This is a genomic window from Micromonospora sp. NPDC049274 (assembly GCF_040678875.1).
In the GTDB taxonomy this organism is placed as follows: domain Bacteria; phylum Actinomycetota; class Actinomycetes; order Mycobacteriales; family Micromonosporaceae; genus Micromonospora.
In genome coordinates this window covers 1-55,616 of the sequence record NZ_JBFAQS010000002.1, presented here as the reverse complement: position 1 = coordinate 55,616, position 55,616 = coordinate 1, and the positions used below count along the sequence as shown (strand labels likewise).

Genomic DNA, 55,616 nt, shown 5'->3' with positions numbered 1-55,616 from the left:
GATGGAACGCCTGCTCAACGAGGCACCGTGGAGCGGTGATGCCGAGGCGCGGCAGCTTGGTGAGCGCATCGCGGCGTGGCGGTCGGAGACCTCAGCTCGACCGCTTGTCTGAGCGGTGCCAGGCGGCCAGAACCTGTGCTTCCTTCTCTCGGCTGATTCCGATTTCGGCGGCGCGGTCGTGGTTGCTGATGTCTCCGCCTTCCACCAACCATCGCCAGGTGTCCCGAACGGTCAATTCGAGCGGCCGGGTCCGGAGGCCAGCGGCCTGCGCGGCAGCGGTGTCGACCTTCCACACACCGTCGAAGGTGCGCCAGAGCGGCAGCTCGGACCACTGCCGGACGCCCTGCGCGAGCAGAAAATCATCAGGCACCCAGGTGAAGGACGCGTCGGCGTGCGTCGAGTGGCCGCAGTGCGTGAGCAAGTCTCCGAAGGTCGCGCTGCCAATGGGAGCGCAGACATTGAATGCGCCAGACGACTGGTCACGGATGGCTTGCAGGGTGAACGCGGCCAGGTCGCGGACGTCGACCGGCTGAATGGCCCGGTCTGCCGAGCCTGGCGCCAACACCTCCCCGCTGGCAGCCACGCGGCGCAGCCACCAGGGCAGGCGGCCCACATACTCACGCGGGCCAACTATGACGCCGGGCCGCAGGACCGTGGTCCGGTCAGCCCCGAAAACGGCGACTGCCGCAGCCTCACAACCTGCCTTCTGGTAGCCGTAGCTGGTTGGCCCGTCCTCGGTGTCGGTGCCGAAGTCTGCGCCGGCGTCCGGCGGGCAGTCGAGCACCTCGGACCGCTCATTCAACGGCTTGACCGGCCAGTCTCGGTACACGCTGAGCGTCGACATGAAGACATAACGGGCGGCGACGGGCGCGAGTGTGCGGGCGACGGCGAGGGTGTTGCTCGGGACGTAGCCCGACGTGTCGACCACGGCCTCCCAAGGGCCAGCGGCGGCAAGGTCAGCCAGGTCTTCTGGGTGGGTTCGATCACCCCGTACGAGCCGAGCGGCCTCCGGGAAGGCGCTCGATATGCCTCGGTTGAACGTGGTCACCTCCCAGCCGGCACCGATAGCCGCCCTGACGATCGCGTGACCGACAAACCACGTTCCTCCGAGCACCAACAAACGCATAGGCTTATCACCCCAGAGAACATGCAATTTGGCGCGAGAGTCACTAGTGTCGCGTGTCTGAATAGGTTTGTCGGTGCCGAGCCGTCGTACCGGGCTGCCACGATGCAGACGTGGATGACGCGTTGAAGGTGCTGAGGCGAGAGTTCGAGTCCGCTGAGGAGGGCTTCCTGCTCCGACTGCGCGGTGAACTCGTCTGGGACCAGGCAGCGTTCAGCCGGTTGGAGCAGGCGATGCGGGTGGGCTGTGAGCAGTACGAAGGTCATGACGACCTGCCACGCTGGATGGCTGAGGGGTTCTACGAGGTCTCACACTTCGTGGCGGAGTGGACCGCGCACCCGAACTTCCCTCGGCCGCAGCCTGCGCAGTACTACCAGGATTGCCGGGAGCGGTTGCGGGATCTGACGGACTGGTTCTTCCGCGGGTGGCATGCCTACCAGGAGCCGCACGTTTGGCGTGATCTCTAACGTCACGCGGAATGCGGCAGGTCAGCCAGCGCGGCAATCCTGCCGGCCTCATACCGAGCCCGCCAACGATCACCGTCTGCCGCGTCATCCCGGCCGGCGGGACGTGAACGCACGGGCGCCCAGCGACCCGCCGGCGTACCTCATCGGTTGGGCTTCTCAGTGGGCGCGGACCGCGACGGCCGTGTACGGCGTGGTCGGGGTCGGTGGCGTGGTGAAGCGGCCGTTGGGCAGGTAGAGCCGGCCCAACGCCTCGGCAACTGTGGTGGGCACGTCGAATCCCGGGTCGGTGATCGTGCCGGTGACCGTTCCGGCGGTGCCGGCGCGGTTCAGCGTTGCCACCGCGATCTGGTTGAGGCTGTTCTGTACGACGTAGAGGGTGCGGCCGAGCAGCAGGAGGCCGTCGCCGTTGGTGAAGGTGTAGCCGGGCACGGCCACGACTGTGGTCGCGCCGGTCGCCGGGTCGACCCGGAACAGCGTGCCCGTGTTGGACTGGACGACGATCAGCGCCCTGCCGTCCGGTGTGGTGACGATGCCGTTGATGTTCACGCCGGTGCCGACCTGCTGGTACGCGCCGGTCAGCGGGATGGTGGTGAAGCCGTCGGCGGGCGGCAGCGCGCCACCGCGCCCGAGCGGCAGCCGGTAGAGCACCGGCCGGTTGGAGTCGGTGAAGTACGCGGCGTCGCGGGTCAGGACGACGTCGTTGACGAACGTCGGGGCGGTGGCGAACTGGTAGCGCGCCAGCACCTCGCCCGTGCGGGTGTCGAGCACGCGAGCGTCGCCGGCCGTGCCGCCGGCGACGAACAACCGGCCGCGCGGGTCGATCTTGAGGCCGAGCGACGGGGTGGCGGTGGGCGCGCTGATCGTCGTGCCCCGGCCGGTCACCAGGTCGGCGCGGTAGATCTCGCCCGTCGCGCGGGAACCGAAGTACGCGTAGCGGCCGGCGGTGGCGATGCCCTCGGGCTGGAATCCGTCCGGCAGGTCGATGACGGCCGGCGGTCGGCTCCCGGCGTGCGCCTGGGCGGGCGCGACGGCGACGGAGGTCAGGAGGGCGGCGGTCAGGGCGACGCCGAACGCGGTCCTGAGGGGACGGTTCACTGTGCTCCTTCCGGGCGGGCAGAGGGGAACACACCCGCCACGATCACTGGGGCCAGGACGTTCCCCACTGTACGACCGTCGATGGATTGAGGCTGGGTGCGGCCATCCGTCACGGCACTCCCGCCGCCGGCCGTAAACTCGACGAATGGGCGTCGATGTCGAGCTGATCCGGATCGAGCAGCAGGGCACGAGCCCACGACGACGGCGCGACTCGCAGGTGTCAGTGGTCGGCGACGAGCTGTCGCATTTCGTGTCGGTCTTGGAGCGGGTCCAGCACCGCGGGAGGACGCCGATGCTGGCCCGGATCGAGCCCTACGGCCTGCTAGAACTCACGTCGGTCGAGATGCCCCAGTTCCTCAGTGAGCTGGATGTCCTTGTCGAGCAGGCGGAGGGCGGGGGCGAGGAGAAGATCCTGGCCGCCATACGCCGTTTGGCCGAGACCTGCCGTGACGGCGAAGCCCTGTGCCTCCGGTTCGTCGGTGACTAGAGGCCCGACCGAGCGCCGGCGTAATCCACGGTCGTGACCCGTGGGAGGTGGCAGCGGCGGCGCTCGCAGTCAGGCTCGGCGGTAGCAATCACGTACTCTCCTGGTCGTGGCCGCCTTCGACGCGAAGACCGATCTCAGCGACGACCGAGCCCTCCGCCTCATGATCAATACGTCAGTGACCCTCTTTTGGCGCACATCGATCCTTGATCAGACGACCGAGTGGCTACGCGGTCACGGCTACCAGGTCACCCACCTGGACGCCTCAGGTTGGACGACCGAGGAAGCCATGCACCGAGAGACGGCGGCTGCACTCGGGTTTCCTGATTACTACGGGCGCAACCTCGATGCCCTCAACGACTGCATGCGTGACGTCGTGAGCCAGCAGTACGGGTGGTCGCCTGAGGCAGCCGGCCTCGCCCTCGTCTTCACCAGCTATGACACGTTCGCCACGCACTGCCCGAGGTCCGCCCAGATGGTGCTGGACATCATGGCCGACCACTCCCGGACTGCCAGCCTGTTTGGTCAGCGCCTGATGTGTCTCGTGCAGAGCAACGATCCGAAGATTCGGTTCCAGCCCGTTGGCGCGGTCCCCGTGAGCTGGAACGAGGCGGAGTGGCTCAACGCCAACCGGCGATCGGGCTGACCGTCGCGCAAGCGGTGTCCGTAGCAACCGGCCCTTGCTCTCGATACCGGAAACGGATCTGGTCGCCGGGCGTTGGGCGCCCCGTGGACACGCCCCGAACACCTGTTTCCGATCGGCCACGACGTGATGGGCGCGGGCGGCGTTGTCAGAAATGCTGAACGATCTGGATCGGGTTGCCGTCCGGGTCGGCCGTCCAGGCGATGAGCAGGCGGTCGAGCCACCGGTGCGGTGCGACCAGGGCGGGGGCGCCGTTCGCCGTGAGCGCGGTGTACGCGTCAGCGGTGTCGTCGGTCCAGAGGATCACCGCCGCCCGCTGACCGTGCGGCACGGGGTCGAGTCCGTGGTCGTCGCGGGTGGAGGCCACCGAGGCGATGCCGATCTTGTAGCCGTCGTGGGCGAGATCGATGTGGATCGGCTCGCCGTCGGTCGGCACCCGGAACGTTTCGGTGAAGCCGAGGCCGGAGTAGAACTCGGCGGCGCGGGGAACGTCCTCGCTGAAGAGGATCACCTGAGGAGTCCGGAACATCGACACGGCGCGACGCTGTCAGCGCAGCCACTGCCCGCGAACGCCGCTCGGCGGGAGATGGGGAGACAGCGGTACGCCCAGCAGGATTCGGACCTGCGGCCTTGGGATTTGGACTTCGTGGAAGGCTGGACCTCATCTGACCGCGTCAGTGCCCTGTCCCGGTCATCTCGAGCAGATTCGCTAGGCGGTACCGCAGCACCCGTGTCTGTCGGATCGACAGATGCAGCCGAGTTGCCGTGCTGTCCTCCAGGCGCACCATCGGTTCGGCGGCCCGGTGCAGGGCCTGCACCAGGGCCGCTTGTAGGGCGGCCCCCTCCGACCGGTTGGCCTCGACGCCGAGCATGCGGGAGTGATGCTGACCTCGACGCTCGCAGTCGTTCCGATCGCACCAGTGTGGATGCGCGGCAGCGGTCGGAGCGTCGGCAAGAGTGCCGGTTGGAAAGACGAACACGTGACCGCAGGACCGCTCGACATCCGGCGCCATGCCGATGACGTGGGCTTCCAAACCAACGCGGGCAACGCTGGCCGTCGCGCGGATCGTGTGGTCGACACAGGTGTACGCACAAGCGTCCAACGAGTTGGGGCGTCTAGTTGCTAGACGTCTAGAGCCTGGACATCCGTGAACACGTACAGATCATGTGCGTGCCTACGCTGCCGCCCATGACGAGCCCGCTCAACAACATGCCGCTGTACCGGCAGTTGGCTGACCTGCTCGCCAAGCAGATCGAGGAGGGCAAGCTCCGACCTGGACAGCCCTTGCCGAGTGAACTTCACTTGCAGCAGACCTATGGCGTGGCCCGAGGAACCGTCCGGATGGCGATGCGTGAGCTCCGCGACCGTGGCCTGGTGGTCACTGTGCACGCGCGAGGCACGTTCGTAGCCGAGCGAAGCTGACTACTCGAGCCCGCAGTTCGTCGCGCTACCAGGTAGCCGGCCCAGCACAGGAGACTAGGCCGGCGTGTCCAGCGGTGCCCCGGCTGCCGGCGGATCGACTGCGCCCGCATTAAGCAAGGCAAATGGCCGGCTACAGGGGTCGCGTACGATTTCGGGGCATCCTCCGCCGAAGCCCGCCGCCTAGGGTCGTTGTCGTGGATCGTGATGCAGAGCTTGTGGCGGCCGTCCGTACGGCAGATCCGGCGGCCGTGGCGAGAGCCCTTGCAGACGGCGCAGCCCCCGACTCCGCCGAGAGCCCTTACACGGCGAGCGTGCTGTCCGAGGCGGCGAGTACGGGGCAGCTGGAGATCGCTCGCTTGCTGTTGGACGCGGGGGCGTCGCTGCGGGCGAGGAGGCCGCAGTACGAGTCGCCGCTGCGGTCGGCGGTGCGCAAGGGTCATCTCGACGTCGTCCGGCTCCTCGTCGATCGTGGCGCCATCGATGTCGAGGGCACCGACCGTGGCAGCCTTCTCGCCGCCGCGATCGCCGCTACCCGGCACCGACCCCAGCCTGCGGCGTTGGAGGTCCTGCGCTACCTGCTGGACCTCGGTGCCGGTGCTGCGCCCGGCGACGAGGTCCCGATCGTGCAGGCGGTGCTGGGACCGGTTGCGCCCGCCACGATCCGCATCCTGCTCAGCCACGGCGCCGATCCGAACTCGCGGCGCTCCGACGGCACTCCAGCGCTCATCCTCGCCGCTCGGCGTGGTGACCACGCCGCCGTCGACGTGCTGCTGACCGCGGGCGCCGATCCGAACGCGGTCGACGGCATCGGGCACACCGCGCTGATGCACGCCATCGAACGGGACGAGCGGGCCGTGAGCCATGCGCTGCTGCTGGCCGGGGCCGACCCGGCGGGCGCGCTGAAGATCGCGAGGGGCTGGCAGCGGCAGGGCGTTCAGTTCGAACTCGGCGAGATGAGCGTCGGCCTGGACGACGTACCGATCGCCCGCACGGCCGTGCGGCTGCATCCCACCGGGTACGAGCTGCGCGGCGATCCGGCGGAGTTCCGCCGCTGGGGACAGGTCGTCGCATGCGCGGTGGAGGAACTCGGCGATGACGAGTGGGAAGCGCGGACCGGCACCCCGTACGCGCTGGCCCAGACCGTCGCCCGCCGCCTCGTCGACGAACCGACCAAGGCGCCCCGGGCGTCGTGGCACCGCATCGAGCTGACCGCCGCAGAGCTGGACACGGTACGGCAGGCATTCGTGGAACTCGCCTACGCCGTCCGTGTCACGCTGCCGGACGGTCTCGGGCAGGAGTATGTCCACGATGCGCTCGACGAACTCGATGCCCAACTGCGCTGACCAGCGGCGACGGTGGTGCCGCCCGATAGGGTTCGAACCTACGACCTTGGATCGGAAGAAGATCAGGGATGGCTGGTCGGGCGACTGTGCGCGCCTCCTGGACTGCAACCGATGGTGTCGACCCCACTCCTATAGGCAGATCCAGCAGTAAATGTTCTCCCCGCTCGTGCGTGCTCTGCGGGCCAGTCCAACAAATTCCCGCAGACGCGACAGCATGACCTCCGGCTGTGTGTCGCTGTAGTGGGACAGTTCCTCGATCTGTGACCACCGTTCGGCCAGGCCCGACAAGCGGTCATCCGGGATATCGGCAAGCGCGTCCCGGGCGCGTTCGCTCAGTACGACGACCCAGGGCCCTTCGTACTCAGGGTCCTCACCAGCGTCGTCCGGCCAGACAAGTCGTTGCCCGGTCAGGTCGGCGGCCCATGGCACGTCGAGAGCGAACGAAACGATCTTGCCGAGGACTACGGACGGATCGATTCCCTTGCCGTCCACGGCATCCACGACAGGGAAATCTCCCTCTCGCACCACAGGGCCACCGTCCGTAGCGGCCATCAGCTTTGCGGCAGCCTCCTCGTCAGAAGCGCGGAAGTAGTCGTACAGAACACCCACAGAAGCCTCCCGATCGGCGCCATGCCGCCCGCCGTGGGGCGATCGGGAGAACATATAGCTCGACCGCCAGGCAGTCTGGTAGCCCTTGTGGTGCCCGATGAGGTGATCCGCAGCGGCATCTGCGGGCCGCCGTGGACGAGGCCGCGAAGCACCCCTTCAGGTGACGTGGCGGTATGAATAGCTGTCCGAATTCGTGGTGGTCGGCGGGGTTGGGCGTGCCAAGCCGCCGAACTGCGGTGATGGGGGTGCGCCCGGTAGGGTTCGAACCTACGACCTTGGGATTAGAAGTCCCCTGCTCTATCCGCTGAGCTACGGGCGCGCGGCGTGGATGTCGCGCCAGAAGGGTACCGCCGACCCCGGGCACGCCGGGGTAAAGGGTGCCCCCGTCCGCGTCGTCGAGCAGGGTCTCACGAAGGCCGGGCGGCCGGCATCCGGGTTCTCGCAGGTCGACCACGTGGCAGCCCGTACCCTCGGCTGGTGTTGCTGGACCCCGACGCCGAGAGCGGCGTCGCCTACGAGCTGTGCCAGGTCGTCGGCCGCGCCATCCTGCCGTACCGCACGGCCGACGCCTACGGCACCGCCTTCTTCTTCCAGGACGGCGACGACCCGGTGGGGGAGGCGCTGCTGACGGCGGCCGACCTGGTCGGCCCTGCGGGCGGTGAGCTGGGCCTGCGGGCGAGCGTCACCGAGCCGGCCGGCGTCGCGCCGGACGCCGTCGCGGAGAGCGAGATCGTGCCCGGCTGGTCACGTTTTCCGAGCGACGGGGTCGCGGTGCTGCCGACCGCCGGCCTGCACCGGTACGCCGGCGACGGCGGCTGGCGGTGGCGCGTGCAGCCGGTCCCGGCCACGATCGCCGCCGGGCCCGAGGCCATCGCGGCCCTCGCCGCCGACGGCAGTTCCGCTTTCGTGCTGGCCCATGGGGTACGCGAAGACGACTCGCGCCCCCTGGAGGTGGGGATCGAGCGCGTGGTCCGCGACGGGGACGACGTGCGGATCACAAGCGAACTGCCAGCGGGATACGTCGGAGCGCCCGTCTTCGTCGTGCAGCCCGACGCCACCGGTGAGGTTGCGCTGTACTGCCTGGGCCTGGTGCTGCCCGGCGTCGACTGTCACCCGGTCGCGACCTTCGACCGGATCCGGGCCGTCCTCCCGGCCACACCCGGCGACGCCTGAAACGGGGACCTCCGCTCGGTCCCGCCGGCCCGCCTCGGCTCGGTGCGGGCTCGGCGTGTGTCAGTCACCGACGGGCGTCGCCTCGGCGCGACCGGCCGTCGGCCGACGGCTGCCCGGCACCCGGGGTCCGTCGCCGGCCGGGACGGGGGCCGTGGAAGCGGTGTCGATCGGATTCGCCTCGGTCGTCGCGGGGTCGGCCGGGGCGGTCGGGCCGGCGGCCAGGAACGCCTCGGCCCACCGGCCGACCTCGTCGAAGACCTTCTTGCGTACGGCGGGGCCGGAGAGCGTGAGGTCGTGCAACCCGCCGTCGAAGCGGGCCAGTGTGACGTGCCGGCCGAGGCGGGGCGCGTAGCGGACCATGTGCTCGACGTCCAGCACCGCGTCCGCCAGTGTCGCGTTGTCGTGCCACCTGGTGCCCCGGAAGGAGCGCGTCGAGCAGGCCAGCAGCACCGGAACCGGAATGTCCAGGCCGGCGCGCAGTCGGCGTTGACCGGCGCGGATCGCGTTCACCCAGCCGGCGTGCACCGGGAACCCGGCCAGCGGCTTCCACGCCAGGTCGTAGGTCCACTCGCCGCGGTGGTCGGCGTGCAGGCTCTCGCCGTACACCGTGCCCAGACCTAACGGCACGATGCGGTGCGGCGCCCTGCGGCCCAGCCGTGAGACGGCGGCCGCGAGGGGTCGACGGACCGCCCAGGGGGCGTTGAAGTCGAAGAAGGGGCTGTTGAGGACCAGACCGTCGACGGTGCCGGCGTCGCGGCGGGCGTCGGCCCAGAGCGAGAGGATCAGGCCGCCGGTGGAGTGGCCCATCGCCAGCAGGGTGTCGTGCCCGTCGTCGGACCGGATGATCTCGGCGGCGGCATCCAGTTCGGGAAAGTAGTCGCTGATGTCGCGGCAGAAGTTCGGCGTCTGGTGCGCGAGCAGACTGCGGCCGTACTTGCGCAGGTCGAGGGCGTAGAAGTCCCAGCCGCGCTCGGCGAAGAAGTCGGCCAGGTGGGTCTGGAAGAAGTAGTCCACGAAGCCGTGCACGTAGAGCACCGCCCGCCCGGTGGCGCGCTCGGCCCGCCGCCGGACCAGCGTCGCGACTACCGGGCCTTCGTCGTCGGTGCCCAGGTCGATCGTCTGCCGCTCGTAGGGCGGCCCCAACACGTCCGGTTCCACGGACGCGACGCTACGCCGCCGATCTACCCGTCGGTAGCCCTGGTCGGCGCCCCGCGATCCCACACTCTCTGGCGGGAGCCGAAAGTGCGGGATCGCGGGTGCGGAGCGTGGGTCAGGCCGTTTCCGCGTCGGCGCGAGCCGGGTCCTCGGACTCGTCGATCTCGGCCTGCGGCTGGGGGACGTCCCGCAGGTGCTTGTTGTGCCGGGGCTCCTGCCGCGTCTTGGCGTCGTTGAGCCGCCGGCGCAGGTCGTCGCGGACGTCGTTGAGGGCGGCGTGCAGATCCTCCTCGGCGGAGGTGGTGACGATCTTCTGTCGGCCGGCGATCCAGCACTCCAGGGTGACCTTCTGGCCCCGGGCCTCCCGATCCTTCACCGACACCTCCAGCTCGGTGGCGTCGGCGTGAAAACCGGCCAGCCGGGCGTCGAGGGTGGCGAACTGCTCGGCGATCCAGTTGCGGTCGCCCTGGGAGAACCCCGCGCCCACCCGCAGGCACTCACCCACGGTCGCCGGGTTCGCCACGGCGCTCATCGCCGCACCTCGGAAGCGGTTGCGGAGCCGAAAGTAGTGATCATCATGGCGCTGACCTCTCGTCCACGTGGAGCTTGTCGGTGGTGCGTTGATCAAATCCATACCCACTTCGGGCGGCCCCGGAACCGTCGGCCCGGACAGGTGGGTCGGCCGTACCACATCGGGGGTGTGATCAGGGCGTTGTCCACAGGTGGCCTCGTCATCCACAGGTCGGAGATGGGCGCTCGCGGTGAGCGCACCCGGTGTCGATGCTCGATGTCGAGTCGACTCGCGCTGGCAGACCCCGGATCCCATGGAGGGACGATGTTCGACACGTACGTCACGATTGTCGGCAACATACTCACGACGCCCGAGTGGCGGCGTACGACCCAGAGCAACACGCTGGTGGCCAACTTCAAGGTCGCCTCCACCGCCCGCCGGCTCGACCGCGACAGCGGGCGGTGGGTCGACGGCAACTCGCTGCGCGTCCGCGTCAACTGCTGGCGCAAGCTCGCCGAAGGCGTGGCCGCCTCGGTGATGGTCGGCGACCCGGTGGTCGTCTGCGGCCGGCTCTACACCCGCGACTGGACCGACGACGCCGGCAACCACCGCACCCTCTACGAGCTGGAGGCGGTCGCCGTCGGCCACGACCTGTCCCGGGGGCGGGCCCGCTTCCTGCGCAACCGGCCGACCACAACCACAAGCATCGTCGAGGACGGGGCCGCCGAGAGCCGCGTACACGGCGAACCGACCGACCCGGTGCCCGACGAGCAGGCGCCGGTGCTGCTGGACGACCGCCCGCTCGACGACGATTTCGAGCTGCCCGAGTACGGCTTGCCGCGTACCAGCCCGCTGGGTCACGGCCCGCTCGACGACATCTCTCTCGATGGCGGTGACCTCGACGACGGCTTCTCCGTCGGCGGCGGGGATGGGCGTGCGGCAGTCGACGACGAGTTGGCCCTCACGGTGAGCGCGGACGACGTCGACCCGGAGGACGAGCCCGACGACGAGTTGGGGCCGGTGCCCGACGAGGGTCGGCCGGAGGTCCCGCCGCCCGGTCGGGGCCGGCGGGGGCGAGGGCGGGTTCCGCAGCCGGCCTGACAGGTCGGTCCGGTCGGCGGCGGCTGGGCTGTCGACGGGTAGGGCGAGAGCCCTGGCTGCCTGGGGTCGGTGTCGGCCGGTGACGGTCGGGCGGTTGTTTGTCGCCTGAGGTTGGTGTCGACGACTGTGTGCGCCGGCGCACGACGGGGGCGGGGTGGCGACGCGACAGACGTCGTCACCCCGCGTGACGGGAGCTGGCGGAGGTGGAGTCGATGGCGGACGGTGGGTCACGGCCGGCGCACCTGCCGCTCGTCTAGGCTGGCCGGCCGGGGGGTGGTACGCGTGCGACGGACAGCGCCGGTGGCGAACGCGGTGGGCCTGGTGGCCGGTTACGCGCTGGACAGGCTGTTCGGCGACCCTCGACGGTGGCATCCGGTCGCCGGGTTCGGCCAGGTGGCGGGCGCTCTGGAACGTCGCCTGCACCGGCCGGACCGGACGGCCGGCGCGGTGTTCACGGCACTTGCCGTCGGTGGGCCCGTGCTGCTCGGTGCGGTCGCCGCAGCGGCCACCCGGCAGAGGCCGGTGACCCGCGCGGTGCTCGTCGCCGCCGGCACCTGGACCGTGCTGGGTGGTCGTACGCTCCGACGCGAGGCCGCCGTCATGGGTCGAACGCTGCGTGACGGTGACCTGCCCGCCGCCCGACGGCGGCTCGGCAACCTCTGCGGGCGCGACCCGTCGACGCTCGACGAGTCGGAGTTGGCCCGGGCGACAGTCGAGTCGGTCGCGGAGAACACCTCCGACGCTGTGGTCGCGCCGCTGCTCTGGGGTGCGGTCGCCGGCCTGCCCGGGCTGCTGGGGTACCGCGCCGCCAACACCCTCGACGCCATGGTCGGGCACCGATCGGAGCGCTACGCGCGGTTCGGCACCCCGGCCGCCCGACTGGACGACCTGCTCAACCTGGTGCCGTCCCGGCTGACCGGGCTCCTCACCATCGCCGTCGCGCCGGTGGCGAACGGCGACCGGGAGCGGGCCTGGCGGGTGTGGCGACGGGACCGCAACGACCACCCGAGCCCCAACGCCGGCCAGTGCGAAGCGGCGATGGCAGGCGCGCTCGGCGTCCGCCTCGGTGGCCGCAACATGTACTTCGGCCGCTCCGAGGTCCGCCCGTTCCTGGGCGACGGCCCTCGTCCCGAGGCGCGACACCTCAAGCGGGCGGCCCGCATCTCCGGCGCTGTCGGCCTGGCCGCACTCGGCCTGGCGGCCGCGTATCCGGTGACCGTGGGCCGCCTGGCCGGCGCCGTCGCCCGCCGCAGCCTGCGGGCCGTCGGCCCTCGGCCCGGGAGCGGCCCGCTGTCCGGCCGGGCCGGGTCTGCCAGCGGCCTGCTCTCCGGCCGGGCCGGGTCGGGGCGTCGCTCGGTTCGTGGCGCGGCGGGGCCGGTGAGCGGGCGGTGAGCGGGCTGTTGGTCGCCGGCACCACCTCCGACGCCGGCAAGAGCGTGCTCACCGCCGGCATCTGCCGATGGCTGCACCGTCAGGGCGTGAAGGTGGCGCCGTTCAAGGCGCAGAACATGTCGAACAACTCGGCAGTCGTGGTCGGGCCGGATGGGCGCGGCGGCGAGATCGGCCGCGCCCAGGCCATGCAGGCCGCCGCCTGCGGGCTCGCCCCGGACCTGCGCTTCAACCCGGTGCTCCTCAAGCCCGGCAGCGACCTCGCCAGCCAGGTGGTTCTCCTCGGTACGGCTGTCGACACGATCACCGCCGGCACCTTCCGGCAGTTGCGGCCCCGGCTCGCCGAGACCGCGTACGGGGCACTGGCCGAGTTGCGGTCGGCGTACGACGTGGTGATCTGTGAGGGCGCCGGGAGCCCGGCGGAGATCAACCTGCGGGCCGGGGACTACGTGAACATGGGGCTCGCGCGGCACGCCAATCTGCCTGCCATAGTGGTCGGCGACATCGACCGGGGTGGCGTCTTCGCCTCGATGTTCGGCACGGTGGCTCTGCTCGACCCGGCGGACCAGGCGCTCATCGCCGGCTTCGTGATCAACAAGTTTCGCGGTGACCTCGGTCTGCTCCAGCCGGGGCTGGACATGCTGCGGCACGTGACCGGCCGTCCCACGTACGGGGTGCTGCCCTGGTCGCTCGACCTCTGGCTCGACGCGGAGGACTCGCTCGCCTACGGCCGGGTGCTCGGCCGTCCCGCCGCCCCGCACGGTACCGACTGGTTGGACGTGGCCGTCGTCCGGCTACCCCGCATCAGCAACGCCACCGACGTGGAGGCCCTGGCAACCGAACCGGGCGTGCGCGTACGCCTCACCGTCGAACCGGCCGAACTGGCCGCCGCCGACCTGATCGTCCTGCCCGGCTCGAAGTCGACAGTCGCGGACCTCGCCTGGCTGCGCGAGACCGGCCTCGCCGACGCGGTCCTCGCCCACGCGGCGGCCGGCAAGCCGCTGCTCGGCCTCTGCGGCGGCTACCAGATGCTCGGCCGGGCCATCCACGACCCGGTCGAGAGCCGGCAGGGCAGCGTGCCCGGGCTCGGCCTGCTGCCCATCGAGATCACCTTCGATCCCCGCAAGACCGTCCGGCAGTCGGTCGGCACCGGCCCCGGCGACGTCGCGGTCCGCGGCTACGAGATCCATCACGGGTACGTCTCGCAGACCGACCCGGCCCTGACCCCGCTGCTGACCGGCGTCGACGGCAGCGGCGAGGGCGCGGTACTCGGCGCGGTACACGGCACGCACTGGCACGGGGCGTTCGAGTCCGACGGGTTCCGCCGCTGGTTCCTCACCGAGGCGGCCCGGCTGGCGGGGCGCACCGGGTTCCGGGTCGCGCCGGCCACCAGCTTCGCGGCCGCCCGGGAAGGCTCGCTCGACCTGCTCGGTGACCTCGTCGAGGAGCACCTGGACACCGATGCCCTCTGGCGCCTCATCGAGAGCGGCGCACCCCCCGGGCTCCCCTTCATCCCACCCGGTGCCCCGCCGACCGGAGCCTGACCGGGGTCGCGAGATCGCACACGATCCGTGGGACGCCACTGGGCTGCGCGGACCGCACGACCGCGCGGTGCGTGTGCGGCCGCTGTGCGTGTGCGCCCGGTGTGCGGGTGCGGCCGGTGTGCGGGTGCGGCCGGTGTGCGTGTGCGCCGGCTGTGCGCGTGCGCCCGCTGTGCGTGTGCGCCGGCTGTGCGTGTGCGCCGGCTGTGCGTGTGCGCCGGCTGTGCGTGTGCGGCCGGTGTGCGCGTGCGGCCGGTGTGCGCGTGCGGCCGGTGTGCGCGTGCGGCCGGTGTGCGCGTGCGGCCGGTGTGCGCATGCGCCCGCTCTGCGCGTGCGCCCGCGATGCGCGTGCGGTTCTTTGGTGCGCGTGCGGCCATGCGATGCCGCGTGCGACCGCGATGCGCGTGCGGCCGTGCGATGGGGATGCTTGTCGCTCGATGTGCCCGAGGCCGTGCGCCAACCGCAAGATCGTGCTCGATCAATGTAGTTGTGGTATCGACGACACCGGGATGCCACTACATCCCTGTTTCAGCGCGATCTCCAGCGGAGAGCGCGCGCGGACCTGTGGTTTCAGTGTGATCTCCAGCGGCGGGGCGCGGCCGACCCGGAGCAGGGCGGTTCAGGGGCGGATGTCGGCCGGGCGGTCCGTGGTGGGCAGGCCGGCCGCCAGCCACGCGTCGACGCCGCCGATCATGTCGGTGGCGCGGCGCAGGCCCAGGGTCTGGAGGCTGGCGGCGGCCAGGCTGGAGCTGTAGCCCTGGCGGCACACCACCACGATCTCCCGGTCGTAGGCGGTGGCCTCCGGGATGCGCCAGGCGCTGGCCGGATCGAGCCGCCATTCCAGCACCGTACGGTCGATGACGACCGCCCCGGGCAGGTCGCCCTGTTCGCGGCGCTGTGTGTCGGTACGGGTGTCGACCAGCAGAGCGCCACCGCGGACCGCCTCGACGGTCTGCTGTGGAGTCAATCGGTGCAGCCCGGCGCGGGCCTGTTCGAGGAGGGCGTCAATGCCGGGGCTCATCACGTCTCGGAGCACCACCCGATCATGCCGACTCGGGTATCAGCCCGCGCGCCGAACGGGCCGCCCGTCACCCGTCACCGCCCCAAATCCCCCGGACGTGAGAATGACCGGCCCGGGGCGTCAGCCGGACGTGTCATCCCGCCGAAAATGCCGTGATCAACTCGGGTTTCCTGAAGTCGGGGTGTCCTGGTCGACCGGACACCCCGGAATCGGGGAACCCGAGTTGATCACGATGGTGGACACCCGCCCTGGAGGCGTAGGCCGGGGCATACTGCGGTCGTGCACCGGCTCGTGGCCAGAGGGCTGGCCCCCCCGCGAGGGCCCGGCAACGGCGCAACCCCGACAGCACGGGCGCGCCGAGAATCGAGAGCGGCAACGAGAGCGGGACCGCGGCGGGCCCGAGAGCATGGACCAGGGCGGGGACGAGGGCGTGTATCCGGGCCGGGCGAGGGCGTGGACCAGGGCGGGGACGAGGGCGTGGGCCCAGGCGTGGACCAGGGCGGACACGAGGGCGGGGACGAGGGCGTGGGCCCAGGCGTGGATCAGGGCGGACACGAGGGCGGGGGCGGGGCCGTGCGTCCGGGCGAGGATCAGGGCGGTGGCGTGGGGGTGGACGTCGGCGGGCCGACGGGGCGATCCGCCGCGCTCGTGCCGCGGGTGGTGGTCGTCGAGGCGTACACCGAGATGGCACGTCGGGTGCTCGCGGGCCCGGCGCGGTTGGGGCGGACCCGGCTGGTCGCTGTCGACGGGCCGAGCGGCGCGGGCAAGAGCCGGTTCGCCGCCTACCTCGCGGACGCCCTGGCGGCGCTGCCCGGTGGTCGGCCGCCGGTGGTGCACACCGACGACCTGCTCGACGGTTGGGACGATCAGCTCACGTTCTGGTCCCGGCTGGACGCCGAGGTGCTGGCCCCGCTGCGCCGACAAGAGCCGGGGGCCTACCGGCGCTACAGCTGGGTGCGGCGGTGCTTCCTGCCCCGCCCGGTGCCGGTGCCGGTGACGCCGGTGCTGATCGTGGAGGGGGTCAGCGCAGCCCGTGCGGCCGTCCGACCGGAGCTGACCCTCTCCGTCTTCGTCACCGCGCCCGCGCCGCTGCGGCTGGCCCGTGCGGTCGAGCGGGACGGGCCGGGGATCCTGCCCGAGCTGCGCCGCTGGCATGCGGGGGAGCGGGCACACTTCGCGGCTGACGACACCGCAGGGCGGGCCGACCTGGTGGTCGACGGCGCGCCGAGACTGCCGCTCGACGCGTCCCGGTACTACGTGCGGATCCGCTGACCGGGCATGGACGCCTGTCGCCCGCTGCGGCACGATGCGAGGAGTCACGGCGAACGGGGGCCCATCATGACGGCAGCGGACGCGCCAGCTCGGCGCCGCATCACCCTCACCGGCATCAGCTCGCGGGCCTGGGAGCATCCGGCCGACCGGGGCGCCCTGGTCGCGCTGCGGGAGCTGCGTGGTTTCGACGACGTGGTACGGGCGTTCTTCGGCATGTGGAACGAGCGGGGTTTCCGGCTGTCCGTGCTGGCGTCCGGCATCCGCGTCGATCACCGGCAGTATCCGGCGGTGTGGCAGCGCTACACCGAGGCCGCGGCGGCGCTCGACGTGGCGGAGCTGCCCGAGCTGTACGTGACGCAGTCGCCGTGGTTGGGCGCCGAGGCCGTCGGCCTGGAACGGCCGTTCATCGTGCTGAACTCCGCGTGCGTGCAGCAGCTGGACGAGGACGAGCTGCGCTGCCTGCTCGGCCACGAGTTGGGGCACGTGGGCAGCGGGCACGCCGTCTACAAGACGATGCTCACGATCCTCACCCGCTGGGCGGCCAACCTGAGCTGGTTGCCGGTGGGGGCGTTCGCGCTGCGGGCGATCATCGCGGCGATGCTGGAGTGGTGGCGCAAGGCGGAGCTGTCCGCCGACCGGGCCGGCCTGCTCGCCGGCCAGGACCCGGCGGCCGCGCTGCGGCTGCTGATGAAGCTCGCGGGCGGTGGTGACCTTTCGCAGGTCGACACGACAGCCTTCCTGGAGCAGGCCGCCGAGTACGCCGGTGGCGGCGACCTGCGCGACAGCCTGCACAAGATCCGGATGACGGCGTGGAGCACACACCCGACGCCTGTGGCGCGGGCGGCGCAGCTGCGGCAGTGGATCGACTCCGGGGCGTACGGGCGGGTGCTGGCCGGGGACTATCCGCGCCGCGACGACGACGCCTCGACAAGCGTCTCCGAGGAGATCAAGGCTGCCGCCGAGTCGTACCGGGAGGAGTTCAGCAGCTCCACCGACCCACTGGTCGGGTTGCTGCGCCGCCTCGGCGACGGCGCGAGCGACGTCGGGGAGTGGGTGGGCGGCACGGCCGGGCGGGCCCGCTCCTGGATGGATGCCGCCACCGACGCCGCCGCCCGCGCGCACCGTGCCGGCCGGGCCGCGCCGGGCGCACGGGCGGGCTCCGGCCCAGCGGGCGACGGTGACCCTACGGGCTCCGCCGGCACGCCTGGGTAAGGCCGGCATACGATGCCGGTCATGACCTCACCGATCATGTCCGAGTCCGAGGTGCGGGCCGCCGTCGAGCGGGAGATGCCCGGCGTACGCGCCGACCTGGAACGTCTCGTCCGCATCCCCGGCATCGCCTTCGAGGGCTTCGACCACTCACACGTGGAGCGTTCCGCCGAGGCGGTGGCCGAGCTGCTGCGCGGCTGCGGCCTGGACGTCGACATCGTGCGTTCCGGCGGCCAGCCCGCGGTGATCGGCCGTCGGGCCGCCCCGCCCGGCGCGCCCACCGTGCTGCTCTACGCCCACCACGACGTGCAGCCGGTCGGCGACCGGTCGCTGTGGGAGTCCGACCCGTTCGAGCCGGTGGAGCGCGACGGCCGCCTGTACGCCCGGGGCGCGGCCGACGACAAGGCAGGCATCATGGCGCATGTGGCGGCGCTGCGGGCGTACGGGGACGCGCTGCCGGTCGGTGTGGTGCTGTTCATCGAGGGCGAGGAGGAGTACGGCTCCGACTCGCTCGAGCGACTGCTGATCGAGCACCGCGACGAGATCACCTCGGACGTGATCGTGATCGCCGACTCCGGCAACTGGGACATCGGCGTACCGGCGTTGACCACCTCGCTGCGCGGCGTCGTCAACTGTTTCGTCGAGGTGCGCACGCTGGACCACGCGGTGCACAGCGGCATGTTCGGCGGTGCCGTGCCGGACGCGCTGACCGCCCTGGTCCGCCTGCTGGCGACCCTGCACGACGACGCCGGTTCGGTGGCGGTGGACGGGCTGGTCGCTCGCGAGGGGGCCACCGTCGACTACCCGGAGGACCGGATCCGCGCCGAGGCCGGGCTGGCCGAGGGCGTCGAGTTCATCGGCACCGGCCGGATCACCGACCGGCTCTGGACCAAGCCCGCGGTGGCGGTGCTCGGCATCGACGCGCCGCCCACCGGCGAGGCCCCGAACGCCCTGGTGCCGGCCGCGAAGGCGAAGCTCAGTATCCGTCTCGCCCCGGGCGACGACCCCAAGCGGGCGTACGCGGCGGTGCGCGCGCACCTGGAGAAGCACGCGCCGTGGGGCGCCCAGGTGACAGTCAGCCTGGAGCACGACGGCAACCCGTGCGTGATCGACGCGTCCGGGCCGATGTTCGACGCCGCCCGTTCGGCGTTCCGCACGGCGTGGGACGGCACCGACCCGGTGGACGTGGGCATCGGTGGTTCGATCCCGTTCATCGCCACGTTCCAGGAGATGTTCCCGGACGCGGCGATCCTGGTGACAGGTGTGGAGGACCCGCACGCCCGCGCGCACGGCCCGAACGAGAGCCTGCACCTCGGCGAGTTCGCCAAGGTCTGCCTCGCCGAGGCGCTGCTGCTGGGCAGGGTGGCCGAGGCGGGGATCTAGACATCTTTCGACCCTGATCAGGGGTTTTCGGCGTGTCGTCGGACGGGTTGATATAGCCTTTCGAACATGAGTACGAACGAGGTGATGGCCCGGTTGGGGGCCGCCGTCAGCGCACTGGGGGACGTCGACGTCTCCGCGTGGTCCGAGGACACGCTCAACGACCAGCTCGGTGAGCTGTCCGCCGCCCTGGTCGCCCTCGACTCGGTGCTCTCCCGGGTCGCCGGTGAGGTCCGCGCCCGAGGGCTGCGCATCGAGGAGCCCGTCTCCGCCTGATTCCCGCCGCCCCCTCGCGGGCTGCGGCACCGCGCCGACACCGCCCGGGCACGGCAATGCCCGGGCGGTGTCGGAGGTGGCTGGCAGGATGGGCTTCGTGCGGTTCATCGACCTGGCGGCCACCTCCGCCGCCGTGGGCGCCACCAGTGGCCGGAAGGCCAAGGTGGAGCTGCTTGCCGACGCGCTGCGCCGGCTCGACCCGGCCGAGGTGGAGCCCGGCGCCGGCTATCTCGCCGGTGAGCTGCGCCAGCGGCAGACCGGCGTGGGCTACGCGAGTCTGCGTGAGCTGCCACCACCGGCCGCCGAGCCGACGCTGACCGTGGCCGCCGTCGACGCGGCCATCGAGCAGATCGCCGCCGTGCAGGGCACCGGGTCGCAGGCCCGCCGCCGGGCTCTGCTCGGCGCCCTCTACGCGGCGGCCACCGCCGACGAGCAACGGCTGCTCACCGGCCTGTTCGGTGGTGAGTTGCGGCAGGGCGCCCAGGCCGGGCTGCTCGCCGACGCGGTGGCCCGGGCCGCCGAGGTGCCGGTGGCGACCGTCCGTCGGGCCCTGCTGCTCGCCGGCGACCTGCGCGCCGTGGCGGTGGCCGCGCTGACCGGAGGGGCCGCCGAGCTGGCCGGCTTCGGTCTACAGGTCGGCCGGCCGCTGGCGCCGATGCTCGCGCAGAGCGCCCCCTCGGTCGACGAGGCGCTCGCCGCGACCGGCACGCCGGCGGTGGTCGACGTGAAGCTCGACGGCATCCGCATCCAGGTGCACCGCTCCGGCGCCGACATCGCCGTGTTCACCCGCAGCCTCGACGAGATCACCAGCCGGGTGCCCGAGGTTGTCGCGGCGGTTCGCTCCCTGCCGGGCCGGGAGCTGGTGCTCGACGGCGAGGCGATCGGCCTGGACGAGACCGGCCGTCCGCTGCCGTTCCAGCAGACGTCCAGCCGGGCCGCCCGGCGCACCACACCGAGCACCACCGGCCGGACACCTGTCGCCCCGGCGGTGCTCGCCGCCGCCGCCAGCACCGGCGCGACGGTGCTCACTCCATACTTTTTCGACCTGCTGCACCTCGACGGCCAGGATCTGATCGATCTGCCCGGCCGGGAGCGGTGGGCCGCCCTGGCCGGCGCGGTCGACTCGTCGCTGCTGGTCGGGCGGATGGAGGTCGACGGCCCGGAGCAGGCCGGTGCGGCGTTCGCCGCCGCGCTCGACGCCGGCCAGGAGGGCGTGGTGGTCAAGGCGCCGGACGCCCCCTACGACGCCGGCCGGCGGGGCGCCGCCTGGGTCAAGGTCAAACCACGGCACACTCTCGACCTGGTGGTGCTCGCCGTCGAGTGGGGCAGTGGCCGGCGCAAGGGCTGGCTGTCCAACCTGCATCTGGGCGCCCGCGACCCGCGCACCGGCGACTTCGTGATGCTCGGCAAGACGTTCAAGGGGCTCACCGACGAGCTGCTGCGGTGGCAGACCGAGCGTTTCCTCGGCCTGGCCGTGGAGCGCGGCGACTGGGTGGTCCGGGTCCGGCCCGAGCAGGTGGTCGAGATCGCCTTCGACGGGGTGCAGACGAGCACCCGCTATCCGGGCGGGATGGCGCTGCGGTTCGCCCGCGTGGTGCGCTACCGCGACGACAAGTCCGCCGCCGAGGCGGACACCATCGACGCGGTCCGCGCCATCCACGCCGGTCGGCAGAGCGGCTGAGCCGGCAGAAGCGGCTGAGCCGGCAGAGTCAGGCGGACGCGCTCGCCGTCGGCTCGGCCGCCCGGTCCAGCGGGCCCGTTGGGTTGTCGAGGCCGGCCGCCCGGCGTGCCTCGCGGCGGGCCACCCAGCCGTAGCCGAAGAGCGCCATCGCGGCGAACAGCCACCACTGCACGACGTAGCCGAAGTTCTGCCAGTTGTTGGTGTGCCCGACCGGCACGGCCTTGAATACCGCGTCGGCGACCGGGGTCTGCTCGTCCAGCAGCAGGTAGCCCCCGTAGACCGGGTAGGGCAGCTCGCGGGCCAGACGCGGCACGGCGATCCGCCGCGTCTCCAGCCGGCCGTCGCGGCGGTCCACCGTGCCGGCGCCGCTCTCGGTCTCGTGCACCCGGCCGTTGACAGTCACGTCGCCGCCCGGCGGGGTGGGCACCGACGGCTGGGCGGTCGCCCCGCCCGGCGCGGGCGGGATCCAGCCCCGGTCCACCAGCAGCGCGCTGCCGTCGGCGAGCACCAGCGGCGTGAGCACCTCGAAGCCGACCCGGCTGTCGACAGTCCGACCACGGACCAGGACGGTGTTCGACGTGTCGTACCGGCCGGTGGCGGTGATCCGGGTCCAGACCCTGTCCTTCGCGGGGGCCGGGCCGGCGGTCCCGGGGCCGCCGGTGGGCGCGCGGAACGCGTCGGCCAGCGGGGCCGGGGACATCCGCTCGCCCGCGTCGATCCGCTCGTTGATCTCGGTACGACCTCGGTAGCGGTCCAGCTGCCAGTTCCCCAGCCACACCATGACGGCGGAGGCGACCAGGGTCAGCGCGAGGGCGCCCAACCAGCGTGGGCTCAGCAGGAACCGGTACACGGCACCGAGGCTACCCGTATGACCGGGGCCACTGACCTCGACCGGGCCAGGCGGTGCCGGTTGGCGTGGGTCGGCGATGCTCGCCCGTCGGGGCGGGCGGGTATCGTCACGCGGACGGCTCGGCCCCCCAGCCGGTCGTCGCGTACCCGCCGCCGCCCGCGAGGAGTCGCTGATGACCGTCGTGCCGCGCCTGGTGCTCAGCGCCCCGTCCTCCGGGCACGGAAAGAACGCGCTGGCGATCGGGCTGCTCGCCGCCCTGGCCGAGCGGGGTGTCGACGTCGCCGGGTTCAAGCTCGGCCCGGACCACGTCGACGCCGCGTACCTCGGTCTCGCCGCCGGTCGGCCCGGTCGGGTGATCGATCCCCGGCTGGTAGGCGTCGACCGGCTCGCCCCGCTCGTCGCACACGGTGCCGCCGGGGCCGCGCTCGCCGTGGTGCAGGGCAGCATGGGCCTGTACGACTCGGTCGGTGGCCGCCCGGAGCAGGAGTCCACCGCCGCCGCGGCCGCCGCGCTGCGTAGCCCTGTGGTGCTGGTGGTCGACGTGGCCGCGATGGGGCAGTCGGTGGCGGCCCTCGTGCACGGTTTCCGGTCGTACGACGAGCAGTTGTGGCTCGGTGGGGTGATCCTCAACCGGGTGGCGTCGTCGCGGCACGAGGCGATGCTGCGCGAGGCGCTGGACGACGTGGGCGTTCCGGTCTACGGCGCGCTGCGTCGCCAGGACCTGCCGGCCGTGCTGCCGTCGCGCCGGCACGGGGTGGCGCCGGTGGTCGACGCCTCGGCCGATGCGCTCCGTGCGGTGCGCCGGCTTGGCGAGGCCGTCGCCGCGACTGTCGACTTGGAGCGGCTGCTCGGGCTGGCCCGTTCCGCTCCGCCACTGCCGGCGGCGGCCTGGTCGCCGCGGGAGGCGCTCGGTGAGCTTGTCGTTCCGGCGCAGCGCCCGCTGGTGGCGCTGGCCGGTGGGCCCGGTGGCAGCTTCAGCCACCCGGAGACGGCCGAGCTGCTGGCCGCCGCCGGCGCCGAGGTGGTCACCGTCGATCCGCTGCGCGACGAGACGCTGCCGGCCGGCACCCGCGCGCTTGTCGTCGGGGGCGCACTGCCCGAGTCGTACGCCGAGCAGCTGTCGGCCAACCGGCGGCTCTGCATCGCGGTGGCCGAGTTGGCCCGCACCGGCCGGCCGGTGGTCGCCGAGGGCGCCGGCCTGCTGTGGCTGGCCCGGGAGCTGGACGGGTTGCCGATGTGCGGTGTGCTGGACGCGGTGGGTGTGAGCCGCGACGGCCTGGTGGTGGGCTACCGGGAGGCGACCGCCCAGACCGACAGCGTGGTCGCCGCGCGGGACACGGTGGTGGTGGGGCACAAGGAGCATCGGGCGGTGCTCACCCCGCGCGCCGGTCAGCGGCCGGCGTGGAGCTGGGACGGCGGCACGCCTGAGGGTTTCGTGTGGCGCAACGTGCACGCCTCGCAGCTCACCCTGCACTGGGCGGGGCACGCGGCGACGGCCGCCCGGGTGGTGGCGGCGGCGGTCAGCGAGCCGGCGGCCGAGGCCGTGCCCGCGCAGCCACCCGTGGTGCCCGCGTGATCGGTGAGTTGGCGGTCCGCCGGTTTCCGGCGTTGACCGTCTCCACCCCGCGTACGGAGGTGCGTCGGCTCACGGCGGCGGACGCGCTCGTGGCCGGGGAGATCTTCGCCGACAAGCTGACCCGGCGGTGGCTGCCGCTGGCCGACGACTCGGGCCCGATCGACGGCCACGCCTGGTGCACGGATCTGGCCCGGCAGCGGCGCGACAGCGGCGAGGGCGACCACTACGCGGTGGTCCGTCGGGAGGACGACCAGATGGTCGGCTCCCTCTGGACGCGGCGCACCGACTGGGGCGCCCGGCTCACCGAGGTCTCCTACGCGATGGCACCCCACGCGAGGGGGTTCGGCCTGGCCGCCGAGGCGGTGGACGCGGCAGCCATCGCGCTGATCCTGGAGCACGGTTTCCAGCGGGTCGAGCTGCGGGTCGCTCCCGGAAACCTGGCGTCGCGCCGGGTCGCCGAGAAGGCCGGCTTCAGCTACGAGGGGCTGCTGCGCAACGCCGGTTTCGTCGGCGGTGGCCGGGTCGACCTCGAACTCTGGTCGTTCGTGGCGGCGGATCTGCGCTGAGCCGCGCCGTCATCCCACGATGGCGTCCGACGGTGGTGTGAACTGGCGGGTAGGCGTTCCCTTCAGGCCGTCGCGCAGGGTCTCGGCGACCGCCGCGATCGGGATCTGGGACTGCCCGTCACCGACCGCGTTGAACGGATTGTCCGGGTCGGAGATGAAGCTCGCGGCGGCCAGCTCCGGCGTGTAGCCGACGAACCAGGCGGACCGGGTGCTGTCGGTGGTGCCTGTCTTACCGGCGACCGGGCGGCCGACCGTACCCCGGACGCTGTCGGCGGTCGACCAGCCGCCGCAGCCTCCGCGTGCCGGCCGGTCGCCGGTCGGGCAGCGGGCGGCGTCGGTGGCCGCGCGGGCGGCGTCGGCGCTGACCACCTGGCGGCAGCGCGGCTTGGCCACCTCCCGGTGCAGACCGCCCGGAGTGGCGTACGTGGCCGGCGTGCCGTCCCGGTTCATGATCGCCTGCACGGGGATCGCCTCGCAGTAGCGGCCGTCGGCCGCGACGGCGGCGTAGGCGTTGGCCATCTCCAGCGGCGTGGCGTCGGAGACGCCCAGGGTGAACGCGCCCCACTTCTTGGCCTTGCCCGGGGACGCCTGATCCCGGTCGACGTCGGTGCGCCAGCGCAGCCCGAGCTGCTCGGCCAGCCGGACCGCGCGGTCCGCGCCCACCTTCTCCTCCAGCCACACGAAGTACGTGTTGACGGACTTGCCGAAGCCGGACCACATGGTCTGCTGGCCGGTCATCGCGCCGCTGGCGTTGGAGGGCGCCCAGCCGTCGTAGACGTTCGACTTGTAGCGGTACGGGGCGTTGAACGAGGTGGACAGCGTCATCCCCGAGTCCAGCGCGGCCAGCATCGGGAACATCTTGAACGTCGACCCGGCCTGGTAGCCCGGCAGGTCACCGCCGCCGAGCAGCGGCGCCACCGTGTTCGGATAGTTGGCCTTCACCTTCGGCCCGGCCTCGGGGTTGGAGCTGGGCGGGTTGTCGGCCAGATCCAGGGAGTAGTTCCTGTTCACCGCCATCGCCTTCACCCGCCCGGTGCCCGGTTCGGAGACCACGATGCCGTTGGCGAACGGGCTGCCGGTGCCCTCCTTGGCGCCGACGTTCTTCTCCGCCGCGGCCTGGATCTTCGGGTCGATGCTGAGCACGATGCGGTAGCCGCCCCGGCGCAGCTTGTCCATCCGTTCCAGCCGGTTCGTACCGAACGCGGGTTGCGAACTCCACCAGTTCTTCAGGTAGTCGCAGGCGAAGCCCCAGCTGTTGTACTTCTCGATGATCGAGGCGCAGTCGCTCGGCGGGGTGGTGAGTTTCAGCCGGATCGGCTCGGTCTTCGCGGCGGCGGCCGAGTCGGGGGAGAGGTAGCCGAGCTGGCTCATCCGGTCCAGCACGTAGTTGCGCCGCCCGGTGGCCTCCTTCTGGTCGGAGTCGGCCGGGTCGTACTCGGAGGGGGACTTGACCAGCCCGGCGAGGGTGGCCGCCTCGACCGGGGTGAGGTCCTTCGGGGTCTTGGAGAAGAAGATCTCGCTGGCCGCGTAGATGCCGTACGCCCGGTGACCGAAGTACGCCGAGTTCAGGTACCGCTCCATGATCTGTTCCTTGCTCATCTCCTTCTCCAGGTCCAGCGCCATCCGCATCTCCTTGACCTTGCGAATGCTTGTCTGCTGGGTGGCCTCCTGGACCTCCTTGGGCGTGGTCGCGCTGTCCCGCAGGGCCATCCGGACGTACTGCATGGTCAGCGTCGACGCGCCCTGGGAGCCGCCGGAGCGGGCGTTGGACACGAAGGCGCGGGCCACGCCCTTGGGGTCGACGCCGTGGTGTTGGTAGAAGCGGGAGTCCTCGGCGGCGACGATCGCCTGCTGGATGTTCGGCGACATGTCCGACAGCTTCGTGTACTGCCGGTACTCCTCGTAGAACATGGTCAGCACGGTCTTGCCGTCCGGGGCGTAGAGGTAGGAGGTCTCGGCGGGCAGGGCGGTGGTCAGCAGTCTGGTCTTCTGCTCCACGGCGTGCGCGGTGGCCTTCGCGCCGAGCCCGGTGAGGGCGACCAGCGGGTACGCGGCGGCGGCGACCACGATCGCGGCGATGAGTCCGGCACGGAGAAGAGGAACGAGTCGACCAGCGGCAGCAAGGGGTCGGTTACTCACGTGGTCAAGTTATGACATTTCCGATTCATCCATGAGAAGAACTCATAAACCCGCGAGGTGGTGACGTGGCTTACGCCGACATCGACTGTCCCGCCGGCCGCCTTCCCGGCAGGATCGCGGACATGCCCGATCAACCGACCGCACCGGCTCCGATCGCCGGGGTCGAGCCGGACCTCGCACACCACGGCGACGCGGAGGCGACCGCCGGGCTGATCGACCTCGCCGTCAATGTCCGGCAGGCGCCGCCGCCGGCCTGGCTGGCCGCCCCGATCGCCGCCACCCTCGCCGACCTGGCCCGCTACCCCGACCCAGCGCCGGCCCGCGCCGCCGTCGCCGCCCGGCACCGGCGTCACCCGGACGAGGTACTGCTCACCGCCGGCGCCGCCGAGGGCTTCGTGCTCATCGCTCAGGCCCTGCGCGGCATCCGCAGGCCCGTGGTGGTGCACCCGCAGTTCACCGAGCCGGAGGCGGCGCTACGGGCCGCCGGCCACCCGGTCGAGCGGGTGCTGCTGGACCCGGCCGACGGATTCCGGCTCGACCCGTCCCTGGTGCCCGTCGACGCGGACCTGGTGATGATCGGCAACCCGACGAATCCCACGTCGGTGCTGCACCCCGCGCGGACGGTGGCCGCCCTCGCCCGTCCCGGCCGGGTGTTGGTGGTCGACGAGGCGTTCGCCGACACCGCCGCCGGGCCCACCGGCGAGCCGGAGTCGCTGGCGCAGCGGCGGGATCTGCCCGGCCTGCTCGTCCTGCGCAGCCTCACCAAGACGTGGGGTCTGGCCGGCCTGCGGATCGGCTACCTGCTCGGCGCCCCGGAACTGCTGTCCCGCCTGGCCGCCGTCCAGCCGCTCTGGGCCGTCTCCACGCCCGCGCTGGCCGCCGCCGCGGCCTGCGCCACTCCAGTCGCGGTCCAGGCCGAACGCGCGATCGCCGCCGACCTCGCCGCCGACCGCGACCACCTGGTCGCGCGCCTGGCCGACCTGCCCGGTGTACGCGTCGCGGGCCGCCCGGCCAGCTCGTTCGTCCTGCTGCACCTGGCCGACGGGAACCGGATCCGGGAAGCCCTGCGCGACCGGGGTTGGGCGGCACGCCGCGGCGACACCTTCCCCGGGCTCGGCCCGGACTGGCTACGGGTGGCGGTACGCGACCGAAACACCACCGACGCGTTCGTCGAGGTGCTGCGCGAGATCATGGAGGCATGATGCTGGAGACCACGATCGCGGCCATCCGGCCACTGGACGAGGCGGCGATGGCTGCTGCCCGCGAGCTGCACGGTCGGCTGACCAAGCCGGCGGGCTCGCTGGGCCTGCTGGAGGACCTGTCGGTACGCCTCGCCGGGCTCGCCGGAGCCTGCCCACCGCCGATCCCCGAACCGGCCGCCGTGGCGATCTTCGCGGGCGACCACGGTGTGCACGCCCAGGGCGTCAGCCCGTGGCCGCAGGAGGTCACCGCGCAGATGATCGGCAACTTCCTGGCCGGCGGCGCGGTCGTCAACGCGTTCGCCCGGCAGGCCGGCGCCTCGGTCACCGTGGTCGACGTCGGGGTGGCCACCCCGCTGCCGGTCGGCGAGGTTCCCGCTTCGGCTGACCCGTCCGCGCCCCGACTGGTCTCCGCCTCGGTGCGCCCGGGCACCCGGGACCTCACGGTGACCGCCGCGCTCACCCGGGACGAGGCGCTGGCGGCGGTGCGGACCGGCATCCGGATCGCCGACGAGCTGATCGACGCCGGTGCCGGCATCCTGCTCACCGGGGACATGGGCATCGGCAACACCACCCCGGCCGCCGCGCTGATCGCCGCGTTCACAGGCGCCGACCCGCTCGACTCCACCGGCCGGGGCACCGGGATCGACGACCCGACGTACGCCCGCAAGGTGGCCCTGGTGCGGGCCGCGCTGGCCCGGCACGCACCCGATCCCGCCGACCCGCTGGGCGTGCTCGCCGCCGTTGGTGGCCTGGAGCACGCCGCGCTGGCCGGGCTGATCCTGGGCGCCGCGGCCCGCCGGACGCCGGTCCTGCTGGACGGCGTGATCGCGGTGTCCGCGGCGCTCGCCGCCGCCGCGTTCGCACCGGACGCGGTAGCGGCCATGGTCGCGGGGCACCGCTCGGCCGAGCCGGGCGCGACGGTCGCGCTGCGTCACCTCGGCCTCGATCCGCTCATCGACCTGGGACTGCGCCTCGGCGAGGGCACCGGCGCCCTGTTGGCGTTGCCGGTGGTCACCGGCGCCGTCCGCGTGCTGCACGACGTGGCCACCTTCGATGCCGCGGGGGTGGCCGAGAAGTGACGGTGTCCAACGAGTGGGCGGTCCGGCCCGGTGGTGCGGCGTGAGTGCCAGCCCGTACCCTCTCGGCCTGCGGCTCGACGGGCGGCGCGTGGTGGTGGTGGGCGGCGGCGCGGTCGCCACCCGCCGGGTGCCGGCGCTGCTGGACGCCGGCGCGGACGTCCTGCTGGTGTCGCCGGAGTTGACCCCGGCGCTGCGGGCCCGGGTGGACGCGGGCCGGCTGCACTGGGTGCCGCGCCGGTTCGCGCCGGAGGACCTGGACGGGGCGTGGCTGGTCCAGGTGGCGATCGACGAGCCGATGGCGGCGGCCGCGGTGAGCGCCGTGGCCGCCGAGCGGCGGATCTTCTGCGTGCGGGCCGACGACCGGACAGCCGCCACGGCCTGGACCCCGGCCGTGACCCGACACGGGCCGGTCACCGTGGCCGTGTTCGGCGGCGGCGACCCCCGGCGGGCGATGACCGTCCGCGACGCCGTCCGTGACCTGCTCGCGGCCCGCCTCGCTCCGGCCCGCCTCGCCCCGGACGGGGTCGGCGCGGGCGGGATTGCCCCGGGCGATGTCGCCTCGGGCGGTGTCGCTTCGGGCGGTGTCGCTTCGGGCGGTGTCGTCCCGGGCGGTGTCGCCCCGGCGCAGGGCGGGTCCGACGCTTCGACCGGGACGACCGGTGGGCGGCAGACCGGGCGGGTGGCGCTGGTCGGGGCGGGGCCGGGAGACCCGGAACTGATTACCCTGCGGGGCTGGCGGCTGCTCACCGAGGCCGACGTGGTGGTGGCCGACCGGTTGGTGCCCGGCCTGCTCCTGGATGAGCTTCGCCCCGACGTGGAGCTGGTGGACGCCTCGAAGATCCCCTACGGTCCGTCCCGGGCCCAGGAGGAGATCAACCAGATTCTGGTCGACCGTGCGCTGGCCGGTGCTCGGGTGGTGCGGCTCAAGGGCGGCGACCCGTACGTCTTCGGTCGCGGCGGCGAGGAGCTGCTGGCGTGCGCCGAGGCCGGCGTTCCGGTGACCGTCGTGCCGGGGGTTACCAGCTCGATCGCCGCTCCGGCGGCGGCCGGGATCCCGGTCACCCACCGCGGGGTGGCGCACGAGTTCACAGTGGTCTCCGGGCACCTCGCGCCCGACGCGCCAGCCTCGCTGGTTCGCTGGGACGCTCTCGCGGGTCTGCGCGGCACGTTGGTGATCCTGATGGGGCTGAAGAACCTCGCCGCCATCGCCGAGACGCTTATCGCGCACGGAAAGTCGCCGCAGACGCCGGCCGCCGTGGTCCAGGAAGGCACGACAGGCGCCCAACGGACGCTGCGGTCCACGCTGGGCACGGTGGCCGCCGACGTGCGCACGGCGGAGGTGCAACCGCCGGCCGTGGTCGTGGTGGGCAATGTGGTGGGCGCGCTCGACGGGTGAGCAACCAGGTGTGCGGGTTAGTGGGCCAGGGCGTGATCGACTCGGGTTCATGGAAACCGGGGCATCTCAACCACCAGGACACCCCCGATTCAAGGGAACCGAGTCGATCAACGCCACGCCGAGCCAGGATCACCACCGGCGAGGGCGTGGTAGCCGGACAACAGGGCCGAACATGCGGACGGGGCCGGAAGCGCAAGCGCCTCCGGCCCCGTATCACGAGCGGTCCAACTACTGCTTGAGCATGTTGTCCAGCAGCAGGGCACAGCGGATCAGCCCCAGGTGGCTGTACGCCTGCGGGTGGTTGCCCAGGCCGCGCTCGGCGAGCGGGTCGTACTGCTCGGGGAGCAGCCCGGTCGGGCCGGCGGTGAGCACCATCTGCGCGAACAGCTCCTCGGCGTCGGTGCGGCGGCCGGTGCGCAGGTACGCCTCGATGAGCCACGCCGTGCAGATGTGGAAGCCGCCCTCACGGCCGGGCAGGCCGTCGTCCCAGTGGTAGCGGTAGACGACCGGGCCGCTGCGCAGGTCCGCCTCGATCTTCAGGACCGTGGACAGGAAGCGCGGGTCGTCGCCGGGGAGCAGGCCGGAGAGCCCGATCCAGAGCGACGAGGCGTCCATGTCCTCGTCCCCGTACGCGACGCTGTACGCCTCGACGTCGGAGTGCCAGCCGTGCTCCAGAACGTTGGCGCCGATCCGGTCGCGCAGGTCCTTCCACTCGGACCGGTCCTCGCCGCCGTGCTGGCGCATCACGTGCAGCGCCCGGTCGACCGTCATCCAGCACATCACCTTGGAGAAGACGTGGTGCCGGGGTGGCAGCCGGGCCTCCCAGATGCCGTGGTCGGGCTCGTGCCAACGGCGGCGGACCGCCTCGACCATGTTCTCCAGGACCCGCCACTCGTCGTCACGGACCGAGCCGCGCGCGTCGGCGACGGCAGCGATCAGGTCGGCGATCGGGCCGAACACGTCCAACTGGAGCTGGTGGTTGGCGAGGTTGCCGACCCGGACCGGCCGGGAGCCGGCGTACCCGGGCAGCGTGTCGATGACCGCCTCGGCGCCCAGCTCGTAGCCGTCGATGGTGTAGAGCGGATGCAGCCGCTCCGGGTGGCCACCGGTGCGCTCGATGCAACCGTCGACCCAGCGCAGGAACGCCTCGGCCTCCTCGATGGAACCGAGGTCGACGAGCGCGCGGGCGGTCAGCGCGGCGTCGCGCAGCCAGCAGTAGCGGTAGTCCCAGTTGCGGACGCCGCCCAGCTCCTCGGGGAGCGAGGTGGTGGCGGCGGCCAGGATCGAGCCGGTGGCCTCGTGGCAGAGCCCGCGCAGGGTGAGCGCGCTGCGGGCCACCAGGTCGCGGGAGGTGGACGGCAGGCGCAGCGACGCCACCCAGTCCTTCCACGGCTGCTCGGCCGCGGCCTGCCGCTCGTGGATCGGCACCCGGTGGTGCTCCAGGCTGTGCGTGCCGAAGCGCAGCTCCAGCACGACCTGCCCACCGGCGGCGGAGAGGTCGACGACAGCCTTGGCGGTCTCGTACCCGCCGTCGTTGTTGACCTGCCACTCCACCCCCGGGGAGTAGAGGGCGACCGGCTCGTTGGAGCCGAGCACCAGCAGGCCGTCGCCGAGCGGCTGCATCTGCACGGCGACCTGACCGAACTCGGGGCGCGGCGCGAACTCCAGCCGCACCCGGCCGCTGCCGGTGAGCACCCGGACCAGGGTGGAGTCGCCGGTGATGACCGCCGGGCTGTCGGCCGGAGTGGTCTCCCGGGCCGGCTTGTCCAACCAGTCGGTGACGGTGAGCCCGGACCAGCGGGTCTCGACTGTCATCGTGCCGGAGCGGTAGCGCTGGCCCAGCGGGATGCCCCCGCGCTCCGGGGCGACGCTGAAGTGACCGGCCGGGCTGCCACCGACCAGGTCGGCGAAGATCGCCGCCGAGTCCGGCTTGGGGTGGCAGAGCCAGCTGACCTTCGCCTCCGGCGTGAGCAGCGCGACCGTACGACCGTTGGCCAGCATGGAGTGCCGCTCGATGGGCACCGCCCGCTCGCCGAACAGCCAGTGTCGACGGGTCTCCAGCAGCAGCCCGAGCGCGCGGGCGGCCTCGATGGGCTCGGCCACCCGGAAGCCGGCCTTGGTCTCGCCAGGGCCGATCTTGATGCCGAGGTCCGGGCCGTGCAGGTTGCCGAAGGCGTTCTCGTCGGTGACGTCGTCGCCGATGAAGAGCACCGCGCTGGCCGAGAGCTGGGTCCGGAGCTGGTCGACGGCGGTGCCCTTGTGGGTGGCCACCACGGACAGCTCGATGACCTCCTTGCCCTGCGTCACAGTGACGCCGTCGAAGCTGGCCGGACCGTTGCGGACCGCCTCGATGGCCGCAGCGGCGACCTGCGGGTCGACGCCCCGGGTGTGCACGGCGACGCTTGCCGGCTTGCGTTCGAGCCGGATGCCGGGGTGCTCGGCGGCAATCTCGCGCAGCGCGTTACGCACCTGGGTGCGGACGGCGACCAACTCGGGCGAGAGGCGCTCGACGAAGCCGATGTCGAACTCGGAGCCGTGGCTGCCGACGAGGTGCACCTCGCTGGGCAGCCGGGAGAGCGTGGCCAGATCCCGCAGCGCCCGGCCGGAGACCACTGCCACATTCGTCTGCGGCAGCGCGGCGAGCGCGCGGATCGCGGCCACCGCCTCGGGCAGCGGTACGGCGGTGCTCGGGTCCTCCACGATCGGCGCGAGTGTGCCGTCGTAGTCGCAGGCGATCAGGAGCTGGGGAACCCGGGCGATCCGGCCGATGGCGGAGCGCAGCTCCGGGTCCAGCACCCCGGTGGCGATCGCCGCTCCGTCGTTGACGGACGTGTTCACGCGGCCTCCGCCTCGGGAACTCCGAGCTCGGAGAGGAAAGACTTGGCCCAGTGCCCCACGTCGTGGGTACGCAGGTGACGTTGCATTGTCCGCATCCGGCGGCGCGCCTCGCTTTTTTCCACGTGCACGGCCCGGAGCAGGGCGTCCTTGACCGCGTCCGGGTCGTGCGGGTTACACAGAAAGGCCTGGCGCAGCTCCGTTGCGGCGCCGGCGAATTCACTGAGCACGAGCGCACCGCCCTGGTCGGCACGGGATGCGACGTACTCCTTGGCCACGAGGTTCATGCCGTCTCGCAGCGGGGTCACCATCATCACGTCCGCAGCAACGTACATCGCGGCCAGTTCACTGCGACTGTACGACTGATGGAGGTAATGCACGGCAGGCACGCCGACTCGGCCGAATTCGCCATTAATCCGACCAACCTCGCGCTCCACCTTGACCCGAAGTGCCTGGTAGTGCTCGACGCGCTCGCGGCTCGGCGTGGCCACCTGCACCATAACGGCGTCCGGAACTGTCAACTTTCCGTCAGCCAGCAACTCGCGGAACGCCTTGAGCCGCAACTCGATGCCCTTGGTGTAATCCAGCCGGTCCACGCCCAGGATGATCGTCTTCGGGTCGCCCAGCTCGGCGCGAATCTGCTTGGCCCGCGCCTGGATCGCCGGGTCGGCGGCCATCCGCTCCATCTCCTGCGTGTCGATGGAGATCGGGAAGGCGCCCGCCTTCACCTGCCGACCGTCGACCTGGATCATCTGCCCCTCGTAGCGCAGCCCGAGCAGGTGCCGGGCCAGCCGGACGAAGTTCTGTGCGGCCAGCCGCTGCTGGAAGCCCACCAGGTCCGCGCCGAGCAGGCCCCGCAGGATCTCGGTGCGGAACGGCATCTGCATGAACAGCTCGATCGGCGGGAACGGGATGTGCAGGAAGAACCCGATCCGCAGGTCCGGGCGCAGCTCGCGGAGCATCGCCGGGACCAGCTGGAGCTGGTAGTCCTGCACCCAGACCGTCGCGCCCTCGGCCGCCACGTCCGCCGCGGCCTCCGCGAACCGCGCGTTGACCAGGCGGTACGCCTCCCGCCAGCGCCGCTTGTACGCCGGTGTCTCGACCGCGTCGTGGTAGAGCGGCCAGATCGTCGCGTTGGACTGGCCCTCGTAGTAGCGCTCCAGCTCCTCGGCGCTGAGCGGGACCGGATGCAGCCGGATGCCCTCCAGGTCGAACGGCTCGGGGGCGGCGCCGGTGCCGCCGGCCCAGCCGACCCAGGTGCCCTGGTGTTCGGCGAGCACGGGATGCAGCGCGGTGACCAGCCCGCCGGGGCTGCGTCGCCACTGCCGTCCCTCGGGTGTGCTCACCTCGTCGACCGGCAGACGGTTCGCCACTACGACAAAGGAGCTACGGACGGTCACGATCGGCCACCTCCGGGTGCTGACGGGTCCACCGCGATGAGCGTACTGAGCGTAGCTGCGGCGTCTTGTGCCCCGTGCCGGAGTCTCCTACCCGCCTCGTACTCCTCGAAATCCTGAGGGTGATCTTGTCGACAACCGCGTCGGTCAGAGGTCGATGATCACCGGGGTGATCGACACCGGTTTCTTGAAACCGGTGCATCCAGGCGCGGGGGACGGCCCGATTTCCACAAAGTCGAGTGGATCATGGGTTGGCGATCGCTCTCCGCGTACTCCTGGGGCGGGGTGATGTGGGCGAAGCGCGCCGTACCTGTCAGGATTGACGATGGCGTGCGCGCGGCCGGCTCCCGGCCGGCGGCGGCGGGTGCAGGTCCCAGCCCGCGCCGCGCCGCCGACTCAGGCGACAGCAATCCGACGGAGGTAGCCCGCACCGTGGCCCAGTACATCTACGTCCTGGAAAAGGCGCGCAAGGCGCACGGCGACAAGGTCGTGCTCGACAACGTGACGCTGAGCTTCCTGCCGGGCGCCAAGATCGGTGTGGTCGGCCCGAACGGCGCCGGTAAGTCCAGCCTCCTCAAGATCATGGCAGGGCTGGACAAGCCGAGCAACGGCGAGGCCCGGCTGATGCCCGGCTACACCGTCGGCATGCTCGCCCAGGAGCCCCCACTCAACGACGCCAAGACCGTCCTCGGCAACGTCGAGGAGGCGGTCGCCGAGACCAAGGCCAAGCTGGAGCGGTTCAACAAGATCGCCGAGCAGATGGCGACGGACTACTCCGACGAGCTGATGGAGGAGATGGGCAAGCTCCAGGAGGAGTTGGACCACGCCGACGCGTGGGACATCGACTCCAAGCTCGAACTCGCCATGGACGCGCTGCGCTGCCCGCCGCCGGACGCCGACGTGACCCAGCTCTCCGGCGGCGAGCGCCGCCGGGTGGCGCTCTGCAAGCTGCTGCTGGAGGCGCCCGACCTGCTGCTGCTCGACGAGCCCACCAACCACCTGGACGCGGAGAGCGTCTCCTGGCTGGAGCAGCACCTGGCCAAGTACGCCGGCACCGTCATGGCGATCACCCACGACCGGTACTTCCTGGACAAGGTGGCCGGCTGGATCCTGGAGCTGGACCGCGGCCGGGCCATCGGGTACGAGGGCAACTACTCCACCTACCTGGAGAAGAAGGCGGCCCGGCTGGCCGTCGAGGGTCGTCGCGACGCCAAGATGAAGAAGCGCCTCACCGAGGAGCTGGAGTGGGTCCGCTCCAACGCCAAGGCCCGGCAGACCAAGTCCAAGGCCCGCCTGGACCGGTACGACGAGATGGCCAACGAGGCGGAGAAGACCCGCAAGCTGGACTTCGAGGAGATCCAGATCCCGCCGGGCCCGCGCCTGGGCAGCACGGTGATCGAGGCGAACGACCTCAGCAAGGGCTTCGGCGACCGGCTGCTGATCGACAACCTGTCGTTCTCGCTGCCGCGCAACGGCATCGTCGGCATCATCGGCCCGAACGGCGTCGGCAAGACCACGCTGTTCAAGACCATCGTCGGGCTGGAGGAGCCGACCGGCGGCGAGGTCCGCGTCGGCCCCACCGTCTCGCTGTCGTACGTCGACCAGAACCGGCAGGGCCTCGACGGCGACAAGACCGTCTGGGAGGTCGTCTCCGACGGTCTTGACTACCTGATGGTGGGCAAGGTCGAGATGCCGTCGCGGGCGTACATCGCCGCGTTCGGGTTCAAGGGTCCCGACCAGCAGAAGCCGACGAAGGTGCTCTCCGGCGGTGAGCGCAACCGGCTCAACCTGGCGTTGACCCTGAAGATCGGCGGCAACGTCATCCTGCTCGACGAGCCGACGAACGACCTGGACGTGGAGACGCTCTCCAGCCTGGAGAACGCCCTGCTGGAGTTCCCCGGCTGCGCCGTGGTCATCTCCCACGACCGGATGTTCCTGGACCGGGTCGCCACGCACATCCTGGCCTGGGAGGGCGACGACCAGGACCCGGCCAAGTGGTTCTGGTTCGAGGGCAACTTCGAGGCGTACGAGAAGAACAAGATCGACCGCCTCGGCGCGGAGGCTGCCCGGCCGCACCGGGTGACCTACCGCAAGCTGACCCGCGACTGATGTCCGACCGGTTCGTCTACCACTGCACGCTGCGCTGGTCCGACCTGGACGCGTACGGCCACGTCAACAACTCGCGCTTCCTCACGCTCTACGAGGAGGCGCGGGTGGCGTTGATGTTCGCCGGCGGCCGGGCGTGGGGAGTGGGCTCGTTCGCCGACGGAGTGGTGATCCGCCGGCACGAGGTCGACTACCTGCGCCCGGTCGACTACGCGCTGGGTCGGGCCACCGCGGAGGCCGCGCCCACCGTCCGCATCGAGCTGTGGGTGGAGGAGATCAAGGCGTCGCGGTTCACAGTCGCGTACGAGCTGTACGACGGCGAGGTGCTGGCCAGCCGTGCCCGCTCGGTGCTGGTGCCGTTCGACCTGACCCGCCAGGTGCCCCGGCGGATCACCGCCGAGGAGCGGGATTTCCTGCTCACGTACGCCCCGCAGGGCGGCGGGGCGTGACGCGGCCGGGCGCGGCCGGCCCGGACCGGGTGGCGGCGTCGCCGTCCGCGCACGGCGTGACAGGCGTGGCCGACGCGGGTGCCTTCCTGGCCCGGCTGGTCCGGCTGGACGCGGCGGCGCCGGTCCGGCTGCGGCCGGCCGGCGCACCCGGCCGGGTGGCCCTGTTCGCCCGGCTGCCGTGGCAGGTGCTGGTGACCCGCACTGTCACCGGTGCGGCAGCCGGAGACGTCACCGTGGGGGCCGCCGACCTGCTGGCCGAGCTGGAACGCGGTGGCGCGGCGCTGCCGGCCCGCCGCGACGCGCAGTGGCGCTGGCCGCTGCCACCGGCGCGCAGCGAGCCGGTGGAGGTACTGCCCAGCGTGGAGCTGCGACGGATCGCCGACGCGGCGGCGGGCACCCTGCGCACCGCGAGCGAGCAGGGGGTGGCGGGCCGCGCGGTGGGTCAGCGCGCGTTGCGCGACGCGCTGCTCGACCATGTGGCCGTACGGGTCACGCCGGACGATCCGCCGGGCCCCGCCGTCGAGGTGCCGCAGCGGCTGGTGCAGGGGCTGGTCCGGATGGGTTTCCTCGGCGCGGTCGACGCCCCGGCGGGCTCCGAGGTGCAGGTGCGGGTGGCCGGCCGTTGGGTGGGCCTGGTGGCACCATATGGAGCGGCCTGGTTGCAGAAGGCCACCGATCTTGCCGTGACACCCCTCACAACTCATCCGTTCGGATGACCCCTGCTCATTCTTCTGGGCCGGTGCGGCCGTTGGGGGGATGCTTCAACCCGGCTGTCCGGGTACCGTCCATCCTCGGATCCAACGCACCGTAGGCGTCTGGATCCGCTGGGGAGTGAGGTGCGACGAGCGATGCCGTGGTGGTCATGGCGCCCCGGTCCCGCCGACGGCGGCGATCCGGAAACCCGAAGCGGGATCACAGTGGAGAGCGCGGTCCGGGTCGGCCCGCCGAGCCCTCGCCAGCCGGGGGACGACTGCCCCGGCAGCGACCGACCCGTACTGACCGAGATGCCGGCGACCATCGAGCCGGTGAGCCTGCGCCGTGTCTGTGACGCACTCGACCTGCTCGACGTGCGCTACCTGGCCGACGGCGACGGCAACCTGCTGGCCATGTGGGAGCGGCACGCCGTGCTGGTGACCCTCGAGGGCCCGGAGGACGAGATCCTGGTGATGCGGGCCCGCCCGCACGCCACCGTTCCGCCGGACTGGGCCGACCGGGCCTACCGGGTGGTCAACGAGTGGAACCACACCCGCCGCTTCTGCAAGGCGTACATCGGCGACCCCACCGAGCGCGGGCAGCTGCCGATCTACGCCGAGCTGCAGGTGCCGCTGGGCGCCGGCACCCACGACGCTCTGCTGGTCGAGATGCTCGACTGCGGGGCGGCCGTGGCCACCAGCTTCGTGGACTGGCTGCACGACGAGGGCGCACTGCTCTGAGGCAGGCCGTGGCGTCCGTGCCGGAGCGCGCCGTCAGGCGCGCCCGGCCGGGTCCTCCATCATGTTGACCATGAAGTACGCGGCCCGCTCCAGGTAGTCCCAGAGGGCGACGGCGAGCGGCGGCTCCAGGTCGAGCCGGTCCACCGCCTGGCGCATGTGCCGCAGCCAGGCGTCCCGCTCGGCCACGCCGATCCGGAACGGAGCGTGCCGCATGCGCAGCCGCGGGTGCCCACGCTGCGCCGAATACGTGTTCGGCCCACCCCAGTACTGCATCAGGAACAGGGTCAACCGGTCGGCCGCCGGACCCAGGTCCTCCTCGGGGTACATGGGGCGCAGCAGCGGATCGCTCGCGACGCCGACATAGAACTCGTCCACCAGCCGACGGAAGGTGGGTTCACCGCCGACCGCTTCGAAGAGGGTCATCGACGCATCGGGACGGCCGGATTCACCTGCGGGGTTCACCGTTCCATCCTGCCAGGCGGGTCGGCCGCCGGCCCGACCCGGAGACCGTGCGTCGGCTCACGCCGCCGATCAGGTCACCGCGTGCCGGCGGTGCCCGTCGCCGGGCCGGAGGTCGGCGCCCGTCGGTGTGCCGCCGGGGGCGGTGCCGCCCGGACGGGGGGCCGGCTCGGCGCTGGCCGCGGCGGCCTCGGCGATGGCGTCGTCCACCGTCTGCTTGTCCGGCCAGCGCACGGCGGCGATCGTCATCAGCAGCACCCCTGCGGCACTCCAGACCCCGACCACCACCGGTAGGGAGAACCGCTCGGCGAGCAGCCCCGTGGCCAGCACCGCGAAACCCTGGATGATCTGGACGCCGGTGGCCATCACGCCGAACGCGCGAGCCCGGAATCCGTCCGGCAGCGCCCGGACGAAGAGCCCGTTGGCCATCGGCAGCATCCCGGCGACGGCGAACCCGCACAGGGCGGCCAGCAACGCGACCACCAGCGGTGGTGGGTTGAACAGCGCCGGCACCAGCACCAGCGGGGCGAGCACCGCGAGGGGCCGCATGAGGGCCAGCCGGCGGGTCGGGCCGAACAGTCGGCTCATCAGCAGCCCACCCAGGATGAAGCCCAGCGGGTTGGCGACCATGATCACCGCTTGCGCGGTGCCCGCGTCCATGCCACCACGCGAGCCCTTGTTGGCCCACGCCGCAGCCAGCCCTTCCGGGACGATCGAGAACAGCATCGCGCTGAACACCAGCAACGCGATGGCCCGCAGCACCGGTGTGCCGAACACGATCTGGAACCCCTGGCCGGTCTCCCGGAGCAGGTGCGAGCGGTGCGCGCTGGTCATCGTCGCCGGCCGCCCTCGTACGCCGGCGCGGACCAGCAGCGCCGACAGGCCGAAGGTGGCCGCGTTGAACAACAGAGCGGCCGTCGGGTCGATCGAGGCGACGGCCGCGCCCAGCAGGTAGCCGACGACCTGGGCCGCCTGCCCGATGCTGGCGTTCAGCGACAACCCGACCACCAGCCGGTCGCCGGCGAGGATCTGCGGCATCAGCGCGGACTTCGCGGCCTGGCTCGGCGGGTTGGCCAGGGTGGCGGCGAAGAGGAGCACCAGCACCGCCGGGACCGGCAGGTTCGGGATGGCGATGAGCAGCATCAGCGCCATCCGGATCACGTCGCACGTCACCATCACCCGGCGGTACGGGTGCCGCTCGGCCAGGGCGGTGAGCAGCGGGCCACCCAGCAACCACGGCAGGTAGCTGATCGCGAAGGCGGCGGCGGAGAGCGCGACGGACCTGGTCTCCTGGTAGACGAGGAGGGTGACGGCTGCCTTGGCGACGTAGTCACCGACCCAGGACAGAGCTCCAGCGGTGAAGACAGCCCGGAACTCGCGCTGGGCGAACACTTCGCGAAAAGTGGCCGGGCCTTCCGCGGAAGGTCGCTCGTCGGGCACCGTCGCCTCCATCGGCCCCCGGAACGGCAACTCGTGGCGGCCGGGCCGGGAACACTCGTCAGATCTGAGGATCAGCGAGGATGTGACCACGCTCCGGCGGGAACGCGTGCTCCGGATTCTGCCCGATCGTCTGACAACTAGCTAGTGCGAACGGATCGTTCGTCGCATCCCCGACTGAACGAACGGACGATACCTGAGGGGCCGGGCGGCTCGCGACCCCTGTATCGCCGGCCAGTGTCGCCGACGTCAGGTGGCGCCACCCTGGCCGGTCTCACCCTCCGGCAACGGCCGGCTCGACACACCGGGATAGATGCGGGCGGCGGCGATCTGCGCGGTGATCCCCGAGTTCTCCAGCGCCTCCGCCAGCCTGCGGCGCAGCTCCCGGCCCACCGCGAACTGGCCGTCGGCAGTCGTCTTCACCACCGTACGGATCACGGCGCCGTCCACAGTCATCTGCTCGACACCCAACACCTCCGGCGCCTCCACGATCTCCGGCGACAGCTCCGGGTCCAGCGCGACAGAGGCGGCGGCCGTCCGCAACACGGCGCTGGCCTCCTCCGTACCGCTGAAGCCGATCGGCAGGTCCACCACCACCAGCGCCCAGCCCTGGCTCTTGTTGCCCACCCGGACGATCTCGCCGTTGCGGATGTACCAGAGCACGCCGCGTCCGTCGCGGACAGTGGTGACCCGTAACCCGACCGACTCCACGACACCCGTCGCCTCGCCCAGGTCGACGTTGTCGCCCACGCCGTACTGGTCCTCGATGAGCATGAAGAGCCCGGCGATCAGGTCCTTCACCAGGCTCTGCGCGCCGAAACCCAGGGCGACGCCGGCGATCCCGGCGCTGGCCAACAGCGGGGCGAGGTCGAAGCTGAACTCGCGCAGGATCATCAGCAGCCCGATGCCGAAGACGAACGCGGTGGTCAGGCTGCGCAGCACCGAGCCGATCGCCTCGGCCCGTTGCCGCCGGCGCTCCGGCACGAACTCGGCCGGGTCGACGGCGGCCGTGGGCACCCGCTCGCGCAGCGGCCGCAGCATGGTCGGCACCGCGCCGTCGGTGGTCGTCCGGACCAGCCGGTTGATCGTCCGGTGCAGCGCCCAGCGGGCCACCATCGCCAGCGCCAGTATCAGCAGCACCCGCAGCGGTTTGAGCAGGATCCAGTAGCTGCCCTCGGCGAACCAGGCCGACCTGGTGATCCCGTAGATCCATTCACAGGAGGTGCTGCCCTGGCAGTTCACCGACACGGCGTCGGACAGGGCAAGGGGCGTCTCGCTGGCGGCACTCACCCTGTCTTCGTACCGCAACGCCCAGGACCGACCGCCGCCGACCCACCGGCCGGGTGAGATGCGGCCGAGCGCCGGATCGGACCGGGGCGAACCGGCCATCGTGACAGGTGCGGGAAAGAGCTTCATGTCCGACCCCGGATTAGTACGTGCAATCCGGGGTCCGATCAGGGACTATTGGCGCAACGGACGTCGGTGATCGAACGGGCGTCGACGGTGCGGGCCCTCGTGCCCGGCTCCGGTCGGCGGCGTTTCGCAGCAGCCGCTGAACCGGGAGGGTGAGCGCGATGCCTGACATACGACCCACGGTGGGCTCCGGCGCGCTGGTCCTCAACGCCACCTACGAGCCCCTGTGTGTCGTGTCGGTGCGTCGCGCCGCGATCCTCGTCCTCTCCGCCAAGGCCGTCTGTGTCGCCGACGGCGACGGCATCCTGCACAGCGCGCGCGACGCGCTGCCGGTGCCGTCGGTGGTCCGCCTGACCCGCTTCGTCCGGGTGCCCTACCGCACCCACGTCGGGCTGTCCCGCCGGGCGATCTTCGCCCGGGACGGCTGGCGGTGCGCCTACTGCCGGGGGCCGGCCGAGACCATCGACCATGTCTTCCCGCGCAGCCGGGGCGGTCGGCACGCCTGGGAGAACGTGGTCGCCGCGTGCGCCCGGTGCAACCACACCAAGGGCGACAAGACCCCGGCGGAGCTGGGTTGGCGACTGCACGCCCTGCCGACCGCGCCGAAGGGCACCGCCTGGCGGGTCCTCGGGCACCGCGCTCCGGACCCCCGCTGGGCCGACTGGCTCGACCTGCGCGAGCCCGAGGCAGCCGCCTGACCCTCCGGCCGCTAGCGGTCGACGTAGTGGTACCGACAGGCCACGATTTCGACGTCGTCCTTGGAGATCCGATACACCAGTCGGTGTTCACGATCGATCCGCCGGGACCAGAAGCCGGACAGCTCGCCGCGAAGCGGCTCCGGCTTGCCGATGCCCTCGTATCCGTTGCGCATCACGTCGGCGATGAGATCATTGATGCGCTTGACCAGCTTGCGGTCGGTGTGACTGAGGTACTGGCTCCACGCCGTGTCGGTGAAGACCAGCCTCATGCGACGTCCCGTACGGTGGCCGGGTCTACCAGATCCCGCTCGGCCGCGTCGCCCGCCTCCAGTTCCGCGATCGATCGGCGTAGCGCTGCGGCGTTGCTCGGACTCCGCAGGAGATATTCGGTCTCCTTCATCGACTCGTACTCCGCAAGCGGCACGATCACCACCGGCTCGTGTCCTGACCGGGTCACCACCACTTCCTCCGCGTCGTTGATGACGCTGTCGAGTTCGGCGGCCAGGTTCTGCCGTAGCTGGGTGAAGTTCACCGTCCGCATGGTCACCTCCGGGTAGGTACAGAAAACTGTACCTGGCTGCCCGTGGTGCTCAGCCACCGTCACGGGCCTTGACCAGTGAGGCGAAGACCACCAGGTTGTCCGAGTAGCCCCGCTCACCGCCCACCCACCGGCCGCCGCAGGTGATCAGCCGCAGGCTGGGGCGGCTGAAGTCGCCGTACACCTCGTCCACCGGCAGCCGGTCCTTGTCGAACCGCTGCACCGAGTCCACCTCGAAGACCGCGACCCGGCCGTCGGAGCGGGTGACCTCGATCTGGTCGCCCGCGCGCAGGTCCCGCAGCTGGTGGAAGACGGCCGGACCGGTGGTGGTGTCCACGTGTCCGACGATCACCGCCGGTCCGTACTGGCCGGGGGTGGGGCCCTTGTCGTACCAGCCGGCCTCCTGGGCACGGGCCACATCGGGCACAGCGATGGTGCCGTCCGGGGCGATGCCCACGTCGTGCAGCGGCGCCCGCAGGTCGATCTTGCCGATGGTGAGAGCGGTCGGTCGGCTGGCCGGCAGCACCGGGAACTTCTTCGGCGGCGGTCGCAGGCCGGCGCTGATCCGGTCCGGCAGCAGACTCACGCCGGTCACCTGCTCGACGCCCAGCATCGCCACGATCACCACCATCAGCGCGGCCACGGCCAGGACCGGAATTCCCGGCCCGGTGCCGAGCCCACGACCCGTCGACCCGACCCGGCGGCGCGGCGGCAGCGGCTGCGCGTCCGGATCAGTGGTGGCGACGCTGGCGAACCCAGCCTGCCCGGCGACCCGGCGCAGCCGACCCGAGGCCCGGGCCGCGAGCCGTCCGGAGGCGCGCAGGGCCGCCGCGGCCCGGAGGCGGGCACGGTGGTCCGACCGCGCACGCGCGGATCTGCGGGTCATGGCAGGTCCGGCTCAGGAGCCGGCTCCGCTCCGACGCCGGCCGCCTGCCATGCCGAGCGCGACCGCGGCGGCCACCAGGGCCACACCGCCGACGACCAGGATCGAGCCGGTGCCCCGGCCACCAGCGGTGCCGCCGCCGCCCGTCGCCGGCCCCTTACTGGGCGACGCCATGTTGAGCACGGTCAGCATCGTCTGGGCCGTCTGGTTGTTCTGGCAGCGCAGGTCGACCTGGTAGTCACCGGGCTCCTTGTTGCCCGGAACGGTGACCTCTCCCTTGAGGAAGCCGTTGTCCGGTCTGAGCATCACGTGCCCGAACGCGTCGGAGTGCACGTTGGCCTGTCGATCGTTGTTGTTGTCGCAGCTCGCGCGGATCGTGACCCGGCCGCCCGCCGGGACGCTGTTCGGAGTCACCTCGACGAAGGTGTTCTCACCGGCACGCGCGGGCGCGACCGACAACAGGACGAACGCTCCGATGAGCCCCACCAGTGTCAGGACGGACGAGAGCGCGCGGTTGATCGTGCGAAGTCCCTGCATGATTTCCCCCCAACCGGCGACGACCGCCGGAACCCTCCCCTGGGCACGGGCGCTGAGTTCCCGCTGGCCCGGAGGCAAACCAGCGGGCGGGGAGGGTCAGCGGTGTCGGGCGCCGGAGTCGGCGGGAGGAAGTGGGGTGATCGGCTGCCAGTCCAGCGGGGACGACAGGACCATGGTGCTCGACGGTTGGCCGTACGGGGCGAGCCGGTCGATGACCGCCTCGAAGTCGCCGATCGAGCCGGCGGCCACCTTCAGCATGCTGCACGCGTCGCCGGTGATCCGGTGGACCTCCAGGATCTCCGGCCAGCCGGACACCTCCGGGTCGTGCAGGATGCACCGCGCGCCGTAACAGGACATCCGGATCAGGGCGACCACCGTCCGGCCGGCCCGGGTCAGGTCCACGTGGGCGTGGTAGCCGGTGATGATCCCGCCCTCCTCCAGCCGGCGGACCCGCTCGGCAACCGCCGGTGGGGACAGGTGCACCCGGCGGGACAACTCGCTGAAGGAGAGCCGGGCGTCGGCCTGCAACTCGCGCAGCAGCGCCCAGTCCATGTCGTCCACGCTCGAACCTTACTTTCGTGAACCGAATTCGCCTAGCTGCCTTTGGTTCGTCAGGTCACGTCGGTAAGTGCCGTTGATTCGGCATTCCGCAGGCCGATCCCACCGCGAGATCATGACGTCGGTTGGTCCGGGGGAGGGAGACGAGATGGTGGATCAGACGGAGCGGCGGGCGCCGAACCGCCGTGCCACGGTGCAACCGGTGACCCCCGGCCAGCGCGCGGCGCAGGCGGAGCGCACCGGCGGTGAGCCGACCCTGGAGTTCGCCGACATGGTGCCGTACGACGCGTACGTGCAGGCCAGCGCCCTGCACCGGATGCAGCACCCGCTCAGCGACGACCCGGGCGAGATGTCCTTCCTGATGGTCAGCCAGATCATGGAGCTGTACTTCGGGCTGACCTGCCACGAGCTGCGGGAGTCCCAGCGGCTCATCCGCGCCGACCAGATCTGGGAGGCGCTGGCCCCGCTGGGCCGCGCCAAGCTGCACCTGGAGGGGCTCAACGCCGCCTGGCAGGGCCTGCGCTGGATGAGCCCGGCCGACTTCAACCGGTTCCGCAACCTGCTCGGTGAGGCCTCCGGCTTCCAGTCGGCGATGTACCGGCAGCTGGAGTTCCTGCTCGGGCTGCGCGACCCGACGCTGATCCGCCCGTTCCGGCGGCAGGCCGAGGTGTACGCCGAACTGAGCGCCGCACTGGCCACCCCGAGCCTCTGGGACGACGTGCTCGCGCTGCTCGCCCGACGCGGCTTCGACCTTCCCGCCGACCTGCTGAACCGGGACGTGTCGGTCGAGCACGACCCGCAGCCGGCTGTCGAGGCGGCCTGGGTGCGGATCTACGACGACGGCGGTCCGGACAACCACCTGCGGCTGCTCGGTGAGGCGCTGAGCGGTGTCGCCGAGGAGTTCGGCGACTGGCGGTGGAACCACGTCAAGGCGGTGCAGCGGACGATGGGCGCCAAGGTCGGCAGCGGCGGCTCCGCCGGACTGGCGTGGTTGCAACGCAGCATGGCCCGGGTGGTCTTCCCGGAGCTGTGGTCGGCCCGCACCGCGATGTGACCGGAGAGCGAGAACAAGCAATGACGACCCCTGAAGCCGAGCCGCTGGGCCTCGCCGCCGGCGAAGCGGAAGCGCACCGCCGCGACGAGGCCGACCCCGGCCACCGGCACCTGTTCCACGTGCCGCCCGCCGACGGCGGCGGCCACCCCGAGTCGGCGTACCTCGCCGGCAACTCGCTCGGCCTGCAACCCCGGGCCACACGCGACGAACTCCTCGCCGACCTGGACGCGTGGGGGCGGCTCGGCGTCGAGGGACACCTGGAGGCGGAACGCGCCTGGCTGCCGTACCACGAGCTGTTGACCGGCCCGGCCGCGCGACTCGTCGGCGCCCGGCCCGCGGAGGCCGTGGTGATGAACTCGCTCACGGTCAACCTGCACCTGCTGATGGTCAGCTTCTACCGGCCGGCCGGCGTTCGCACCCGCATCGTCATCGAGGACAGCGCCTTCCCCTCGGACAGCTACGCGGTGCGCAGCCAGGCCCGTTTCCACGGCCTGGAGCCGGACGACACGGTGGTCCGGCTGCGCCCGCGCCCCGGCGAGGACGCGCTGCGCACCGAGGACGTCACCGACTACCTGGCCGCCGAGGGTGACCGGGTGGCGCTGGTGCTGCTCGGTGGGGTCAACTACCTCACCGGCGAACTGCTGGACATCCCGGCGATCACGGCGGCCGGTCGGGCGGCCGGCGCTGTCGTCGGCTGGGACCTGGCGCACGCGGTGGGCAACGTACCGCTGGCCCTGCACGACTGGGACGTCGACTTCGCGGCCTGGTGCTCCTACAAGTACCTGAACTCGGGGCCGGGCGCGCTGGCCGGCGTCTTCGTGCACGAGCGGCACCTCGGCGACGAGGACCTGCCGCGCTTCGAGGGGTGGTGGAGCACCGCGGCGGCCACCCGGTTCGAGATGACACCGGTGTCCCGGCCGCCGTCCACGGTGGAGGCCTGGCAGATCTCCAACCCGCCGATCTTCGCGATGGGCCCGGTGCGGACCTCGCTGGAGCTGTTCGACGCGGTCGGCATGCCGGCGCTGCGGGAGCGCAGCCTCCGGCTCACCGGCTGGCTGGAGTCACTGCTCGACGAGGTCACCGCCGACCGGCCGCTGCGGGTGGTCACCCCGCGCGACCCGGCCCGCCGGGGTTGCCAACTGTCGGTACGCGTCGGCGCCGGCAACGCCGCCGAGCTGACCAAGCGGCTGCGGCACGAGCACGGCGTCATCGCCGACGCCCGGGAGCCGGACATCGTCCGCTTCGCCCCGGTGCCGCTCTACTCGACGTACCTCGACTGTTGGCGGGCCGCCGCCGCGTTGGCGGCGACTGTGGGGCAGGTGACCTCATGACCGCGCGACGCGACGAGATCGCGATCATCGGTGCCGGCCTGGCCGGCTGTCTGGCCGCCTGCTTCCTGGCCCGGCGCGGCTATCCGGTGGCCCTCTACGAGCGGCGGCCGGATCCGCGTACCGGCACGGCCGAGCGGGGGCGCTCGATCAACCTTGCGCTCTCCGAGCGCGGGCTGGACGCGCTGCGCCGGATCGGCCTGGCCGAGCAGGTGATGACCGACGCGCTGCCGATGCGCGGCCGGATGATCCACCCGGTCGAGGGTGAGCCGCAGTTCCAGTCGTACAGCGCGGCCGGTGACCGGGCGATCAACTCGATCAGCCGGGGCGCGCTGAACAACGCCCTGCTGGACGCGGCGGCCGCGCTGCCCGGGGTCCGGATCGTCTTCGAACACCGGCTCGTCGGGCTCGATCCGGCCGACGGCACCCTGAGCTTCGACACCCCGCAGGGCACGGTCGGCGCGAAGGCGTCGGTCGTCCTGGGCGCCGACGGCGCCGGCTCCGCGGTACGCGGGCAACTGCTGGCGTACGGGCTGCTGCGCGAGAGCGTGGACTTCCTCGACTACGGCTACAAGGAGCTGACGATTCCGCCGCTGGGCGGGGACTTCGCCCTGGATGAGCACGCCCTGCACATCTGGCCGCGGGGCACCTCGATGATGATCGCGCTGCCGAACCCGGACCGGTCCTTCACCTGCACGCTGTTCTGGCCCAACGACGGCGCCGGCAGCTTCGCCGCGCTGGACGATCCGCTGGCGATCGAGCGGCACTTCGCCGAGCACTATCCGGACGTCGTCCCGCTGGCCCCGAACCTGGTCGACGACTACCAGCACAACCCGGTGGGCGTGCTCGGCACGGTGCGCAGCACCCCGTGGCAGGTCAACGGCACCGTCGGCCTGCTCGGCGACGCGGCCCACGCCATCGTGCCGTTCTACGGCCAGGGCGCCAACTGCGCCTTCGAGGACGTGGTCGAGCTGGACCGCTGCCTCGACGAGTGCGCGGACGACTGGTCGGCGGCGCTGCCGCTGTTCCAGCGCCGTCGGCAGGAGAACGCCGAGGCCATCGCGCAGATGGCGCTTACCAACTTCGTGGAGATGCGGGACAAGGTCGCCTCGCCGGTCTTCCAGAACTGGCGACGGGTGGAGCACGCACTGGAACGGGTCCTGCCCGGCCGGTACGTTTCCCAGTACGAGTTGGTGTCCTTCTCCACCACCCCGTACGCCGAGGTGCGCCGCCGGGTCCGCCGGCAGCACCGGGTGCTCGGGTTCGTCGCCTGTGGTGCCGCGCTGCTGCTGGTCGGCGCGATCGGCGCGGCACTGAGCCGAGGGAGGCGCGCATGACCGGCACCTGGGACGCCACGCTGATGACCGGCCACGCCCCGGCCGGGCCGTCGCGGTTGCGCAACTTCGTGGGCGGCGAGTTCGTCGACGGCGGGTCGACGTTTCCCAAGGTGAGCCCGGTGACCGGCGAGCCGGTCTTCGAGGTGGTCGAGGCGTCGCGGTCCACCGTGGACGACGCGGTGGCCGCCGCCCGCGCGGCGCTGCGCGGCCCGTGGGGCCGGATGGGGGAGCGGGAACGCGCCGAGGTGCTGCGCCGCGTCGCCGACGAGCTGGAACGTCGCTTCGACGACCTGGTCACCGCCGAGGTCGCCGACACCGGCAAGTCCATCGCCCAGGCCCGGACGCTGGACATCCCTCGTGGCGCGGCGAACTTCCGGGCGTTCGCGGAGATCGTGGCGACCGCGCCCACCGAGTCGTTCACCACCGTCACCCCGACCGGCGGTCGGGCGCTCAACTACGCGCTGCGCAAGCCGGTCGGCGTGGTCGCGGTCATCGTGCCGTGGAACCTGCCGCTGCTGCTGCTCACCTGGAAGGTCGCCCCGGCGCTGGCCTGCGGCAACGCGGTCGTGGTCAAGCCCAGCGAGGAAACTCCCGCCTCGGCGACGGTGCTCGCGGAGGTGATGGCCGCCGCCGGCGTACCCGACGGGGTGTTCAACCTCGTGCACGGCTTCGGGCCGGACTCGGCGGGCGAGTTCCTCACCCGCCACCCTGGCGTCGACGCGATCACCTTCACCGGCGAGTCGGCCACCGGTGGCGCGATCATGCGGGCCGCCGCCGACGGGGTGAAGGCGGTGAGCTTCGAGCTGGGCGGCAAGAACGCCGGCCTGGTCTTCGCCGACGCCGACCTGGACGCGGCGGTGGCCGGCTCGGTGCGGTCCAGCTTCACCAACGGCGGTCAGGTGTGCCTCTGCACCGAGCGCATCTACGTGCAGCGCCCGGTCTTCGAGGAGTTCACCGCCCGGCTCGCGAAACGGGCCGGCGAGCTGGCGTACGGGTGGCCGACCGACGAGGCCACCGCCACCATGCCGCTCATCTCCCCGCAGCACCGGGCGAAGGTGCTCGGCGCGTACGAGCTGGCCCGCGCCGAGGGCGCCGAGGTGCTCACCGGCGGCGGCACGCCCACCTTCGGCGACGCCCGCGACGGCGGTTCATACGTGCAGCCGACAGTGCTCACCGGCCTCGGCCCGCAGGCGCGCACCAACCGGGAGGAGATCTTCGGCCCAGTGGTGCACGTCGCGCCGTTCGACACCGAGGACGAGGCGTACGCGCTGGCCAACGGCACCGAGTACGGCCTCGCGGCGACCGTGTGGACCCGGGACGTGGGTGTCGCGCACCGGGCCGGCGCCCGGCTGGACGCCGGCATCGTCTGGGTCAACACGTGGTTCCTGCGTGACCTGCGGACCCCGTTCGGCGGGGTGAAGGCGTCCGGCATCGGCCGGGAGGGCGGCGTGCACTCGTTGAACTTCTACTCCGAACTCACGAACGTCTGCGTGGACCTGTCGTGAGCCGTAGCGAGGGAGCGTGCATGGAAGCTGACATCGAGGCCGCCAACCGGGAGCTGGCCGACGCCCGCAGCACCGGCAAGCCGTGTGCACCGCTGCGGGGCCGGCTGCTGCCGGAGGGCGACGTCGAGTCCGCGTACCGCGTGCAGCAGCTCCAGGCGCGGGCCTGGCAGGGCCGCGGCGAACGCCGGGTCGGCGCGAAGATCGGGTTGACCTCTCGGGCGGTGCAGGAGACCTTCGGGGTGTTCCAACCGGACTTCGGGATGCTCACCGATGCGATGGCGGTCGGCGACGGGGTCGAGGTGCCGATCGACCGGCTGCTCCAGCCGCGGGTCGAGGCGGAGATCGCCTTCGTGCTCGACAAAGATCTCCCGGACCCGCAGATCACCACAGTCGACCTGATCCGCGCGGTGGACCACGTGCTGCCGGCCATCGAGATCGTCGACTCGCGGATCGCCGGCTGGGACATCTCCATCGTGGACACCGTCGCCGACAACGCCTCCAGCGGGCTCTTCGTGCTCGGCACCACGCCTCGCCGCCTCGCCGACGTGGACCTGCGCCTGTGCGGAATGGTGCTGGAGCACGCCGGCGAGCCGGTCTCGGTGGGCGCGGGCGCCGCCTGCCTGGGCAACCCCTTGCACGCCGTGGCGTGGCTGGCGAGCACCCTCGCCCGCGCCGGTGACCCGCTGCGCGCCGGGGACGTGGTGCTCTCCGGGGCGCTCGGCCCGATGGTGCCGGTCACCCCGGGCGCCGCGTACGAGGCCCGGATCTCCGGCCTCGGCTCGGTGCGGACATTCTTCGGCGACAGGGGCGGCCAGTGACCACCAACGTTGCGGTGCTGGGATCGGGAAACATCGGCACCGACCTGATGATCAAAGTGTTGCGGCTGAGTGACAGCCTGCGGATGGTGGCGATGGCCGGCATCGACCCGGCCTCCGACGGCCTGGCGCGCGCCCGCCGGCTCGGCGTGGCCACCACCGCCGACGGAGTGGACGGGCTCGTGGCGATGCCCGAGTTCGCCGACGTCGAGCTGGTCTTCGACGCCACCTCGGCCGGCGCGCACCGCCGTCACGACGAGGTGCTGCGCGCGCACGGCCGCACTGTGGTCGACCTGACCCCGGCCGCGCTCGGCCCGTACGTGGTGCCGCCGGTCAACCTCGACGAGCACCTGCACGAGCCGAACGTCAACATGGTGACCTGCGGTGGGCAGGCGACAGTGCCGATCGTCGCCGCCGTGCGCCGGGTCACCCCGGTGGCGTACGGGGAGATCGTCGCGTCGATCGCGTCGAAGTCCGCCGGGCCGGGCACCCGGGCCAACATCGACGAGTTCACCGAGACCACGGCCCGGGCCATCGAGGTGGTCGGCGGGGCCGAGCGGGGCAAGGCGATCATCGTGCTGAACCCGGCGGACCCGCCGCTGCTCATGCGGGACACCGTCTACTGCCTCTGCCCGGACGCCGACGCCGACACTGCCGCCATCGCCGCCTCGGTGGCCGAGATGGTGGCGACGGTGCAGGAGTACGTCCCCGGCTACCGGCTCAAGCAGGACGTGCAGTTCGACCAGGTGCAGGCGTACGTGCCGACGCTCGGGCGGCAGCTCACCGCGTTGCAGGTGTCGGTCTACCTGGAGGTCTCCGGGGCGGGCCACTACCTGCCCGCGTACGCCGGCAACCTGGACATCATGACCTCCGCCGCGCTGCGCACCGCGGAGCGGCTGGTCGCCATGCGTTCTTCGGAGGTGGCCGCGCCATGACCGATCTGTACATCCAGGACGTGACGCTGCGCGACGGCATGCACGCCATCGCCCACCGGTACACCGTCGACCAGGTCCGCACCATCGCCGCCGCGTTGGACGCCGCCGGGGTGGCCGCCATCGAGGTGGCGCACGGTGACGGCCTCGCCGGCTCCAGCGTCAACTACGGTCACGGCGCGGCCAGCGACGCCGAGTGGATCTCCGCTGCCGCCGAGGTGCTGACCACGGCGAAGCTGACCACCCTGCTGCTGCCCGGCATCGGCACCATCGCCGACCTGAGGGCCGCGAAGGCGCTCGGGGTGACGAGCGTGCGCATCGCCACCCACTGCACGGAGGCGGACATCTCCGCCCAGCACATCTCCTGGGCGCGGGAGAACGGCATGGATGTGGCCGGGTTCCTGATGATGTCGCACATGAACGATCCGGCCGCGCTGGCCGGGCAGGCCAAGCTCATGGAGTCGTACGGGGCGCACTGCGTCTACGTCACCGACTCCGGCGGCCGGCTGCTGATGTCCGACGTGGCGCAGCGGGTCGACGCGTACCGGCAGGTCCTCGCCCCGGAGACGCAGATCGGCATCCACGCGCACCACAACCTGTCCCTCGGGGTGGCCAACAGCGTGCTCGCCGTCGAGCACGGCCGGATCCTCGGCGCCGGCCCGCTCGGCTCACCGTCCGGCCGGACCGTCCGCGTGGACGCCTCTCTCGCCGGCATGGGCGCGGGCGCGGGCAACGCGCCGCTGGAGGTCTTCGTGGCGGTCGCCGAGCTGCACGGCTGGAAGCACGGCTGCGACGTGTTCGCGCTGATGGACGCCGCCGACGACATCGTCCGCCCGTTGCAGGACCGGCCGGTCCAGGTCGACCGGGAGACGCTCTCCCTGGGGTACGCCGGGGTCTACTCCAGCTTCCTGCGCCACGCCGAGCGGGCCTCCACGAAGTACGGCGTGGACGTCCGGTCGATCCTGGTCGAGTTGGGCCGCCGCCGGATGGTCGGCGGCCAGGAGGACATGATCGTGGACGTGGCACTGGACCTGGCCGACAAGGAGGAGGCTGTGAGCGCGAGGAGTGAGCCGGGTTTGCGAGCCCCGCAGTCGCGAACGGAAGGTGACGCAGCATGATCGGACCGGACGTCGCGGGGATCGCCGAGAAGTTGGGTGCGGCTGCCGACACGGCCACCGCGATCCCGCAGCTCGCCGCCGAGACCGGTCTCGACGTGGACACCGCGTACGGCGTGCAGGCCGCGCTGGTGCAGCGCCGCTTGGCACGTGGCGAGCGGCTGGTCGGGCTGAAGATGGGGCTGACCAGCAGGGCGAAGATGGCGCAGGTCGGCGTGGACGAGGTGATCTGGGGGCGGCTCACCGACGCGATGCGGGTGCCCGACGGCGGTGCCGTCGACCCGGCCGCGTACATCCATCCCCGGGTCGAGCCGGAGGTGGCGTTCCTGCTGGACCGGCTGCCCGAGCCGGGTGAGCCGGTCGGCGACTTCGCCACGGCGGTCCGCGCGGTCGCGCCGGCCATCGAGCTGATCGACTCCCGGTACGCGGACTTCCGCTTCTCGCTGCCGGACGTGATCGCCGACAACACCTCGGCGGCCGCGTTCGTGATCGGGCCGTGGTCGCCGGTGCCGTCGGGGCTGGACAACCTGGGTGTGCTGCTGGAGGTCGACGGGCGGGTGGCCCAGGTCGGCTCGACGGCGGCGATCCTCGGTGACCCGCGCCGGGCGCTCGACGAGGGCATCCGGCTGGCCGGCCGGCACGGGGTGCGGCTGGAGTCCGGCTGGGTGTTCCTGGCCGGGGCGGCCACGGCGGCTGTGCCGCTGCGTCCCGGCGCCCACGTCCGTGCCGTCGTCGAGAAGCTCGGCACGGCGTCCCTGCGGGCGTCGTCGTGACCGCGCGGGTGGTGGCCGGGAAGGCTGTGCCTCGGGGGGCTTTTCCGCACGTCAAGGTCGCGGGAGGGTTCGTCTTCGTCTCCGGTACGTCGTCGCGACGGCCGGACAACACGTTCGCCGGCGTGTCGGTCGACGAGTTCGGCACCACGAACCTCGACATCCGGGTGCAGACCCGGGCCGTCATCGAGAACATCGGCGATCTGCTGCGGCCGGTCGGGGCGGACCTTGCCGACCTCGTCCAGGTGACGTCCTACCTGGTGAACATGAACGACTTCGGTGGTTACAACGAGGTGTGGGCGGAGTTCTTCGACGCATCCGGGCCGACCCGCACCACTGTCGCGGTGCACCAGTTGCCGCACCCGCACCTGCTCATCGAGATTCAGGCCGTGGCCCTTCTTCCCTCGGGAGGTCAGTCGTGAGTGAGATCGCCGAGCCGTTCAGCTTTCCGGGCTGGATCGCGGAGAACCAGCACCTGCTGAAGCCGCCGGTGGGCAACAAGGAGATGTTCCCCGGCGGGGACGACTTCATCGTGATGGTGGTGGGCGGTCCCAACCAGCGCACCGACTTCCATGTGGACCCGTACGAGGAGTTCTTCTACCAGGTCAAGGGCAACATGCACATCAATCTGATGACCTCCGAGGGGCCGCGTACGGTGCACGTGCGCGAGGGTCAGATGTGGATGCTGCCGCGCAACACACCGCACTCGCCGCAGCGGCCGGAGGCCGGTTCGATCGGCGTGGTCGTCGAGCGGGTCCGCGAGGAGGGCACGCTGGAGACCTTCCAGTGGTACTGCCCGGAGTGCGGTAACAAGGTGCACGAGGTGGAGTTGCAGGTCCGCGACATCGCGGCCGACCTGCCGCCGGTGTTCCAGGCGTTCTACGCCGACGAGGCGGCGCGTACCTGCGCGAACTGCGGCACCCTGCACCCGGGCAAGGGCTGATGCCCGCTGGTGTGGTCGACGTGCACACGCACGTCGTACCGAAGGGATGGCCGGACCTCGGCGCGGCGTGCGGTGGGTCCGGCTGGCCCTGGTTGCGGGTCGACTCGGAACGCGCCGCCATGATCATGGTGGGGGAGACGGAGTTCCGTCCGGTCGGCGCCGAGTGCTGGGACGCCTCGACGCGACTGGCCGACATGGACGCTGACGGCGTGGCCGTGCAGGTGGTCTCGCCGACGCCTGTCTTCTTCAGCTACGACCGCCCGGCCGACCAGGCGGTGAAGGTCGCCCGGATCTTCAACGACCTGACCCTGGAGGTCACCGCTGCCGGTGGCGACCGACTGGTGCCGTTCTGCCAGGTGCCGCTGCAGGACCCGGACGCCGCCTGTGCCGAGCTGGATCGCAGCCTGGCCGCCGGGCACGTCGGCGTGGAGATCGGCAACCACGTCGGCGACCGGGACCTCGACGACGAGGGCGTGGTCACCTTCCTGCAACACTGCGCCGAGGTGGGCGCGCCTGTCTTCGTCCACCCGTGGGACATGCCTGGTGGCCCCCGGCTGGACCGCTGGATGGCCCGCTGGCTCGCCGGAATGCCTGCCGAGACACACCTGTCGGTGCTGGCGATGATCCTGGGCGGCGTCTTCGACCGGGTGCCCGAGACGTTGCGGATCTGCTTCGCGCACGGTGGTGGCAGCTTTCCGTTCTGGCTGGGCCGCGCCGACAACGCCTGGCACCGCCGGGGCGACCTGGTCCGGGGCGCGTCCGCCGCCCCGCCCAGCAGCTACGTCGACCGGTTCAGCGTCGACTCGGTGGTCTTCGCGCCGCCCGCCCTGCGGCTGCTTGTCGACACGATGGGGGAGGACCGGGTGCTTGTCGGCAGCGACTACCCGTACCCGCTTGGTGAACGCCCGGCCGGCGCGGTGGTCCGGGCCGCCGACTTCCTCACCGACGCCCAACGCGACAAGCTCCTGTCCATTAACGCTAGGCGTTTCCTGCACGGCTGAGCCCTCGACGTGAGCAGATCTTGGACACTTTCCGTCATCCGGGCGGGCTCAACTGGTGGTTGCAACACTCAGGAGCTGGGTCATCTTCTCACCTGGGGTGGCCCAGCCCAGGGTCATACGGGGGCGGTCGTTGAGTTCGTCGGCGACGTGGTTAAGGCCGGCCTGGTCGATGGTGGTGAAGTCGAATTTGCCTTTAGGGAAGTACTGGCGCAGCAGCCCGTTGGTGTTCTCGTTGCTGCCGCGTTGCCAGGGGCTGTGGGGGTCGCAGAAGTAGACCGGGCAGTCGGTGGCGATGGTGAAGTCACGGTGCCGAGCCATCTCGACGCCCTGGTCCCAGGTCAGCGAGGCCCTCAGCCGTTGCGGAAGCCA

The 55,616-nt window shown here is 71.8% G+C and carries 57 protein-coding genes and 1 tRNA gene (1 of these 58 running past the window's edge); 36 read left to right on the top strand and 22 right to left on the bottom strand.

The window, feature by feature from the left end; genetic code table 11:
• Positions 1 to 112, top strand: partial view of a hypothetical protein gene (locus AB0K10_RS03770; protein WP_363679668.1) — the 3' end only. Its footprint begins 1,166 nt before the window's first position; only the last 112 of its 1,278 coding nucleotides appear in the window; its start codon lies beyond the left edge, outside the window; its stop codon occupies positions 110 to 112.
• On the opposite strand, the gene AB0K10_RS03765 is transcribed toward AB0K10_RS03770, so the two are convergent.
• Positions 92 to 1,126: an NAD-dependent epimerase/dehydratase family protein gene (locus tag AB0K10_RS03765; RefSeq protein ID WP_363679666.1), complete on the bottom strand. Its 1,035-nt coding sequence runs from the start codon at positions 1,124 to 1,126 to the stop codon at positions 92 to 94. The genes AB0K10_RS03770 and AB0K10_RS03765 overlap by 21 nt on opposite strands.
• Before the next feature lie 110 nt (positions 1,127 to 1,236).
• Here AB0K10_RS03765 and AB0K10_RS03760 point away from each other — a divergent pair, with 110 nt between their 5' ends.
• The gene (locus AB0K10_RS03760; protein ID WP_363679664.1) at positions 1,237 to 1,590 is read left to right on the top strand and encodes a hypothetical protein; all 354 of its coding nucleotides are present in this window, start codon (positions 1,237 to 1,239) and stop codon (positions 1,588 to 1,590) included.
• A 156-nt stretch (positions 1,591 to 1,746) separates the two neighbouring features.
• On the opposite strand, the gene AB0K10_RS03755 is transcribed toward AB0K10_RS03760, so the two are convergent.
• Complete coding sequence (locus tag AB0K10_RS03755; RefSeq protein WP_363679662.1) at positions 1,747 to 2,685, bottom strand: superoxide dismutase; 939 nt, start codon at positions 2,683 to 2,685, stop codon at positions 1,747 to 1,749.
• A 145-nt stretch (positions 2,686 to 2,830) separates the two neighbouring features.
• On the opposite strand from AB0K10_RS03755, the gene AB0K10_RS03750 reads away from it, so the two are divergent.
• Complete coding sequence (locus tag AB0K10_RS03750) at positions 2,831 to 3,172, top strand: hypothetical protein (protein ID WP_363679660.1); 342 nt, start codon at positions 2,831 to 2,833, stop codon at positions 3,170 to 3,172.
• Between the two features lie 106 nt (positions 3,173 to 3,278).
• Positions 3,279 to 3,815 (top strand): barstar family protein, encoded by a 537-nt coding sequence (locus AB0K10_RS03745; protein ID WP_363679658.1) that lies wholly within the window; start codon positions 3,279 to 3,281, stop codon positions 3,813 to 3,815.
• A gap of 145 nt (positions 3,816 to 3,960) precedes the next feature.
• Here the strand turns inward: AB0K10_RS03745 and AB0K10_RS03740 are convergent, their stop codons facing one another.
• Positions 3,961 to 4,341, bottom strand: a complete 381-nt coding sequence (locus tag AB0K10_RS03740; protein ID WP_363680483.1) for a VOC family protein — start codon at positions 4,339 to 4,341, stop codon at positions 3,961 to 3,963.
• Between the two features lie 145 nt (positions 4,342 to 4,486).
• Positions 4,487 to 4,684, bottom strand: a complete 198-nt coding sequence (locus AB0K10_RS03735) for a hypothetical protein (RefSeq protein ID WP_363679656.1) — start codon at positions 4,682 to 4,684, stop codon at positions 4,487 to 4,489.
• Between the two features lie 317 nt (positions 4,685 to 5,001).
• Here AB0K10_RS03735 and AB0K10_RS03730 point away from each other — a divergent pair, with 317 nt between their 5' ends.
• Both AB0K10_RS03730 and AB0K10_RS03725 read left to right on the top strand, forming a co-directional pair.
• Positions 5,002 to 5,235 (top strand): GntR family transcriptional regulator, encoded by a 234-nt coding sequence (locus AB0K10_RS03730; protein WP_363679654.1) that lies wholly within the window; start codon positions 5,002 to 5,004, stop codon positions 5,233 to 5,235.
• A 194-nt stretch (positions 5,236 to 5,429) separates the two neighbouring features.
• Positions 5,430 to 6,578, top strand: a complete 1,149-nt coding sequence (locus AB0K10_RS03725; protein WP_363679652.1) for an ankyrin repeat domain-containing protein — start codon at positions 5,430 to 5,432, stop codon at positions 6,576 to 6,578.
• 129 nt (positions 6,579 to 6,707) lie between these two features.
• Here AB0K10_RS03725 and AB0K10_RS03720 read toward each other — a convergent pair whose 3' ends face one another.
• The gene (locus AB0K10_RS03720) at positions 6,708 to 7,187 is read right to left on the bottom strand and encodes a hypothetical protein (RefSeq protein WP_363679650.1); all 480 of its coding nucleotides are present in this window, start codon (positions 7,185 to 7,187) and stop codon (positions 6,708 to 6,710) included.
• A 246-nt stretch (positions 7,188 to 7,433) separates the two neighbouring features.
• Positions 7,434 to 7,506: transfer RNA gene (locus AB0K10_RS03715), tRNA-Arg, on the bottom strand.
• A gap of 158 nt (positions 7,507 to 7,664) precedes the next feature.
• Between AB0K10_RS03715 and AB0K10_RS03710 the strand changes: the two genes are divergently transcribed.
• Positions 7,665 to 8,360 (top strand): hypothetical protein, encoded by a 696-nt coding sequence (locus AB0K10_RS03710; RefSeq protein ID WP_363679648.1) that lies wholly within the window; start codon positions 7,665 to 7,667, stop codon positions 8,358 to 8,360.
• Positions 8,361 to 8,420: 60 nt separating this feature from the next.
• Here AB0K10_RS03710 and AB0K10_RS03705 read toward each other — a convergent pair whose 3' ends face one another.
• Both AB0K10_RS03705 and AB0K10_RS03700 read right to left on the bottom strand, forming a co-directional pair.
• Complete coding sequence (locus AB0K10_RS03705) at positions 8,421 to 9,518, bottom strand: alpha/beta fold hydrolase (RefSeq protein WP_363679646.1); 1,098 nt, start codon at positions 9,516 to 9,518, stop codon at positions 8,421 to 8,423.
• A gap of 112 nt (positions 9,519 to 9,630) precedes the next feature.
• Positions 9,631 to 10,047 (bottom strand): HPF/RaiA family ribosome-associated protein, encoded by a 417-nt coding sequence (locus AB0K10_RS03700; RefSeq protein ID WP_363679644.1) that lies wholly within the window; start codon positions 10,045 to 10,047, stop codon positions 9,631 to 9,633.
• A 303-nt stretch (positions 10,048 to 10,350) separates the two neighbouring features.
• Here AB0K10_RS03700 and AB0K10_RS03695 point away from each other — a divergent pair, with 303 nt between their 5' ends.
• From AB0K10_RS03695 to AB0K10_RS03685, 3 genes are all read left to right on the top strand, one after another.
• Positions 10,351 to 11,127, top strand: a complete 777-nt coding sequence (locus AB0K10_RS03695) for a single-stranded DNA-binding protein (protein ID WP_363679642.1) — start codon at positions 10,351 to 10,353, stop codon at positions 11,125 to 11,127.
• Between the two features lie 282 nt (positions 11,128 to 11,409).
• The gene (locus AB0K10_RS03690) at positions 11,410 to 12,519 is read left to right on the top strand and encodes a cobalamin biosynthesis protein (protein WP_363679640.1); all 1,110 of its coding nucleotides are present in this window, start codon (positions 11,410 to 11,412) and stop codon (positions 12,517 to 12,519) included.
• A complete protein-coding gene (locus AB0K10_RS03685) occupies positions 12,516 to 14,060 on the top strand; it encodes a cobyric acid synthase (RefSeq protein WP_363679638.1) in 1,545 nt (514 codons plus the stop codon). Before AB0K10_RS03690 ends, AB0K10_RS03685 begins: the two co-directional genes overlap by 4 nt.
• A 616-nt stretch (positions 14,061 to 14,676) precedes the next feature.
• On the opposite strand, the gene AB0K10_RS03680 is transcribed toward AB0K10_RS03685, so the two are convergent.
• Positions 14,677 to 15,078 (bottom strand): rhodanese-like domain-containing protein, encoded by a 402-nt coding sequence (locus tag AB0K10_RS03680; RefSeq protein ID WP_039908933.1) that lies wholly within the window; start codon positions 15,076 to 15,078, stop codon positions 14,677 to 14,679.
• A gap of 603 nt (positions 15,079 to 15,681) precedes the next feature.
• Between AB0K10_RS03680 and AB0K10_RS03675 the strand changes: the two genes are divergently transcribed.
• The 5 genes from AB0K10_RS03675 (at position 15,682) to AB0K10_RS03655 (ending at position 20,896) form a co-directional block, all read left to right on the top strand.
• Positions 15,682 to 16,350 (top strand): hypothetical protein, encoded by a 669-nt coding sequence (locus tag AB0K10_RS03675; protein WP_363680481.1) that lies wholly within the window; start codon positions 15,682 to 15,684, stop codon positions 16,348 to 16,350.
• A 66-nt stretch (positions 16,351 to 16,416) separates the two neighbouring features.
• Positions 16,417 to 17,562 carry a M48 family metallopeptidase gene (locus AB0K10_RS03670; protein WP_363679637.1) on the top strand — a complete coding sequence of 382 codons (1,146 nt, stop codon included), beginning with the start codon at positions 16,417 to 16,419 and terminating at the stop codon, positions 17,560 to 17,562.
• 36 nt (positions 17,563 to 17,598) lie between these two features.
• Complete coding sequence (locus AB0K10_RS03665; RefSeq protein ID WP_363680479.1) at positions 17,599 to 18,942, top strand: dipeptidase; 1,344 nt, start codon at positions 17,599 to 17,601, stop codon at positions 18,940 to 18,942.
• Between the two features lie 66 nt (positions 18,943 to 19,008).
• Positions 19,009 to 19,215: a hypothetical protein gene (locus AB0K10_RS03660; RefSeq protein WP_007464240.1), complete on the top strand. Its 207-nt coding sequence runs from the start codon at positions 19,009 to 19,011 to the stop codon at positions 19,213 to 19,215.
• An 88-nt stretch (positions 19,216 to 19,303) separates the two neighbouring features.
• Entirely contained in the window at positions 19,304 to 20,896 is a 1,593-nt protein-coding gene (locus AB0K10_RS03655; protein ID WP_363680477.1) for an ATP-dependent DNA ligase, read from the top strand.
• 28 nt (positions 20,897 to 20,924) lie between these two features.
• Here AB0K10_RS03655 and AB0K10_RS03650 read toward each other — a convergent pair whose 3' ends face one another.
• The gene (locus tag AB0K10_RS03650; protein WP_363679635.1) at positions 20,925 to 21,746 is read right to left on the bottom strand and encodes an SURF1 family protein; all 822 of its coding nucleotides are present in this window, start codon (positions 21,744 to 21,746) and stop codon (positions 20,925 to 20,927) included.
• Positions 21,747 to 21,918: 172 nt separating this feature from the next.
• Here AB0K10_RS03650 and AB0K10_RS03645 point away from each other — a divergent pair, with 172 nt between their 5' ends.
• Both AB0K10_RS03645 and AB0K10_RS03640 read left to right on the top strand, forming a co-directional pair.
• Complete coding sequence (locus tag AB0K10_RS03645; protein WP_363679633.1) at positions 21,919 to 23,322, top strand: cobyrinate a,c-diamide synthase; 1,404 nt, start codon at positions 21,919 to 21,921, stop codon at positions 23,320 to 23,322.
• On the top strand, positions 23,319 to 23,888 hold the full coding sequence (locus AB0K10_RS03640; RefSeq protein WP_363679631.1) for a GNAT family protein: 570 nt from the start codon (positions 23,319 to 23,321) through the stop codon (positions 23,886 to 23,888). Before AB0K10_RS03645 ends, AB0K10_RS03640 begins: the two co-directional genes overlap by 4 nt.
• Positions 23,889 to 23,897: 9 nt before the next feature.
• Here the strand turns inward: AB0K10_RS03640 and AB0K10_RS03635 are convergent, their stop codons facing one another.
• On the bottom strand, positions 23,898 to 26,027 hold the full coding sequence (locus tag AB0K10_RS03635; RefSeq protein ID WP_363679629.1) for a transglycosylase domain-containing protein: 2,130 nt from the start codon (positions 26,025 to 26,027) through the stop codon (positions 23,898 to 23,900).
• A 122-nt stretch (positions 26,028 to 26,149) separates the two neighbouring features.
• On the opposite strand from AB0K10_RS03635, the gene cobC reads away from it, so the two are divergent.
• The 3 genes from cobC to cobA are packed head-to-tail and all read left to right on the top strand — an operon-like array spanning position 26,150 to position 29,704.
• Complete coding sequence (gene cobC / locus AB0K10_RS03630; protein WP_363679627.1) at positions 26,150 to 27,229, top strand: Rv2231c family pyridoxal phosphate-dependent protein CobC; 1,080 nt, start codon at positions 26,150 to 26,152, stop codon at positions 27,227 to 27,229.
• A complete protein-coding gene (gene cobT, locus AB0K10_RS03625; protein ID WP_363680475.1) occupies positions 27,229 to 28,308 on the top strand; it encodes a nicotinate-nucleotide--dimethylbenzimidazole phosphoribosyltransferase in 1,080 nt (359 codons plus the stop codon). Before cobC ends, cobT begins: the two co-directional genes overlap by 1 nt.
• Before the next feature lie 40 nt (positions 28,309 to 28,348).
• Positions 28,349 to 29,704, top strand: coding sequence for a uroporphyrinogen-III C-methyltransferase (cobA, locus tag AB0K10_RS03620; RefSeq protein WP_363679626.1), 1,356 nt, complete (start codon positions 28,349 to 28,351; stop codon positions 29,702 to 29,704).
• Between the two features lie 228 nt (positions 29,705 to 29,932).
• On the opposite strand, the gene otsB is transcribed toward cobA, so the two are convergent.
• Together otsB and AB0K10_RS03610 are read right to left on the bottom strand one after the other, a co-directional pair.
• The gene (gene otsB, locus AB0K10_RS03615) at positions 29,933 to 32,542 is read right to left on the bottom strand and encodes a trehalose-phosphatase (protein ID WP_363679624.1); all 2,610 of its coding nucleotides are present in this window, start codon (positions 32,540 to 32,542) and stop codon (positions 29,933 to 29,935) included.
• Positions 32,539 to 33,939, bottom strand: coding sequence for a trehalose-6-phosphate synthase (locus AB0K10_RS03610; protein ID WP_363679622.1), 1,401 nt, complete (start codon positions 33,937 to 33,939; stop codon positions 32,539 to 32,541). Before AB0K10_RS03610 ends, otsB begins: the two co-directional genes overlap by 4 nt.
• A gap of 429 nt (positions 33,940 to 34,368) precedes the next feature.
• On the opposite strand from AB0K10_RS03610, the gene ettA reads away from it, so the two are divergent.
• The 4 genes from ettA (at position 34,369) to AB0K10_RS03590 (ending at position 37,924) form a co-directional block, all read left to right on the top strand.
• Positions 34,369 to 36,045: an energy-dependent translational throttle protein EttA gene (ettA, locus tag AB0K10_RS03605; protein ID WP_363679620.1), complete on the top strand. Its 1,677-nt coding sequence runs from the start codon at positions 34,369 to 34,371 to the stop codon at positions 36,043 to 36,045.
• Entirely contained in the window at positions 36,045 to 36,491 is a 447-nt protein-coding gene (locus AB0K10_RS03600) for a thioesterase family protein (RefSeq protein ID WP_007464226.1), read from the top strand. Before ettA ends, AB0K10_RS03600 begins: the two co-directional genes overlap by 1 nt.
• Positions 36,488 to 37,207: a hypothetical protein gene (locus tag AB0K10_RS03595; protein WP_363679618.1), complete on the top strand. Its 720-nt coding sequence runs from the start codon at positions 36,488 to 36,490 to the stop codon at positions 37,205 to 37,207. Before AB0K10_RS03600 ends, AB0K10_RS03595 begins: the two co-directional genes overlap by 4 nt.
• 132 nt (positions 37,208 to 37,339) lie before the next feature.
• Positions 37,340 to 37,924, top strand: coding sequence for a YbjN domain-containing protein (locus AB0K10_RS03590; protein ID WP_363679616.1), 585 nt, complete (start codon positions 37,340 to 37,342; stop codon positions 37,922 to 37,924).
• A gap of 33 nt (positions 37,925 to 37,957) precedes the next feature.
• Here the strand turns inward: AB0K10_RS03590 and AB0K10_RS03585 are convergent, their stop codons facing one another.
• The 3 genes from AB0K10_RS03585 to AB0K10_RS03575 form a co-directional block, all read right to left on the bottom strand.
• Positions 37,958 to 38,347, bottom strand: a complete 390-nt coding sequence (locus AB0K10_RS03585; RefSeq protein ID WP_363679614.1) for a globin — start codon at positions 38,345 to 38,347, stop codon at positions 37,958 to 37,960.
• 108 nt (positions 38,348 to 38,455) lie between these two features.
• On the bottom strand, positions 38,456 to 39,835 hold the full coding sequence (locus AB0K10_RS03580) for an MFS transporter (protein WP_363679612.1): 1,380 nt from the start codon (positions 39,833 to 39,835) through the stop codon (positions 38,456 to 38,458).
• A gap of 234 nt (positions 39,836 to 40,069) precedes the next feature.
• Positions 40,070 to 41,236 (bottom strand): mechanosensitive ion channel family protein, encoded by a 1,167-nt coding sequence (locus tag AB0K10_RS03575; protein ID WP_363679610.1) that lies wholly within the window; start codon positions 41,234 to 41,236, stop codon positions 40,070 to 40,072.
• Positions 41,237 to 41,394: 158 nt separating this feature from the next.
• Between AB0K10_RS03575 and AB0K10_RS03570 the strand changes: the two genes are divergently transcribed.
• Complete coding sequence (locus tag AB0K10_RS03570) at positions 41,395 to 41,931, top strand: HNH endonuclease (protein ID WP_354860605.1); 537 nt, start codon at positions 41,395 to 41,397, stop codon at positions 41,929 to 41,931.
• A gap of 11 nt (positions 41,932 to 41,942) precedes the next feature.
• Here AB0K10_RS03570 and AB0K10_RS03565 read toward each other — a convergent pair whose 3' ends face one another.
• The 5 genes from AB0K10_RS03565 to AB0K10_RS03545 all read right to left on the bottom strand — a co-directional run bounded on the left by AB0K10_RS03565 (position 41,943) and on the right by AB0K10_RS03545 (position 44,450).
• Complete coding sequence (locus AB0K10_RS03565; protein ID WP_363679608.1) at positions 41,943 to 42,200, bottom strand: Txe/YoeB family addiction module toxin; 258 nt, start codon at positions 42,198 to 42,200, stop codon at positions 41,943 to 41,945.
• Positions 42,197 to 42,472 (bottom strand): type II toxin-antitoxin system prevent-host-death family antitoxin, encoded by a 276-nt coding sequence (locus AB0K10_RS03560; RefSeq protein ID WP_363680473.1) that lies wholly within the window; start codon positions 42,470 to 42,472, stop codon positions 42,197 to 42,199. Before AB0K10_RS03560 ends, AB0K10_RS03565 begins: the two co-directional genes overlap by 4 nt.
• Positions 42,473 to 42,521: 49 nt before the next feature.
• Positions 42,522 to 43,292, bottom strand: coding sequence for a class F sortase (locus tag AB0K10_RS03555; protein WP_363680471.1), 771 nt, complete (start codon positions 43,290 to 43,292; stop codon positions 42,522 to 42,524).
• A gap of 75 nt (positions 43,293 to 43,367) precedes the next feature.
• Positions 43,368 to 43,889 carry a hypothetical protein gene (locus tag AB0K10_RS03550; RefSeq protein WP_007464180.1) on the bottom strand — a complete coding sequence of 174 codons (522 nt, stop codon included), beginning with the start codon at positions 43,887 to 43,889 and terminating at the stop codon, positions 43,368 to 43,370.
• A gap of 96 nt (positions 43,890 to 43,985) precedes the next feature.
• Positions 43,986 to 44,450 (bottom strand): Lrp/AsnC family transcriptional regulator, encoded by a 465-nt coding sequence (locus tag AB0K10_RS03545; RefSeq protein WP_363679606.1) that lies wholly within the window; start codon positions 44,448 to 44,450, stop codon positions 43,986 to 43,988.
• A 148-nt stretch (positions 44,451 to 44,598) separates the two neighbouring features.
• On the opposite strand from AB0K10_RS03545, the gene AB0K10_RS03540 reads away from it, so the two are divergent.
• From AB0K10_RS03540 to AB0K10_RS03490, 11 genes are read left to right on the top strand one after another with little or no spacing between them, the layout of a single operon-like run.
• Entirely contained in the window at positions 44,599 to 45,501 is a 903-nt protein-coding gene (locus tag AB0K10_RS03540) for a tryptophan 2,3-dioxygenase family protein (protein ID WP_363680469.1), read from the top strand.
• Positions 45,502 to 45,521: 20 nt separating this feature from the next.
• On the top strand, positions 45,522 to 46,832 hold the full coding sequence (kynU, locus tag AB0K10_RS03535) for a kynureninase (RefSeq protein ID WP_363679604.1): 1,311 nt from the start codon (positions 45,522 to 45,524) through the stop codon (positions 46,830 to 46,832).
• A complete protein-coding gene (locus tag AB0K10_RS03530; protein ID WP_363679602.1) occupies positions 46,829 to 48,166 on the top strand; it encodes an NAD(P)/FAD-dependent oxidoreductase in 1,338 nt (445 codons plus the stop codon). Before kynU ends, AB0K10_RS03530 begins: the two co-directional genes overlap by 4 nt.
• Before the next feature lie 23 nt (positions 48,167 to 48,189).
• On the top strand, positions 48,190 to 49,671 hold the full coding sequence (locus AB0K10_RS03525; protein WP_363680467.1) for a 2-hydroxymuconic semialdehyde dehydrogenase: 1,482 nt from the start codon (positions 48,190 to 48,192) through the stop codon (positions 49,669 to 49,671).
• A gap of 20 nt (positions 49,672 to 49,691) precedes the next feature.
• Complete coding sequence (locus AB0K10_RS03520; RefSeq protein WP_363679600.1) at positions 49,692 to 50,489, top strand: fumarylacetoacetate hydrolase family protein; 798 nt, start codon at positions 49,692 to 49,694, stop codon at positions 50,487 to 50,489.
• Positions 50,486 to 51,421, top strand: a complete 936-nt coding sequence (locus tag AB0K10_RS03515; RefSeq protein ID WP_363679598.1) for an acetaldehyde dehydrogenase (acetylating) — start codon at positions 50,486 to 50,488, stop codon at positions 51,419 to 51,421. Before AB0K10_RS03520 ends, AB0K10_RS03515 begins: the two co-directional genes overlap by 4 nt.
• Positions 51,418 to 52,536, top strand: coding sequence for a 4-hydroxy-2-oxovalerate aldolase (dmpG, locus tag AB0K10_RS03510; RefSeq protein WP_363679596.1), 1,119 nt, complete (start codon positions 51,418 to 51,420; stop codon positions 52,534 to 52,536). The genes AB0K10_RS03515 and dmpG overlap by 4 nt, the downstream gene beginning before the upstream one ends.
• Positions 52,533 to 53,306 carry a fumarylacetoacetate hydrolase family protein gene (locus AB0K10_RS03505; RefSeq protein WP_363679594.1) on the top strand — a complete coding sequence of 258 codons (774 nt, stop codon included), beginning with the start codon at positions 52,533 to 52,535 and terminating at the stop codon, positions 53,304 to 53,306. The genes dmpG and AB0K10_RS03505 overlap by 4 nt, the downstream gene beginning before the upstream one ends.
• Complete coding sequence (locus AB0K10_RS03500; protein WP_363679592.1) at positions 53,303 to 53,725, top strand: RidA family protein; 423 nt, start codon at positions 53,303 to 53,305, stop codon at positions 53,723 to 53,725. The genes AB0K10_RS03505 and AB0K10_RS03500 overlap by 4 nt, the downstream gene beginning before the upstream one ends.
• On the top strand, positions 53,722 to 54,246 hold the full coding sequence (locus AB0K10_RS03495; protein ID WP_363679590.1) for a 3-hydroxyanthranilate 3,4-dioxygenase: 525 nt from the start codon (positions 53,722 to 53,724) through the stop codon (positions 54,244 to 54,246). The genes AB0K10_RS03500 and AB0K10_RS03495 overlap by 4 nt, the downstream gene beginning before the upstream one ends.
• Positions 54,246 to 55,247 (top strand): amidohydrolase family protein, encoded by a 1,002-nt coding sequence (locus AB0K10_RS03490; protein ID WP_363679588.1) that lies wholly within the window; start codon positions 54,246 to 54,248, stop codon positions 55,245 to 55,247. The genes AB0K10_RS03495 and AB0K10_RS03490 overlap by 1 nt, the downstream gene beginning before the upstream one ends.
• A 48-nt stretch (positions 55,248 to 55,295) precedes the next feature.
• Here AB0K10_RS03490 and AB0K10_RS03485 read toward each other — a convergent pair.
• On the bottom strand, positions 55,296 to 55,616 hold a 321-nt coding region (locus tag AB0K10_RS03485), incomplete at its 5' end, for an IS30 family transposase (protein WP_363679586.1).

Coding starts and splice junctions, on each gene's coding strand:
- AB0K10_RS03520 (WP_363679600.1), top strand. CDS start 49,692: ATGGAAGCTGACATCGAGGCCGCCAACCGGGAGCTGGCCGACGCCCGC.
- AB0K10_RS03600 (WP_007464226.1), top strand. CDS start 36,045: ATGTCCGACCGGTTCGTCTACCACTGCACGCTGCGCTGGTCCGACCTG.
- AB0K10_RS03700 (WP_363679644.1), bottom strand. CDS start 10,047: ATGAGCGCCGTGGCGAACCCGGCGACCGTGGGTGAGTGCCTGCGGGTG.
- AB0K10_RS03575 (WP_363679610.1), bottom strand. CDS start 41,236: ATGAAGCTCTTTCCCGCACCTGTCACGATGGCCGGTTCGCCCCGGTCC.
- AB0K10_RS03765 (WP_363679666.1), bottom strand. CDS start 1,126: ATGCGTTTGTTGGTGCTCGGAGGAACGTGGTTTGTCGGTCACGCGATC.
- AB0K10_RS03655 (WP_363680477.1), top strand. CDS start 19,304: ATGGGCTTCGTGCGGTTCATCGACCTGGCGGCCACCTCCGCCGCCGTG.
- AB0K10_RS03740 (WP_363680483.1), bottom strand. CDS start 4,341: ATGTTCCGGACTCCTCAGGTGATCCTCTTCAGCGAGGACGTTCCCCGC.
- AB0K10_RS03505 (WP_363679594.1), top strand. CDS start 52,533: ATGATCGGACCGGACGTCGCGGGGATCGCCGAGAAGTTGGGTGCGGCT.
- AB0K10_RS03660 (WP_007464240.1), top strand. CDS start 19,009: ATGAGTACGAACGAGGTGATGGCCCGGTTGGGGGCCGCCGTCAGCGCA.
- cobC (WP_363679627.1), top strand. CDS start 26,150: ATGCCCGATCAACCGACCGCACCGGCTCCGATCGCCGGGGTCGAGCCG.
- cobT (WP_363680475.1), top strand. CDS start 27,229: ATGCTGGAGACCACGATCGCGGCCATCCGGCCACTGGACGAGGCGGCG.
- AB0K10_RS03750 (WP_363679660.1), top strand. CDS start 2,831: ATGGGCGTCGATGTCGAGCTGATCCGGATCGAGCAGCAGGGCACGAGC.
- AB0K10_RS03560 (WP_363680473.1), bottom strand. CDS start 42,472: ATGCGGACGGTGAACTTCACCCAGCTACGGCAGAACCTGGCCGCCGAA.
- AB0K10_RS03735 (WP_363679656.1), bottom strand. CDS start 4,684: ATGCTCGGCGTCGAGGCCAACCGGTCGGAGGGGGCCGCCCTACAAGCG.
- AB0K10_RS03665 (WP_363680479.1), top strand. CDS start 17,599: ATGTCCGAGTCCGAGGTGCGGGCCGCCGTCGAGCGGGAGATGCCCGGC.
- AB0K10_RS03680 (WP_039908933.1), bottom strand. CDS start 15,078: ATGAGCCCCGGCATTGACGCCCTCCTCGAACAGGCCCGCGCCGGGCTG.
- AB0K10_RS03525 (WP_363680467.1), top strand. CDS start 48,190: ATGACCGGCCACGCCCCGGCCGGGCCGTCGCGGTTGCGCAACTTCGTG.
- AB0K10_RS03490 (WP_363679588.1), top strand. CDS start 54,246: ATGCCCGCTGGTGTGGTCGACGTGCACACGCACGTCGTACCGAAGGGA.
- AB0K10_RS03590 (WP_363679616.1), top strand. CDS start 37,340: ATGCCGTGGTGGTCATGGCGCCCCGGTCCCGCCGACGGCGGCGATCCG.
- dmpG (WP_363679596.1), top strand. CDS start 51,418: ATGACCGATCTGTACATCCAGGACGTGACGCTGCGCGACGGCATGCAC.
- AB0K10_RS03570 (WP_354860605.1), top strand. CDS start 41,395: ATGCCTGACATACGACCCACGGTGGGCTCCGGCGCGCTGGTCCTCAAC.
- AB0K10_RS03530 (WP_363679602.1), top strand. CDS start 46,829: ATGACCGCGCGACGCGACGAGATCGCGATCATCGGTGCCGGCCTGGCC.
- AB0K10_RS03645 (WP_363679633.1), top strand. CDS start 21,919: ATGACCGTCGTGCCGCGCCTGGTGCTCAGCGCCCCGTCCTCCGGGCAC.
- AB0K10_RS03730 (WP_363679654.1), top strand. CDS start 5,002: ATGACGAGCCCGCTCAACAACATGCCGCTGTACCGGCAGTTGGCTGAC.
- AB0K10_RS03585 (WP_363679614.1), bottom strand. CDS start 38,347: ATGACCCTCTTCGAAGCGGTCGGCGGTGAACCCACCTTCCGTCGGCTG.
- AB0K10_RS03670 (WP_363679637.1), top strand. CDS start 16,417: ATGACGGCAGCGGACGCGCCAGCTCGGCGCCGCATCACCCTCACCGGC.
- kynU (WP_363679604.1), top strand. CDS start 45,522: ATGACGACCCCTGAAGCCGAGCCGCTGGGCCTCGCCGCCGGCGAAGCG.
- AB0K10_RS03580 (WP_363679612.1), bottom strand. CDS start 39,835: ATGGAGGCGACGGTGCCCGACGAGCGACCTTCCGCGGAAGGCCCGGCC.
- AB0K10_RS03695 (WP_363679642.1), top strand. CDS start 10,351: ATGTTCGACACGTACGTCACGATTGTCGGCAACATACTCACGACGCCC.
- AB0K10_RS03565 (WP_363679608.1), bottom strand. CDS start 42,200: ATGAGGCTGGTCTTCACCGACACGGCGTGGAGCCAGTACCTCAGTCAC.
- AB0K10_RS03550 (WP_007464180.1), bottom strand. CDS start 43,889: ATGCAGGGACTTCGCACGATCAACCGCGCGCTCTCGTCCGTCCTGACA.